Source organism: Sphingobacterium sp. IITKGP-BTPF85 (genome assembly GCF_001006065.1).
GTDB lineage: Bacteria > Bacteroidota > Bacteroidia > Sphingobacteriales > Sphingobacteriaceae > Sphingobacterium > Sphingobacterium anhuiense.
The window spans coordinates 1-47,996 of sequence record NZ_ASZT02000028.1 but is presented as its reverse complement, the minus strand read 5'-3'; the positions used below and the strand labels follow the sequence as shown (position 1 = coordinate 47,996).

General features: G+C 37.0%; 42 protein-coding genes and 5 pseudogenes. 25 read left to right on the top strand and 22 right to left on the bottom strand.

The window, feature by feature from the left end:
* Positions 1 to 329: hypothetical protein (locus tag L950_RS29690; RefSeq protein ID WP_031287136.1), on the top strand; the 329-nt coding region annotated here is incomplete at its 5' end.
* Between the two features lie 174 nt (positions 330 to 503).
* Here L950_RS29690 and lgt read toward each other — a convergent pair.
* Entirely contained in the window at positions 504 to 1,328 is an 825-nt protein-coding gene (gene lgt, locus L950_RS07995; RefSeq protein ID WP_031287135.1) for a prolipoprotein diacylglyceryl transferase, read from the bottom strand.
* A gap of 189 nt (positions 1,329 to 1,517) precedes the next feature.
* Here lgt and L950_RS07990 point away from each other — a divergent pair, with 189 nt between their 5' ends.
* The 3 genes and pseudogenes from L950_RS07990 to L950_RS07980 all read left to right on the top strand — a co-directional run bounded on the left by L950_RS07990 (position 1,518) and on the right by L950_RS07980 (position 4,650).
* On the top strand, positions 1,518 to 2,633 hold the full coding sequence (locus L950_RS07990; RefSeq protein WP_021188226.1) for a M42 family metallopeptidase: 1,116 nt from the start codon (positions 1,518 to 1,520) through the stop codon (positions 2,631 to 2,633).
* Between the two features lie 37 nt (positions 2,634 to 2,670).
* Positions 2,671 to 3,000, top strand: a complete 330-nt coding sequence (locus L950_RS07985) for a DUF3467 domain-containing protein (protein WP_021188225.1) — start codon at positions 2,671 to 2,673, stop codon at positions 2,998 to 3,000.
* Between the two features lie 142 nt (positions 3,001 to 3,142).
* Positions 3,143 to 4,650, top strand: a pseudogene (locus tag L950_RS07980) (GNAT family N-acetyltransferase).
* Positions 4,651 to 4,711: 61 nt separating this feature from the next.
* Here L950_RS07980 and L950_RS07975 read toward each other — a convergent pair.
* Together L950_RS07975 and L950_RS07970 are read right to left on the bottom strand one after the other, a co-directional pair.
* The gene (locus L950_RS07975) at positions 4,712 to 5,161 is read right to left on the bottom strand and encodes a cold-shock protein (protein WP_021188224.1); all 450 of its coding nucleotides are present in this window, start codon (positions 5,159 to 5,161) and stop codon (positions 4,712 to 4,714) included.
* 214 nt (positions 5,162 to 5,375) lie between these two features.
* A complete protein-coding gene (locus L950_RS07970; protein WP_021188223.1) occupies positions 5,376 to 5,942 on the bottom strand; it encodes a YqgE/AlgH family protein in 567 nt (188 codons plus the stop codon).
* A gap of 129 nt (positions 5,943 to 6,071) precedes the next feature.
* Here L950_RS07970 and pdxH point away from each other — a divergent pair, with 129 nt between their 5' ends.
* The 5 genes from pdxH (at position 6,072) to ruvB (ending at position 10,449) form a co-directional block, all read left to right on the top strand.
* A complete protein-coding gene (gene pdxH, locus L950_RS07965) occupies positions 6,072 to 6,725 on the top strand; it encodes a pyridoxamine 5'-phosphate oxidase (protein ID WP_021188222.1) in 654 nt (217 codons plus the stop codon).
* A gap of 3 nt (positions 6,726 to 6,728) precedes the next feature.
* On the top strand, positions 6,729 to 7,220 hold the full coding sequence (locus L950_RS07960; RefSeq protein WP_021188221.1) for an NADH-quinone oxidoreductase subunit C: 492 nt from the start codon (positions 6,729 to 6,731) through the stop codon (positions 7,218 to 7,220).
* Between the two features lie 24 nt (positions 7,221 to 7,244).
* Positions 7,245 to 8,441 (top strand): NADH-quinone oxidoreductase subunit D, encoded by a 1,197-nt coding sequence (locus L950_RS07955; protein ID WP_021188220.1) that lies wholly within the window; start codon positions 7,245 to 7,247, stop codon positions 8,439 to 8,441.
* Between the two features lie 238 nt (positions 8,442 to 8,679).
* Positions 8,680 to 9,405, top strand: a complete 726-nt coding sequence (locus tag L950_RS07950) for a polyprenol monophosphomannose synthase (protein ID WP_021188219.1) — start codon at positions 8,680 to 8,682, stop codon at positions 9,403 to 9,405.
* Between the two features lie 21 nt (positions 9,406 to 9,426).
* A complete protein-coding gene (ruvB, locus tag L950_RS07945; protein WP_021188218.1) occupies positions 9,427 to 10,449 on the top strand; it encodes a Holliday junction branch migration DNA helicase RuvB in 1,023 nt (340 codons plus the stop codon).
* 107 nt (positions 10,450 to 10,556) lie between these two features.
* Here ruvB and L950_RS07940 read toward each other — a convergent pair whose 3' ends face one another.
* The 4 genes from L950_RS07940 to L950_RS07925 all read right to left on the bottom strand — a co-directional run bounded on the left by L950_RS07940 (position 10,557) and on the right by L950_RS07925 (position 15,106).
* On the bottom strand, positions 10,557 to 10,790 hold the full coding sequence (locus tag L950_RS07940) for a hypothetical protein (protein WP_021188217.1): 234 nt from the start codon (positions 10,788 to 10,790) through the stop codon (positions 10,557 to 10,559).
* 11 nt (positions 10,791 to 10,801) lie between these two features.
* Positions 10,802 to 11,107: a hypothetical protein gene (locus L950_RS07935; protein WP_021188216.1), complete on the bottom strand. Its 306-nt coding sequence runs from the start codon at positions 11,105 to 11,107 to the stop codon at positions 10,802 to 10,804.
* Between the two features lie 3 nt (positions 11,108 to 11,110).
* A complete protein-coding gene (locus L950_RS07930; protein WP_021188215.1) occupies positions 11,111 to 13,597 on the bottom strand; it encodes a S9 family peptidase in 2,487 nt (828 codons plus the stop codon).
* 90 nt (positions 13,598 to 13,687) lie between these two features.
* Positions 13,688 to 15,106, bottom strand: a complete 1,419-nt coding sequence (locus tag L950_RS07925; RefSeq protein WP_037524810.1) for an ATP-dependent RecD-like DNA helicase — start codon at positions 15,104 to 15,106, stop codon at positions 13,688 to 13,690.
* A gap of 93 nt (positions 15,107 to 15,199) precedes the next feature.
* Between L950_RS07925 and L950_RS07920 the strand changes: the two genes are divergently transcribed.
* Genes L950_RS07920 through coaD form a run of 3 tightly spaced genes read left to right on the top strand, consistent with a single transcriptional unit; the run spans position 15,200 to position 16,971 of the window.
* A complete protein-coding gene (locus L950_RS07920; RefSeq protein ID WP_021188213.1) occupies positions 15,200 to 15,997 on the top strand; it encodes a DUF3822 family protein in 798 nt (265 codons plus the stop codon).
* Positions 15,988 to 16,521: a 16S rRNA (guanine(966)-N(2))-methyltransferase RsmD gene (gene rsmD / locus L950_RS07915; protein WP_021188212.1), complete on the top strand. Its 534-nt coding sequence runs from the start codon at positions 15,988 to 15,990 to the stop codon at positions 16,519 to 16,521. Before L950_RS07920 ends, rsmD begins: the two co-directional genes overlap by 10 nt.
* A gap of 3 nt (positions 16,522 to 16,524) precedes the next feature.
* Complete coding sequence (coaD, locus tag L950_RS07910; RefSeq protein ID WP_021188211.1) at positions 16,525 to 16,971, top strand: pantetheine-phosphate adenylyltransferase; 447 nt, start codon at positions 16,525 to 16,527, stop codon at positions 16,969 to 16,971.
* Positions 16,972 to 17,260: 289 nt separating this feature from the next.
* On the opposite strand, the gene L950_RS07905 is transcribed toward coaD, so the two are convergent.
* Together L950_RS07905 and gdhA are read right to left on the bottom strand one after the other, a co-directional pair.
* On the bottom strand, positions 17,261 to 17,509 hold the full coding sequence (locus L950_RS07905; protein ID WP_021188210.1) for a hypothetical protein: 249 nt from the start codon (positions 17,507 to 17,509) through the stop codon (positions 17,261 to 17,263).
* A gap of 82 nt (positions 17,510 to 17,591) precedes the next feature.
* The gene (gene gdhA / locus L950_RS07900; protein WP_021188209.1) at positions 17,592 to 18,923 is read right to left on the bottom strand and encodes an NADP-specific glutamate dehydrogenase; all 1,332 of its coding nucleotides are present in this window, start codon (positions 18,921 to 18,923) and stop codon (positions 17,592 to 17,594) included.
* A 167-nt stretch (positions 18,924 to 19,090) separates the two neighbouring features.
* On the opposite strand from gdhA, the gene L950_RS37175 reads away from it, so the two are divergent.
* From L950_RS37175 to L950_RS07890, 4 genes are all read left to right on the top strand, one after another.
* On the top strand, positions 19,091 to 19,402 hold the full coding sequence (locus L950_RS37175; protein ID WP_409049524.1) for a DUF6660 family protein: 312 nt from the start codon (positions 19,091 to 19,093) through the stop codon (positions 19,400 to 19,402).
* Positions 19,403 to 19,487: 85 nt separating this feature from the next.
* The gene (locus tag L950_RS07895; protein ID WP_021188208.1) at positions 19,488 to 23,810 is read left to right on the top strand and encodes a CusA/CzcA family heavy metal efflux RND transporter; all 4,323 of its coding nucleotides are present in this window, start codon (positions 19,488 to 19,490) and stop codon (positions 23,808 to 23,810) included.
* Positions 23,811 to 23,815: 5 nt separating this feature from the next.
* A complete protein-coding gene (locus tag L950_RS32415; protein WP_231576980.1) occupies positions 23,816 to 24,154 on the top strand; it encodes a hypothetical protein in 339 nt (112 codons plus the stop codon).
* On the top strand, positions 24,100 to 25,053 hold the full coding sequence (locus L950_RS07890) for an efflux RND transporter periplasmic adaptor subunit (RefSeq protein ID WP_231576979.1): 954 nt from the start codon (positions 24,100 to 24,102) through the stop codon (positions 25,051 to 25,053). The genes L950_RS32415 and L950_RS07890 overlap by 55 nt, the downstream gene beginning before the upstream one ends.
* 128 nt (positions 25,054 to 25,181) lie before the next feature.
* On the opposite strand, the gene L950_RS07885 is transcribed toward L950_RS07890, so the two are convergent.
* On the bottom strand, positions 25,182 to 25,460 hold the full coding sequence (locus L950_RS07885; protein WP_231576978.1) for a HopJ type III effector protein: 279 nt from the start codon (positions 25,458 to 25,460) through the stop codon (positions 25,182 to 25,184).
* 40 nt (positions 25,461 to 25,500) lie between these two features.
* Entirely contained in the window at positions 25,501 to 26,031 is a 531-nt protein-coding gene (locus L950_RS07880) for a YceI family protein (RefSeq protein WP_031287132.1), read from the bottom strand.
* 731 nt (positions 26,032 to 26,762) lie between these two features.
* On the opposite strand from L950_RS07880, the gene L950_RS07875 reads away from it, so the two are divergent.
* The 3 genes from L950_RS07875 (at position 26,763) to L950_RS07865 (ending at position 32,943) form a co-directional block, all read left to right on the top strand.
* Entirely contained in the window at positions 26,763 to 27,140 is a 378-nt protein-coding gene (locus tag L950_RS07875) for a hypothetical protein (protein WP_021188206.1), read from the top strand.
* A 110-nt stretch (positions 27,141 to 27,250) separates the two neighbouring features.
* The gene (locus L950_RS07870; protein ID WP_021188205.1) at positions 27,251 to 28,360 is read left to right on the top strand and encodes an efflux RND transporter periplasmic adaptor subunit; all 1,110 of its coding nucleotides are present in this window, start codon (positions 27,251 to 27,253) and stop codon (positions 28,358 to 28,360) included.
* Between the two features lie 23 nt (positions 28,361 to 28,383).
* Entirely contained in the window at positions 28,384 to 32,943 is a 4,560-nt protein-coding gene (locus L950_RS07865; RefSeq protein WP_021188204.1) for an efflux RND transporter permease subunit, read from the top strand.
* Between the two features lie 99 nt (positions 32,944 to 33,042).
* Here L950_RS07865 and L950_RS07860 read toward each other — a convergent pair whose 3' ends face one another.
* The 6 genes and pseudogenes from L950_RS07860 to L950_RS07835 form a co-directional block, all read right to left on the bottom strand.
* Positions 33,043 to 34,287, bottom strand: coding sequence for a sulfate adenylyltransferase subunit 1 (locus L950_RS07860; RefSeq protein ID WP_021188203.1), 1,245 nt, complete (start codon positions 34,285 to 34,287; stop codon positions 33,043 to 33,045).
* 45 nt (positions 34,288 to 34,332) lie between these two features.
* Positions 34,333 to 35,221 (bottom strand): annotated as a pseudogene (gene cysD / locus L950_RS07855) (sulfate adenylyltransferase subunit CysD).
* Between the two features lie 11 nt (positions 35,222 to 35,232).
* Positions 35,233 to 35,934, bottom strand: coding sequence for a phosphoadenylyl-sulfate reductase (locus L950_RS07850; RefSeq protein ID WP_021188202.1), 702 nt, complete (start codon positions 35,932 to 35,934; stop codon positions 35,233 to 35,235).
* An 87-nt stretch (positions 35,935 to 36,021) separates the two neighbouring features.
* Positions 36,022 to 36,504 (bottom strand): bifunctional precorrin-2 dehydrogenase/sirohydrochlorin ferrochelatase, encoded by a 483-nt coding sequence (locus L950_RS07845; protein WP_231576976.1) that lies wholly within the window; start codon positions 36,502 to 36,504, stop codon positions 36,022 to 36,024.
* Entirely contained in the window at positions 36,501 to 37,262 is a 762-nt protein-coding gene (gene cobA / locus L950_RS07840) for a uroporphyrinogen-III C-methyltransferase (protein WP_231576975.1), read from the bottom strand. Before cobA ends, L950_RS07845 begins: the two co-directional genes overlap by 4 nt.
* Before the next feature lie 15 nt (positions 37,263 to 37,277).
* Positions 37,278 to 39,378: pseudogene (locus L950_RS07835) on the bottom strand (HEPN domain-containing protein).
* Between the two features lie 135 nt (positions 39,379 to 39,513).
* Between L950_RS07835 and L950_RS07830 the strand changes: the two are divergent.
* The 5 genes and pseudogenes from L950_RS07830 (at position 39,514) to L950_RS07810 (ending at position 44,299) form a co-directional block, all read left to right on the top strand.
* Positions 39,514 to 40,275 carry a PstS family phosphate ABC transporter substrate-binding protein gene (locus tag L950_RS07830; RefSeq protein ID WP_231576974.1) on the top strand — a complete coding sequence of 254 codons (762 nt, stop codon included), beginning with the start codon at positions 39,514 to 39,516 and terminating at the stop codon, positions 40,273 to 40,275.
* Positions 40,276 to 40,485: 210 nt separating this feature from the next.
* Entirely contained in the window at positions 40,486 to 41,382 is an 897-nt protein-coding gene (pstC, locus tag L950_RS07825) for a phosphate ABC transporter permease subunit PstC (RefSeq protein ID WP_021188200.1), read from the top strand.
* A 131-nt stretch (positions 41,383 to 41,513) separates the two neighbouring features.
* Positions 41,514 to 42,227, top strand: a complete 714-nt coding sequence (locus L950_RS07820) for a PstA family ABC transporter permease (protein ID WP_021188199.1) — start codon at positions 41,514 to 41,516, stop codon at positions 42,225 to 42,227.
* Positions 42,182 to 42,990, top strand: a pseudogene (locus tag L950_RS07815) (phosphate ABC transporter ATP-binding protein). The gene L950_RS07820 and the pseudogene L950_RS07815 overlap by 46 nt, the downstream one beginning before the upstream one ends.
* Before the next feature lie 73 nt (positions 42,991 to 43,063).
* Entirely contained in the window at positions 43,064 to 44,299 is a 1,236-nt protein-coding gene (locus tag L950_RS07810) for a PQQ-dependent sugar dehydrogenase (RefSeq protein ID WP_021188197.1), read from the top strand.
* 368 nt (positions 44,300 to 44,667) lie between these two features.
* On the opposite strand, the gene L950_RS07800 is transcribed toward L950_RS07810, so the two are convergent.
* The 5 genes and pseudogenes from L950_RS07800 to L950_RS07780 all read right to left on the bottom strand — a co-directional run bounded on the left by L950_RS07800 (position 44,668) and on the right by L950_RS07780 (position 47,494).
* Complete coding sequence (locus tag L950_RS07800; protein ID WP_021188195.1) at positions 44,668 to 45,111, bottom strand: GNAT family N-acetyltransferase; 444 nt, start codon at positions 45,109 to 45,111, stop codon at positions 44,668 to 44,670.
* Positions 45,102 to 45,482 (bottom strand): diacylglycerol kinase family protein, encoded by a 381-nt coding sequence (locus L950_RS07795; RefSeq protein ID WP_021188194.1) that lies wholly within the window; start codon positions 45,480 to 45,482, stop codon positions 45,102 to 45,104. The genes L950_RS07800 and L950_RS07795 overlap by 10 nt, the downstream gene beginning before the upstream one ends.
* A gap of 73 nt (positions 45,483 to 45,555) precedes the next feature.
* A pseudogene (bshB1, locus tag L950_RS07790) lies at positions 45,556 to 46,280 on the bottom strand (bacillithiol biosynthesis deacetylase BshB1).
* 67 nt (positions 46,281 to 46,347) lie between these two features.
* Positions 46,348 to 46,842 carry a glutathione peroxidase gene (locus L950_RS07785; RefSeq protein ID WP_021188193.1) on the bottom strand — a complete coding sequence of 165 codons (495 nt, stop codon included), beginning with the start codon at positions 46,840 to 46,842 and terminating at the stop codon, positions 46,348 to 46,350.
* A gap of 13 nt (positions 46,843 to 46,855) precedes the next feature.
* Complete coding sequence (locus L950_RS07780) at positions 46,856 to 47,494, bottom strand: DUF4294 domain-containing protein (RefSeq protein ID WP_231576973.1); 639 nt, start codon at positions 47,492 to 47,494, stop codon at positions 46,856 to 46,858.
* A gap of 149 nt (positions 47,495 to 47,643) precedes the next feature.
* Between L950_RS07780 and L950_RS07775 the strand changes: the two genes are divergently transcribed.
* On the top strand, positions 47,644 to 47,996 hold a 353-nt coding region (locus L950_RS07775; RefSeq protein WP_156169598.1), incomplete at its 3' end, for an HD domain-containing protein.

Here is a 47,996-nt window from a genome sequence, read left to right as displayed (position 1 = left end):
GTAATTATAAACATTTTGTAGATACTGTATTTTATAGTATCGAGATCAACGAAGTGATCGAAAGGCGTAAGTGCCGAGCAACAGGGAAAGTAAGGTTCAACGGTGCCGCTGAAGCGACTTTCTTTATTCATTGGCTAAAATGGAGGATTCGGAAATGGCTGAAAAATCCTGTGCGACGAAAGCACCGAAATAAAGGTTTCGGTGCGAAAACTGCAACTCCACGATACGTATATCACTGTGAATTTTGTGAAGGCTACCACATTACAAAGGAGCATCCATATGATTATCAACAGAAAAAAGAAAAATATCATGGAAAATATTTCGAATAAATGAATGTAAAATCGTCATAAAAAAATGATGAGGGTATATTGGAATCCATTTTGTAGTTTTCCTTTTGGGAATTATACAAAAAAACCAAATAATAATTTTAAATTATTTCACATAAAAAAAGCTTAGCACATCATATGCTAAGCTTTTTTATATCAATCTTAAAGATCCTCTAATTAACGTTTTATTTCTTTAGGCTTTCTAAAGATAAAATATAAGCCACCTATTATGAAAGGAATACTTAAAAGCTGTCCCATATTCAAAGCCATTCCTTGTTCAAATGCTTCCTGGTCAATTTTGAAACTTTCGAGGTAAAGTCGAGCAGAAAAAAGTAAGACAAAAAAGAGTCCCATTAATGCACCAGGTTTTTGCAACTTTTTATTTTTGAATAAGTAAACAATAATAAAGAAGATAATGATATAGGCAATAGCTTCATAAAGTTGTCCTGGGTGACGAGGCACTTGATCTACATGATCAAAAACAATCGCCCATGGCTTATCGGTAGGTGTACCAATAATCTCCGAATTGAAAAAGTTACCCAAACGGATGAAGGCTCCTGCAATTGGTACAACCACTACAAGGCGGTCTGCCAGCCAAAGAAAGTTTGTTTTCGTTTTTCTGCAGAATAAGTATAATGCAACCAATATACCAATTGCGCCACCATGACTCGCTAAACCTGCAAATCCGGTCATTTGAAATTGACCATTTACAAATTTAAATGGTAACACCATTTCCCATAAATGATCTTTATAATAATCAAATTCATAAAATAGACAATGTCCTAATCTAGCGCCAATTAAAGTTCCTAGAAAGATATAAATACTCAATTGATCCAATAATTCTTGACTCTTATTTTCATTTCTGAATATTTTAAGCATGATCATATACGATACCGCAAATGCCGCTAACCAGCATAAAGCATAGTAACGAAGACCAAAAGTGCCAATTTTAAATATTTCAGGATCTAAATTCCAATGTATGACGCTGAATAAATTCTCCATATTGTCTATTAATTTTTTTACAAGCGTAAATATAATGTTTAAAATCATTTTCAGCTCATGATTGCATCGGAATAAAGCTAAAAAAGTAAGAAAAGTGCCCAATATGGGCACAGATGAAATAAATTCAATTTTTACTTTTGTGGTTACTATAATTTTTCATAATTTGACATCGGAAATAAAATTAGGAGCATGGCAGACAAGAAGAAGAAAGAAAATAAACATATTTCAATAGTAACAAAGGACTCGATTTCTTTTTTTGAAAAATATATTAATAATCCGTCACCAACTGGATTTGAATGGGAGGGACAGCGCTTATGGTTAGATTATTTAAAGCCATATGTGGACGAAACATTCACGGATAACTATGGTACTGCTGTAGGAGTTATCAACCCAGAAGCTGACTATAAAGTTGTTATAGAAGCACATGCTGATGAGATCTCCTGGTTCGTTAACTATATCACGAAGGACGGTTTAATTTATGTGATTCGCAATGGTGGTTCCGACCACCAGATCGCACCATCTAAAAAAGTGAATATCCATACTGATAAAGGTATTGTAAAGGCGGTATTCGGTTGGCCAGCAATTCATACACGTTCAGGAGAGAAAGAAGAAGCACCTACATTAAAAAATATCTTTTTAGATTGTGGTTGTATTTCCAAAGACGAAGTAGAAGCTTTGGGTATTCATGTAGGTTGTGTTATTACTTATGAAGATGAGTTCAGCATCCTTAATGACCGCTATTATGTAGGTCGTGCTATGGACAACCGTGCTGGTGGTTTTATGATAGCTGAAGTAGCACGTTTACTCAAAGAAAATAAAAAGAAATTACCATTTGGTTTATATATCGTAAACTCTGTTCAAGAGGAAATCGGTCTACGTGGAGCTGAAATGATTGCACAGCGTATCAAACCTAATGTTGCGATCGTTACAGATGTGACACATGATACTCAGACTCCAATGATTAACAAGATTACGCAGGGTGATTTATCATCTGGAGGAGGACCTGTATTATCTTATGCTCCGGCAGTTCAGATTAATTTAAACAAATTATTGGTTCAGGTAGCAGAAAAAAATGCAATTCCTTTCCAACGTCAAGCATCATCACGTTCTACAGGTACCGATACCGATGCATTTGCATACAGTAATGGAGGTGTGCCATCTGCATTGATTTCATTACCTTTACGCTACATGCATACTACTGTAGAGATGGTGCACAAAGAAGATGTCGACAATGTCATCCGCCTGATCTATGAAACATTATTGAATATTGAAGCAGGACAGGACTTTAGAACTTTTAGCAAATAATAAGAATAATATATATTAAATACTTATAATAAATTTTATGGAAAATAATCAAAATCAAAACGAATTGAGTATCGAGTTGACAGAAGAAGTAGCAGAAGGAATCTACTCAAATCTAGCGATCATTACACATTCAAACACAGAGTTTGTGATTGACTTCGTACGTGTAATGCCAGGTGTGCCGAAAGCTAAAGTGAAATCTAGAATCGTTTTGACACCAGAACATGCTAAACGTTTGTTAGGTGCATTACAAGATAATGTTATTCGCTTTGACGCTATTGCTGCTGGAAACCAAACTGCTGATGCAGAAGTAATCGGTGGTGATCCAACTGTTGCGTTCCCATTTGGTGGAACAACTGGTCAAGCGTAATTTTTCGCATTGTAAAATGCAATAAATAAGCTTCTACAAAAGAGCTAAAGCCGTAGGTTTTAGCTCTTTTTCTTTTATATCGCATGAACTGTGCTTTTAGGCTTGAATTTTGTTTAAATTTAGATAACTAAAATTATATTATATGGATATTCAAGTCAGGAACTTGACGAAGAAAGATTATGTTGATTTGAGAAGGTCAATGACCGAAGCTTACCAGGGAGTAGGAGATGTCTGGACAAGAGAAAATATTGTCGATTTAATCGATATGTTTCCTGAAGGACAATTATGTGTAGAAATCGACGGTCATGTTGTAGCTTGCGCACTTTCCATCATTTTAAACTCAAAAAAAGTAATATATACGATAGTTATTATGAAATTATTGATGACGGAAAATTTTCAAAACATACCAGCGATGGCGACACGCTCTATGGTATAGAAGTCTTTGTACATCCAGATCATCGTGCATTAAGATTAGGAAGGCGCTTATATGATGCACGTAAAGAACTGTGTGAGCAGATGAATTTAAAATCTATCGTAGCAGGAGGAAGGATCCCCAATTATCACAATTATTCAGATAAAATGAGTCCAAGGACATATATTGAAAAAGTGAAACGTAAAGAAATTTTCGATCCAACGTTAACCTTTCAATTGTCCAATGATTTTCATGTCAAAAAGATATTGAAGCATTACCTTCCCGAAGATTCAGAATCGATGGAGTTTGCAACCCTATTGGAGTGGAATAATATCTATTACGAATCAGAAACACGTTCTATTTCTACCACCAAACAAACCATTCGATTAGGTTTAGTACAGTGGCAAATGCGTTTATTTGACAATATTGATGCTTTTTTTGATCAAATTGAATTTTTTGTTGATACCGTGAGCGATTATGGAACAGATTTTATTATGTTTCCAGAATTTTTCAATTCACCGTTAATGAGTCCGTATAATGAATTGCCTGAAAGGTTGGCAATGGAAAAACTAGCAGAGAAGACATCAGAAATTATTGATAAAATCCAACAATTTGCTGTTTCCTATAATGTCAATATCATTGCTGGCTCCATGCCCATTATGGAAAACAAGAAACTATATAATATATCTTACCTCTGTCACCGTAACGGTAAACTGGATTCATTTAAAAAGATTCACATTACTCCCAATGAAAGTAAATATTATGGAATGACCGGAGGTAATGAAGTGAAAGTATTTGATACAGATTGCGGGAAAGTAGGTTTGCTGATTTGTTATGATGTTGAGTTTCCAGAATTGAGCCGTATTCTAGCCGATCAAGGAATGCAGATCTTATTTGTACCCTTTATGACAGACACACAGAATGGCTACATCCGTGTTAGAACATGTGCACAGGCTCGCGCAATTGAGAATGAATGTTATGTGGCTATTGCCGGATCTGTAGGAAATTTACCTCGGGTCAATAATATGGATATCCAATATTCACAATCGGCCGTATTTACACCTTCGGATTTTGCCTTTCCAAATAATGCGATAAAAGCAGAGGCTACGCCAAACACCGAGATGGTGCTAATTGCAGATGTCGATTTATATGCACTTCGTGACCTGCATGAATATGGAACCGTCAAGGTGATGAAGGATCGACGAAAGGATCTTTATGAAGTAAAATTGTTAAAATAACGATATTAAAAAAGGGATTTAATGAATTAAATCCCTTTTTTAATATCGTTAACCTTGAATGTTATTTTTGCAATTTAACATTTACGGCATTCATACCTTTCAATCCTTTTTCAGTTTCAAAAGTTACTTTGTCGTTTTCTTTAACAGCATCAATCAGACCATTAACGTGGAAAAATATTTTATCCTGAGTCTTGAGATCACGAATGAAACCAAAACCTTTGTCTGTATTGTAAAAGTTCACAATACCAGATTTGATTAAATCCTCAGGGTTTGCTTCATATTTAGCAGTTGATATCGCGATATCTTCTACGTTAATTTTTGTTTTTTTTGTTGGATCAGGAGGAGTAGAAGTTATATTTCCATATTCATCGACATAAACAAACATTTCTTCTAAACTTTTACCTTTATCGGTATTGTTTTTTCGTTCTTCTTTCTTTTGTTCCTTATCTTGTTTCTTTTTTAACTTTTTCTTCTCTTTTTCTTTTTTGCTAAAACTTTCTGAACTACTCATTTATTTATTTAAAATTAATATTAAACCATATTAAACTACTCAATTTATAGCAGTTTAAGTAAACAAAAGTCAGCGCATTAAATAAATTCAAAGGTGAAAGCCATATCTCGAATTAAGATAAAATTGATATGTTTTAAAACGTAAGGACTCTGCTTAATGACACAAATATACTAAAAAATAGTGAATATTATATATTATTCATAAAAATTACAATTTAATTTAGACTAGGAGACTGCGGAAAATTAACCACATGAGCATACTTGGGTCCCAGACTCATAACAGATTGTTTCCAAAGTAGTTCTGTGTCTTTTTCAAACACCAATCCCGTTGAAAACTTGTTCTGTACAGCCCAGCTATTTTCCTTAATTTCTTTATCTAACTGCTCTGGTTGCCAGCCCGAATACCCTAAGAAAAACTTGACTTCATCTTCTTTTATCTTATGATCATTAATAAGTGAAAATAACAATTCTGGATCTCCGCCGAAATAGATATTTTCACGAATTTCGTCACCACTTAACAATAAGTCAAATCTTGAGTGGATAAAGAATACCTCATTTTGTGCTACAGGTCCACCAATATGTAGTGGAAATGTGCAATTCGCTATTTTTTCAACCAAATCACCAATACAGCCAACAACCTTATGATTTAGAATAAATCCTAAAGTACCTTCTTTTTCATTATGATTACACAATAAAATCACAGATCTTTCGAAGTGCGGGTCGAGCATAAAAGGTTCAGATATTAATAAACAGCCAGCCTTTGGGTCAAGTTCGTTAAACATTGCGATACATATTAGACTTATTATACAATAAAATTAATGCCAAAGTCATTTTGCAGATTAATTTATACTAGATTAGTCGATAAAAATAAGTGAATTTAGTATGTTTGTGACATACAAAAAATCAAAGTCATGGCAATCGAACATAAAGATATTGCCGCTATTCGACAAGATTATGCATTAGGTAATCTGTGTGAAAGCGAAGTAAGCAATGATCCTTTAGTGCAATTTGAAAGATGGTTTAACGAAGCTGTTCATAGTGAGGTTCTTGAACCCAATGCAATGGTCTTATCAACCGTAGGAGAGTTTTCCCTACCTTCTTCCAGAATTGTTTTGCTTAAAGATCTTAAAGAGAACGGTTTTAGTTTTTTTACAAATTTTAATAGCCGTAAAGGAACAGAAATGGATGCTAATCCTCATGTTGCCGTACTATTTTTCTGGCCAGAATTGCAACGTCAGGTACGTATTGAGGGATTGATAGAAAAATTACCAGTAGAAGACTCTGATGAATATTTTCAGTCAAGACCAAAAGGAAGCCGTATTGGCGCTATTGCTTCACCTCAAAGTGATACCATTCCAAACCGTACTTTTTTAGAAGAAAGAGTGGCAGGTCTAACAGAAGAATTTAAAGACCAGGAGCAAGTACCTCGTCCCGAATTTTGGGGAGGATACTTAATTAAACCACTATATATGGAGTTCTGGCAAGGGCGTTCAAGCCGCCTGCATGATCGGATTGCTTTTCAGAAAGTTTCAGATTCATGGAAAATAACCCGTTTAGCACCATAGTATATGAATATACAGGAAATTTCAAAATCAATAACTGCGCAGTTCGGGGAAGAGGCTATCGAAAAAATTGAGGAATCGGGTTTGCAGTCTGCTTTATTTGTTAATAAAGCATTTTTAGAACAAATCTGTTATTACCTGAGGGATCAAGAAGGCTTCTATTTTGATTTTTTAAATAATATTGCGGCAGTTGATTTAGGTGATGCTGGATTTTTGGTAACTTATCATATGACCTCTATACCATACCAACACACTTTGGTGTTAAAAGTTGCCGTTGCAAATGATCGTGATTTACAGCAATTACCCGAAGTACCATCATTAGCCGCAGTGTGGAAAACTGCAGATTGGCATGAAAGGGAAGCTTTTGATCTCATGGGTATATTTTTCACGAATCATCCTGATCTTAGACGTATTCTACTCCCTGATGACTGGGAAGGATACCCCTTAAGAAAGGATTATCAAGACCCTGAAAGTTATCATGGCATAGCAATTAAATAAAATAAGAACTGGATAACCAAAAATATGTCGCATACGAAGTATACTGCAGCTTTAGAAAAATACCAACAACATTTAGATAGCATTGGCTCTCAAGAAATGATTATTAATATGGGCCCGCAACATCCATCTACCCATGGCGTGCTTCGGCTTCAATTGATTACAGATGGAGAGCTTGTAAAAGAAGTCATTCCACATTTAGGCTATTTGCATCGCTGTTTTGATAAACATGCGGAATCAATGAATTATGGTAAAAGTATTCCATTTACAGATCGTCTGGATTATTTATCATCGATGAATAATAGCCATGCATTTGTAATGGGGGTAGAGCGCATGCTTGGTATCGACGATAAAATACCAAAAAGAGTTGAATATATACGTGTTCTGGTCTGCGAATTAAATAGAATAGCATCGCACTTAATTGGTATCGGTACCTATGGAATTGATATAGGTGCATTTACGCCGTTTATGTGGTGTTTTAGAGATCGGGAGCATATCATGAATATGCTTGAATGGGTATCCGGTTCACGCATGCTCTATAATTACATTTGGGTTGGAGGCTTATTTTACGATTTACCGGTAGGTTTTGAAGAAAGGTGTGCTGAATTTGTAACTTATTTTAAACCAAAATTGGTCGAACTCGATGAACTGTTGACCGAGAACCAGATTTTCATATCCCGAACAGCAAATATTGGTGTGTTGCCTGCAGATGTCGCGATCAATTATGGTGTTTCTGGTCCGATGTTAAGAGCTTCAGGAATCAAATGGGATCTGAGAAAAATTGACGGTTATTCTGTTTATCCAGAAATTGATTTCGAAATCCCTGTTGGAAAAGGAGAGATGGGAGCGCTCGGAGATTGCTGGGACCGATACAAAATCCGGGTCGATGAAGTAAAAGAATCTGTTAAGATTATCGAACAATGCTTGGAAAGACTATTAAAAGAATTTCCGCGTACAGATACATTTGACCCACGAGCACTTGTACCTAAAAAGGTGAATTTAAAAGCACAGGACTATTATGTAAGAGCAGAAAATCCGAAAGGTGAATTAGGATTTTACTTTGTAACACAAGAAAAGACAGACATTCCTAAGCGTGTGAAAGCAAGAGGTCCGAGTTTTAACAATCTTTCCGTTTTACCTGAATTAGGAAAAGGAACCTTAATTGCGGATCTGATCGCTATATTGGGTTCTATGGACATCGTATTAGGCGAAGTCGATCGCTAATCGCTGTATTTGTAATTTTTGTGTTATCAAGACGCATCAACCCGCAAATTAGTTTGGTTTACCATTCCTTTATCCTATATTTGTAGTCTCATAATTTAAGTTTATAATTGGTTAATAAAAGTCTGCTATTGCAAAATAGTGGACTTTTTATTTTGCAAAACACCTCATTATACCAATTAAACGCACGTCAAAATCCCAATAAAATTAGTAACTTTACCACACACAAAATGTTTTTAAAGTGGCCGATAGTTTAGTTATCATACCTACATATAACGAGAAAGAGAATATTGAAAAAATAATTCGCAAAGTATGCTCACTCTCAGTACCTTTTCATATTTTAATCGTTGATGATGGTTCTCCAGATGGGACTGCACAAATCGTAAAATCGCTTGAAGCGGAATTCAGAGGACGTTTGTTCATGGAGGAACGCAAAGGGAAATTAGGACTTGGCACTGCTTATATCCATGGTTTTAAATGGGCATTAGCACGAGAATATGAGTTTATTTTTGAAATGGACGCAGATTTTAGCCATAATCCAGAAGATCTAATTCGTTTAAGACAAAGTTGCTTAGATGGTGCAGATATGAGTATCGGATCTCGTTATATCAAAGGGGTCAATGTCGTTAATTGGCCGATGAATAGGGTTTTGATGTCCTATTTCGCATCTGTTTATGTACGGTTTATCACCGGAATCAATATCCAAGATGCTACAGCCGGTTTTGTGTGTTTTAGACGGAAAGTTCTTGAGCGTATACCGCTTGATAAAATTCGATTTGTGGGCTATGCCTTTCAGATAGAAATGAAATTTACGGCGATACAATATAAGTTTAATGTGGTCGAAGTACCGATTATTTTTACAGACCGGACAGAAGGTACTTCAAAAATGAGTACCAGTATTTTTAAAGAAGCTTTTTTTGGTGTTATTCAACTAAAGATTTCAAGTTGGACGCGAAAGTATAATTAAATTGAAGAAAGGAAAGCGTAAATGAATGAACACTTAGATCCAAATGCGGAAAACTTAAGTCATACAGACAGAGACATTGAACGTGTATTGCGACCTCAGGCTTTTGAGGACTTTACGGGACAGGAGAAAATTTTAGAGAATCTTAATATTTTTGTTAAGGCTGCAAAATTAAGAGGTGAGTCTTTGGATCATGTATTACTTCATGGCCCCCCAGGATTGGGTAAAACGACACTTTCCAATATTATCGCCAATGAGATGGGCGTAGGTATTAAAATTACTTCAGGACCCGTTCTGGATAAACCCGGTGACCTGGCGGGATTACTGACCAATCTGGAAGAGGGTGACGTCTTATTTATAGATGAAATCCACCGGTTAAGCCCGATTGTTGAAGAATACCTCTATTCAGCAATGGAAGACTTCAAGATCGATATCATGTTGGAGACCGGACCAAATGCACGATCTGTGCAAATATCGCTTAACCCATTCACCTTAATTGGAGCAACAACACGTTCAGGACTATTAACATCTCCATTACGTGCGCGATTTGGGATTAATGCGCGATTACAATATTACGACGTTAAGTTATTGACCACCATAGTACTGAGATCTGCAGATATCCTGAAAACACCCATTACAGATGAAGGTGCCTATGAAATTGCAAGAAGAAGCAGAGGAACACCGCGTATAGCCAATGCCCTGTTGAGAAGAACACGGGATTTTGCACAAATAAAAGGAACAGGTTCTATTGAGCGAGAGATAGCAAAATATGCACTTAATGCCCTAAACGTGGATGAAAATGGTTTAGATGAAATGGATAATCGTATTCTGACCACCATCATAGATAAATTTAAAGGAGGTCCTGTTGGTTTAAAAACCATTGCTACTGCCGTAGGAGAAGATGAAGGTACAATTGAAGAAGTTTATGAACCTTTTCTTATTCAAGAAGGTTATTTAATGCGAACTTCGAGAGGGAGAGAATGTACTGAAGCTGCTTTTAGACACCTAGGGCGAGCATATTCACATAAAGGTAATACACTATTTTAGTGCTAGAGTTATCTGAAAAATACTAATTAAATGCTATGATGATGGTGGACATCTCTTAAATCTTGAAGATAAGAGAGCGAAAGCAAGTCATAGCATTTTAGTTTAACCTATTTGATGTACTTTTTCAAAATTTTCAAACTCCTGCTTTTAATCGCTGGAGTAGGGTTTATTCTCAATAAATATTCGACCTGTGCATAAAGTTCTTCTTTAACCCACGCATATTTTTCACTCATTTGATCTAAAATATCCATGCAATTTGCAGCTACAGCAACCGGACAACTTGGATCAGTTAACCATTTGAAAGAGACGTCAATTATGCAATCATATTCTTCATCAGACAAGCGGATATGATTTACTTTGGAGAGGTGATGTACATTAATACCTTGCTATAACTTCTAGCGCAGCTCCAATTATTTAAATCTGTCAGATTTTTAATCAGCATTTGGTAGTTACGCTTGTCAAGCAAGGCTTTATCTTTTAAAACAATGGTCTCGAACATCCAGGCGCTTCTAAAGGCAAGTTGCTTATCCGCTTCATATGTGGACAGCGCCAAAAGATCAAGTAAAGATAATCCTTGTAAAATATCCAAAGAAAAATCCGCTACCTGATACTGAGTATAGATAGCGGAAAAAATTTCTAATTTTTGTTTTGTAATCATTGATTATCTACTCAACGGTATTTCTCTATTCATTTCAGTCATATTGACTTCTTCAATTTTTGAATCACCGATTAGGTATTCTGCAAAATAGTCACCCATTTTCCAGAAAAAATATTCTGTCATATCACCAAATCCGTGACGTTGACCAGGTAAAAGCAAGAAGTCAAAACGCTTATTTGCTTTGATTAAAGCGTTCACCATTCTAATAGAATTAGCCGGGTGTACATTATTATCAATATCACCAGTTGCAATCAGAAGCTTACCTTTAAGATTTTTTGCTAAGTCTGTATTTTTATCGATCTGATAAGCAAATGTAGTATCGCCTTTGGCACTAATTTTCTCCGTTACACCATGATGTCTTTCACTCCACCATCTGTTGTAGATGTTATTTTCATGATTTCCAGCACCAGAAACAGCTACTTTGAAGAAATCAGGATATACCAACATTGCTGCAGTTGACATAAATCCACCACCCGAATGTCCTGTAATACCAACACGGTTGATATCAATAAACTTGTAGCGGTCTGCCAATTGTTCAGCAGCGGCCTTTTTATCTTCCAATCCATAATCCCTTAAGTTACCATAGCCAAATGTATGGTACCATTGTGATCGAGCAGGATGACCACCACGGTTACCCACTGTAATGACAATCATGCCAAATTGTGCTAATCGGTCAATTCTATCCATGCTTCTACCAAAAGACTGATTTACAGCCTCCGTTTGTGGTCCAGGATAGATATATTCCACAATGGGATAAGTTCTGGTGCTATCAAAATCAAATGGTTTATACATAACACCATATAGATCAGTAATACCGTCACCAGCTTTTACTTTAAATGGTTGCGGAAACTTATAACCAGCAGCAAAAAGTAAAGATAGATCCGCCTTTTCTAAGGTCATTAATTTCTTACCATTTGTATGGTATAAAGCGATTTCTGGAATCGTATTTACCCTAGAAAAATTATTAACAAAGTAACGAGAACTTTCACTGACATCAACCTGATGATCAAAGTTTCCTGGGTTTAATAATTTTAGATTTCCACCATTAAAGCCCACACTGTAGTGATGTAAATAATACGGATCTTCATTTTTTTCTCGACCATTAGCCGTGAAATACAACGTTCTTGTTGCCATATCAGATCCTGTAATTTCTTCACAATTGAAAGATCCACTTGTCAACTGCTGTTTCAAATTACCTTGATTATCATACAGGTAAAAATGTCCCCAGCCATCACGTTGTGACCAATGGATAAACTCAGCACCATTATTAATTAATAAAGGCTTTTTGATATCCTGATAAACGTTAGATCTCTCTTCAACTAACACTTTAATTGAGCCGTCTATATTAACCTTAACCAAATCGATACGTTTCAAATCACGGCTAGAACGTGCGATGTAAAATGCCTCATTTGACCCTAACCAGTAATTGATAAAATAATCACCCTTGTAGCTATTTTTATCTGTGGTTTTAGACCAATTACTTATCGTTTGATTTTTAAAAGCATCAACTTTTATCTGTTTGTAAGTTTTATCAGAAGCCTTGAAGATGAACATTTGAGTTTCCGTAGAATCTACTTCACCTGGCATCTGGTATTTATAGGTCTCTAAAGTAGGACGTTTACTTCCTACGTTATTAATCACCCATAATGGGTTTAAACTTCTGTTATCTTTACGTGTAATAACAAAATGCTTACCATCAGGAGACCAGTTCATCCATACACGCTTGCGCTTCACAAGATCTTCATCTTTCTTATCGTCGCCTGTAGTGGTGCTATATTCATCACCCGCCCAAGCATAATATTGTACGCCATCTTTAGTGATCTGATGTTCTACAATTGTTGAATCTTTTTCATTCTTAACCGCTTTTTCATAATTGGCGCGATCCATCCAGTACAAATTAAAGTCCTTAGCAAAGTAGACGGTATTGGTATCAGGAGAGAAAGTTGCCCATGATAAAGGCTGTTTCTCTTTTGATTTATCGCTTAGCTCAATGACTTTCTGTGTTGCCAGATCATATTCCAGATAGAAAAGCTTCTTTTTTATCGTGTCAGTTTTCACTTTCAGCTTCTCAATCTCTTCTTTGGACTTTACTGTATCTTTCGTACTGGCAACCTCAAATCTGATTTTCTTCTCATCTTTTGTAAATCTTAAATTCTGAAGAGACAGATGTTGAGCATCAAATGGATTTTTTACAATCTTCGTAATTTGTGCCGCTAATTTTTCATTATCGAAAAGTGTTTCTTTTTTATTGGCAGCAGGATCCACTAGGTACCAGTTTTTTCCTTGAGGTGTAGTGAAATCGTACCAGAAGCGATCAGAAAAGTTTATCCAATTTGGTTTAACCGTAGTAGAAAAAATCATTTTCTTAAGCCTATCTGGCGAAAATTTTGACGCTAACAGGTAGTTTGCTTTAGGTGGTGAGGTTGATTCTTGGGCTGTAGCATAAAAACATGATAGCAACAGTCCTAAGAATAAGTAAATCTTATTCATTCTTTAGTTTTATGTGAAATTTATAAATCAAAAGTATTAAGTAATCACATGAGAAAGAAGCAAGTCTTGTAAAATTTTAGTTAAAGAGCCCTAAGAGTAGAACTTTTCATTAAAATTGACTAAAAAGAGCTCTTCTGTAGCCCGGGTAATTCCAGTATATAGCCACCTTAAAAACTCGGTAGTCAACATTTCATCTGTCAAATAGCCTTGGTCGACAAAAACAGCTGGCCATTGTCCACCCTGAGCCTTGTGACAGGTAATCGCAAAAGCAAATTTTATCTGTAACGCATTATAATAGGGATCTTTCTTAATCGCTTCCAGTCGATCCTGTTTTAAGAAAATATCTTCGTAATCCAGCGCCACTGCCTCGTACAGTTTTTTCTGTTCCTCATAAGGAAGATTAGGGCTGTCTGTATAGAGACTATCCAGAATAACACGGCAGGTTATTGGTTCTTGATTTTGAGTATCCATAAATTCAAGAGTAATATCCGCAAAACGAAATCCATGTTGCTCATGCACGTTGCTTACTTTTCTTATTTTCGCCATATCACCATTAGCAATAAAGCCATTTTCAATCCCATTATCTTGAAGCCAAAAATAATTATTGCGTACGACCATGATATGATCCCCACCTGTAATCTCCTCGTCTCGAAATAGAATCTGGTTACGGATATGCTGATTGTATAAGTTAGCAGACTTATTGGAACGACAGATTATCATTGTATTTTCGATTCCGAACTTATCATATGCATAATTAATTCCCTCAATTAAACGTTCACCTGTCATTCGGTAAATATCTTTAAATCCATTTGTTATGAATTTAGGGAAAGGGTAGGTGCCTTCCAGCTCTTCAAGATTTATTTCCTGACGGATCTTTGTGGCATTAAAAAGAATTCCAGAACTTTTCTGTTGCCGAACAACATCTGTCAATTCGAAGGTATAAGGGTGAAAATAAAATTCATGCTCTAAATAAGCCGGATTAAGAGCAGGGCTTTCCCACAGACCCACCGGCGGTAGCTGGGCGGTATCACCCACAAACATGATCGAACAGTTTTTACCGCTTCGTACATATTTCACAAGATCGTCCAATAAGCTTTTCGAAAACATGTTGACGCTTTCATTCGATATCATGGAAGATTCATCGATAATAAATAATGTATCTTCATGCAGGTTTTCAGCTAAAGTGAAATCCAGCTGAAAAGAAACCGCATTTTTCTTACGGTATATTTTCTTGTGGATGGTCAGTGCAGGTCTACCCGAATAGAAACTCATTACTTTTGCCGCTCGACCCGTAGGAGCAAGCAAGACCGCTTTCTTCTTGATATAAGGAAGGGTTTTCACTAGAGCGGAAATGATCGTTGTTTTACCTGTTCCGGCATAGCCCTTTAATACAAAACAATCTTGCGTATGAAAAGAACTCAGAAATTGAGCTAACAGTTCAAAAACAGAATTTTGTTGCGGAGTCGCTGTCCAAGGAAAGCGTTGGATCAATAAATCTTTAATAAGCACCATCAAAGTTATCTAAAAGGTTTGTCTTATCGTTTAGAAAAGTTAATTTTGTTAGGTTGTACAATTTAATAATTGAATTTGGAAAGCATAAATATGAATTATATATCGGAGAAGTTTAATATCCATTTTTTGCCAGAATACACCTTATCTGCGAAAGCGGGTTTTAGCAAAGATGTAATTGCAGTTACGGACAAGCAGTTAAATCTGAATCTGTTGCTAGAATATGACGCCGAAAACCCAAAATTGGATGCTACTCAAATCCTAAGTTTACCTTTTCGATATGTTAAGGTGGTCATTCCTCATCAAAGTTTAACATTCATTCCTAAGGAGGTTTTTCAAGAAGATCGATTAAGCGAATATGCACCATACTTGGTAGAACATGTTCCCAATCATATTCACACCTATGAAATGAAAAATTTGGGAATTGTTGCCGTGTTTGAATACGATCTCATCTTATATAATAGATGGAAAGCGCTTTTCCCTGATGCAGAAATTTTCCCTGAGTTCTGCATTATATTAGATCAGGCCCAAGATCTTGTTCCAATTAGAGGTTCCGTTTTAGGTGTACATTTTGTATCCGATCATTTGGTAGATTTATACTTGTTTCAAAATGGGCAATTCATGTTGTATAATTCTTTTGATGTGCATTTTGCAGATGATTTAAATTACTACATTTTAAATATTATACAACAATTTTCACTAACAGATCAAGTTTCTAAAGTGCTGGTATCAGGTGAAATACCTAACGATACCTATCGTAAATGTTTAGAAAGATATTCGACAACCATAGCGCACTTAGAATCTAAAAGTAAGGCTCATATCAATAAGGATATCGAAGGAATCAATTTTAAAAAATATAATACATTATTTGACGCGATACTATGCGAATAATAGGAGGGCAATATGGTGGTATACGTCTTAATCCACCCACAAACTTACCAGTAAGACCAACTACAGACATCGCAAAAGAGGCTTTGTTTAATATTCTACAAAACCGACTGGATTTTGATGAACTGAATTGTTTAGATTTATTTGCAGGTACTGGTAATATCAGTTTTGAATTAGCTTCTCGATACGCAGCTTCAGTTGAATCAGTAGACCTGCATTTTAAATGCGTTCAATATATTACGGATACAGCAAAGAAAATGAACATATCCACTATAAAAGCTAAAAAAGCAGATGTATTCAAGTATATTCAAACAGCCAAAGGTAAGTTTGATTTTATCTTTGCTGATCCACCATATGATATTCCAAAACTGCCGCAGCTGGCACACCTTATTTTAGATAGCGGACTTTTGGATAAAGAAGGCTTATTGATTATTGAACATCCTTCCACCCGGGAAATGGATCCACATCCAAATTTTATTGAAAAGCGGAAGTATGGATATTCATCATTTTCATTTTATACTATTTAAATTATGAAGATTGCTGTTTTTGCAGGATCCTTTGATCCTTTTACATTAGCACATCAAGACTTAGTGGAGCGTGCTTTACCTCTTTTTGATAAGATTTATATCGCAGTTGGAGTAAATAGTGCCAAACAGGGCTTATTAACTGTAGAAGACAAGTTATATACGATTCAGGCTGTTTTCAAAGATCATCCGGCAATTGAAATCGTTTCATTTGAAGGGTTAACGATTAATTTCTGTAAAAAGGTCGGCGCTAATTTCTTGCTAAGAGGACTTCGCAATTCTGCTGACTTTGAATTTGAAAATAGCATTGCACAAAACAATTTATTGTTAGCTCCGCAGATCGAAACCTATTTCTTGATGAGCAGGAGTGGACTTGCCCATATCTCTTCGACTATCGTTCGAGATGTCTGGAAAAATAAGGGCTCCATTGCTCAAATGTTCCGCCCGAAATAGATGATTTTTTGAAAAATAAATAGCTAACGTACAAAAAAAGGATATCCAGTCGGATATCCTTTTTTGTTAAAAGCACTTATTTATTAAACCAAATTATATTTTGTGTACTTATGTAGCTCTTTGTTTTACAATGCTTTACACAGCTTACATATACTCGAGGTGCAACTAAATTAGCTATGTTGTAGAAAATACAGAAATACGCATACCTTATGACCAAATTTAATTTTGTTTTAGATGTTATCAATTTCTAATGAATTGATAATAAGTATTTTGTGTCAAATTTATTAACCTATGAATCATATCGATCAAAGGCAACAATAAAGGATTTTCGCATGATACTGAAGTGGTTTAACACTTCCGCGATAAAGGTTTCATCCAGTAATTCGAAGACACCATTCACACCGCCTACGATATCGGTTTCTGCAATCTTATATGACTGTTCCAATGTCCCTTGTTCAAACTTAATGATGAACTTTTGATTCATACCAAAGATGGATATCTTACAATCAGGATGTGGTAATTCTGCTAATATTCTCATGTTGCTATTTTTTACAAAGTAAATAAAAAACGTTAATCCACTTAGGGATTAACCGTTTATATGGAAAAAATACAACGTTAAATTAAACGATGCCTTGTTCAGTCATTGCTCGGGCAACTTTCAGGAATCCCCCAATATTTGCACCTTTTAAATAATTGATGTAATTTTTGTCATGACCATATTTAACACAAGTTTTGTGAATATTAACCATGATATCTTTTAATTTACAATCGACTTCTTCTTTAGTCCATTGTTGGCGAATAGAATTTTGCGACATTTCTAAGCCAGATACAGCTACACCGCCTGCATTAGCAGCTTTCCCTGGTGCAAAACTAATTTTCGCATCGTGGAAGACTTTGATAGCTTCTGCTGTTGAAGGCATATTAGCACCTTCAGCTACACATTGACAGCCATTAGCAATTAATGTTAACGCATCCTCTTTTGTTAGCTCATTTTGAGTAGCACAAGGTAGCGCAATATCACATTTAAACGCCCAAGGCTTTTTGTCTGTAAAATACTTTGCATTCGGATATTTAACCACATATTGATCTAAATCACGTCCGATAGTTCCGATGTACGCTAATTTTTCAGAAGTAATTCCTTCTTCATCATAGATTGTTCCTTGACTATTTGATAGCGTAATTACCGTAGCACCTAATTGGATTGATTTCTCAGCAGCGTAATACGCTACATTTCCAGCACCTGAAATAGCAACGATTTTGTCTTTTAAATCCTGATTATTGAAATCATAGATGCATTCAACAAAATAAAGTAAACCATAACCAGTAGCCTCCGGTCTCGTGTAAGATCCACCCCAAGAACTTCCTTTGCCTGTTAATACGCCTGTAAATGCATTTTGCAATCTTTTATACTGGCCAAATAAATAACCAATTTCTCGTGTTCCAACGCCGATATCTCCAGCTGGTACATCTGTATCCGGACCGATATGTCTAAACAGCTCGGTCATAAAGCTTTGACAGAAACGCATGATTTCAGCATCTGACTTTCCTTTCGGATTAAAATCTGCACCGCCTTTACCGCCACCTATAGGTAAACCTGTTAAACTATTTTTGAACACCTGTTCAAAAGCTAAAAATTTTAAGATACTTAAGTTGACAGAAGGAGCAAAACGTAATCCACCTTTATATGGACCTATAGAACTACTCATCTGCACGCGGTAACCTCTATTGATTTCAACCTCGTTCTTGTCATTTAACCAAGCAACGCGAAAAGAAATAACGCGCTCAGGTTCAACTAATCTTTCTAAAATTTTCAGCTTAAGTAATTCTGGATGACTTTTAGAAATAAATGGAATTAAATCCTCTGTAACTTCTTGTACAGCTTGTAGAAATTCTGGTTCATTCGGATTGCGTTTCTCAACGTAATTTATGAATTCGTTAAAAGTGTTTGACATGTATTATAGTAAATTTTCCCTTTTGAATTGCTAATATATAAAAATTAATCTTATTTCATTACATTTTTTTATAAAAACTTACAGTTATGTGTGAAAATTAAAAATAGCCGTTTAATTTCATATTCTTGATTAATTTATTATTTTTGTAGTAGATTCAATCGATAAATTTGAAGATATTCGTCTATATATTATGCTTATACTTCATCGGGTTAACGATGGTTCCTTGTGCAGACCAAGTGCAGGAGGCCACGGCTATACACATAACCGGAACGCAAGATAAGGGTCATTCTGATGAACATCAGGACTATTGCTCACCTTTTTGCATCTGCTCTTGTTGTTCTACTGTATTGAATATCGAACAAACAAATACCATTTCCTTTATTATAGTATTACTAGAATCAAAACGAAAAATTGCGTACGAAACCAATTTATATTCGTTTGATTACTCTAGTATTTGGCAACCGCCCCAGCTCGCATAATTTTACGATAAAGTCTTAGTTGACTACTTTTCATTCGCTTATCTTCATGATGAGCATTTTGTATAGCTATTTTAAGTAAAATATTATGTTGAACGCAATCATCAGGTTCAGTATCCGTAATAAAATTATTATCGGACTCTTTACACTGATATGGATCATCTGGGGACTATGGAGTGCATTGCACATTCCCATAGATGCTAACCCAGATATTACCAATAATCAAGTACAAATAATCACAAGCTCTCCGGCCTTATCAACGCAAGAGGTGGAGCAATTCGTCACATATCCGATCGAACAAAAATTAACAAATCTACCGGATCTGGTAGAATTACGTTCGATATCCAGATTTGGACTTTCAGTTGTTACCGCAGTTTTTGACGATGATGTCAATATTTATTTTGCAAGGCAATTGATCAGCGAAAAACTGCAGGAAGCAAAGGAAAATATACCGGAAGGTCTCGGAAGTCCAGAATTAGCGCCGATTAGTACGGGGCTTGGTGAAATTTATCAGTATGTTATTCATCCTGCAAAAGGGGCTGAATCAAAGTATACTGCCACAGATCTCAGAACAATGCAAGACTGGATTATCGCCAGACAACTATATGGAACGCCCGGTGTTGCTGAAGTCAATAGTTTTGGTGGAAAACTAAAACAGTATGAAGTTGCTGTTAATCCGTATAAATTAAAAGCTACCGGTGTCGGAATCAATGAAATATTTGCAGCCCTGGAAGAAAATAATCAAAACATAGGTGGCGCATATATAGATAAAAAACCCAGTGCTTATTTTATACGGGGTATTGGTCTTTTGACATCCATGGAAGATATCGGCAATGTTGCTGTAAAAAATAAAAATGGCTTCCCTATTTATATTAGGGATGTCGCAGAAGTACGTGAAGGTGCTGCAGTACGCTATGGTGCACTGACTTATAATGGAGAAAAAGAAGCCGTAGGCGGCATTGTTATGATGCTAAAAGGCCAGAACTCCGCAGAAGTAGTCGCAGCAGTAAAGAAAAAACTCGAAAGAATTAAACAATCTCTACCTCAAGATGTTGTAGTTGAAGCTTTTTCAGACCGAACAGATCTGGTTAATCGTGCTATTGGAACGGTTGAGAAAAATTTGATTGAAGGTGCCCTGATCGTCATTTTTGTTTTAGTCATTTTTCTAGGAAACCTGAGAGCAGGCTTAATTGTAGCTTCGGCAATTCCATTATCAATGTTGTTTGCATTAGGAATGATGCGTTTATTTGGGGTAAGTGCCAACCTTATGAGTCTGGGCGCTATCGATTTCGGTTTAATTGTCGATGGCTCCTTAATTGTCGTGGAGGCAACTATGCATCATCTGGGGCTTAGAAAAAGTAAGCATGTCCTGAATCAGGCTGAGATGGATGAGGAAGTATACCAATCATCTTCAAAAATCAGAAATAGCGCCGCATTTGGTGAAATTATTATCCTCATTGTCTATATACCCATATTAACACTGGTAGGGGTCGAAGGGAAAATGTTTGGCCCTATGGCGCAAACCGTTAGCTTTGCCATTATAGGAGCGCTATTATTATCACTCACCTATATACCGATGATGAGTGCACTGTTTTTATCCAAAAAGCCTCACCACAAAATTACTTTCGCCGATAAGATGATGGCCAAATTGCAACAATGGTATGCACCATTAGTTCAAAAGGCTGTCCGCATAAGAAGAACACTATTATTATTAACAGTAGCACTCTTAGGTTTTTCCGGCTTCCTATTTAGTAAAATGGGCAGTGAATTTATACCGCAATTACAAGAAGGAGATTATGCATTTCATTGTATTTTACCACAAGGATCTTCACTCTCACAGAGTATAGAAACATCCATGCAGGCTGCGAAAATTATTAAAAAATTTCCCGAAGTAAAAATTGTTGTAGGCAAAACAGGTAGTGCCGAAATCCCGACAGATCCAATGCCGCCCGAGGCAACAGATATGATTATCACCTTGAAACCAATGTCAGAATGGAAATCCGGGGATACATATACGGGACTAGCAGAGCGCATGCTTGATTCACTTTCCGTCATTCCAGGTGTATTCTTTGAAGCATCGCAGCCTATTCAGATGCGATTTAATGAATTGATGACAGGTGTGAGACAGGACGTTGCCATAAAAATATTTGGTGAAAATATAGACTCACTTGCAACGATTGCAAGTCGTGTAGGTCAAGTTGTACAAAGTGTTGAAGGAGCTTCAGCACCACAGATTGAACGTACAACAGGGCTACCACAGATCTCGATTGTTTACAACAGAACACAGTTAGCCCTGCACAACGTAACAGTCAAGGACTTAAATAAAGTTATTGCTATGTCTTTCGCTGGCACAAGCACAGGATCGATATATGAGAATGAAAGGAAATTCGACCTTGTTGTTCGTTTAGATAGCGCATATAAAACGTCAATGGCCGATGTTGAAAACCTACCAGTCTTAACTGGGGATGGAGATCAGATTCCATTGAGCCAACTGGCAACCATTAGTATAAAAGATGGCCCTGCACAGATCAGCAGAGAATCAGGGAAGAGACTTGTCGTGATCGGATTTAATATAAAAGAGCGCGATGTTACTTCAGTAGTAAATGAGATTCAGGAAAAACTGACAAAGATGGATGTGATGCCAACAGGTTACTACTATACTTTCGGTGGGACATTTGAAAATCTAAATGCAGCTTCTAAAAGATTAGCACTAGCAGTCCCGGGCGCATTGTTCCTTATCTTTATATTACTTTACCTGACTTTTAGGTCAATTAAAGAATCCTTACTAATTTTCACAGCCATACCTATGAGTGCAATAGGTGGAGTATTTGCACTATTAATCCGCGATATGCCTTTTAGTATTTCCGCAGGTGTAGGGTTTATAGCATTATTTGGAGTAGCTGTACTGAATGGTATTGTTTTAATTTCCACATTTAATCAATTGGAGAAGGAAGGAATTTCCAATGTATTTGAGCGGGTATGGGAAGGGACAAAAATTCGACTCAGACCAGTGTTGATGACGGCGACAGTGGCTTCATTAGGGTTTTTACCAATGGCTCTAAGTACGGGAGCTGGAGCAGAAGTACAAAAACCGTTGGCAACAGTTGTCATAGGAGGTTTGTTGTCTGCAACATTTTTGACACTTTTTGTATTACCTTGTTTATATGTCTTATTTTTTAATACTAAGAAAATGAAAATAGGGAAATCGACAATCATAACATCATTAGTGCTGGCTTTCTTATCACTTTCTACAATAAGTTTAGCGCAAGAAAATCCAAAAAGGATTCAATTGGAAGAAGCGATAGCACAAGCTTTGGACGCCAATCTCAATTTTAAAAACACAGCATTAGAACTTGAAAAATCACAGATTGACCAACAGAAGTCTTTTGATGGTAAAACAGGAATTTTTGTAGAGAATGAAGATTTCTCCCCTTTAGAGCCAAATGGATTATGGAAAGTTGGGTTAAGTCAAGATTTCGCCTGGCCTGGGTTTTATAAGGCTAGAAAAGAATTTTTAAAAAAGAATGCCCAAATGGTTTTGGAGCAAAGAGAAGATGCGAAAAAACAACTGATAAGGGATGTATCTTTAAATTACTATCAGCTTATTTATCTAGAAGCTAGACAAGCTTTCTTTCTACAGCTGGACAGTACCCATCAAAAATTATTTGAATCCGCAAAACTTCGGGTAAAAACAGGGGAAGCCGCCGGTTTGGAGCAGATGGCGGCAGAAACAAAATGGCAAGAAAATAAAACCATTATGCTACAAAATGAGCAGGATTTAGCCATTGCCGCACAAAACTTCAGCGTTTTATTAAATAACAACAACTTGATTTTACCGATCAAGAGTGCGCTGCAAAAAATAAGTGCTTTTCAATTGCCAGATTCAATAGGTGATCATCCTTTGCTTAAAATACAGCAGAAATCAATAGAGATGGCTGAAGCAAATACCAAAATGGAGCAAAAAACCAAGTTGCCAGATTTTTCTGGTAGAGCTTTCTCCCAAAAACTTTGGGGACAACGGAATCCTGTTACCGGTATATCACTAACGATGAATATGCCTTTATTCTCTAATAAATATTACCATAATAAAGTTAAAATAGCTGAATTGGAGACGGCAATAGAAAGACAAGAATTGGAGCAGCTGAAAATAAGCCTTACAGCGCAACAAGGTAATGCAAAGAAGGAAATCACCAAAAATGAGAAGCAATTGCAGTTTTATGAACAATCCGGATTAAAGCAATCCGAGGGCATTATGAAAGCTGCCAATTTAGCCTATCAAAGTGGTGAAATCAGTTACGCAGATCTTATCCAATTTCTATCACAGTCCATTGATATAAAAATAAATTACCTAACAGCTTTGAATGCGTACAATCAAAGTGTGATTCAATATCAATATTACCATTCAAATTAAGTATCATGAAACTAAAGTTTTTAATTCGATATAGTTTATTTTTTGCTAGTAGCGTAATCGCTCTAGGATGTCAAACCAATACTTCAACTGAAAAACAGCAAACAGAAGAGAAAGGGGAGCAAGAGCATGAGGAAGAGGCGCTTACATTGACAGCAGCCCAAGAAAAGCAGGTAGGATTAACCTATACAAATTTATCCTATCAGATGCTAAGTAATGGCTTAGTACTCAATGGTGTGCTTGATGTGCCGAATGATAAAAAAGCCTACGTGACATCTGTATATGTGGAGTCTTGGAAGAACTTTACGCTAGACCGGGAGATTTTGTTAAGAAAGCACAGATTTTAGGAAAAGTGCTCAATCCAGATCTGATTAAAATGCAAGAGCAATTACAACTGATTAACAATCAGATTTCATTAACTCAGATTGAAGTCAACCGTCAGAAGGAATTGGTAGAAGGAAACGCTGCACCTTTAAAAAAGCTACAGCAAGTTGAGGTCGAACTAGCCAATTTGAAAGCTCAAAAGAACAGTTTGTCACGACAGCTGTCATCCGGAGGAGGGTCTTTGCACATTTCTTCACAAATTACGATTAAGGCGCCAATCTCGGGAGTGGTGGCTTCGATTCAAGGATTGATTGGGACGCGTATCGAGGCGTCTTCGCCAATTTTAGAAATTGTCAATAATGATGCATTGCATGTGGATATGTATGTATATGAAAAAGATTTCTCAAAAGTGAAAAAAGGGCAAAAAATTCTATTTTCTCCTGTTAACAACGCTAATGCTTCATATGAAGCAAAAATAGATCAGCTCGGACAGGCTTTTGAAAAAGAGACCAATGCAATCGCAGTTCATGCCCAGGTTTTAGGCAACAAAGAAGGACTTATTAATGGCATGCAGGTTCAAGGTACAGTTGTTATTGGAGATGAAAAATCACTTGCTGTTCCCACAGATTGTATTGTAAGTGCAGAAGGTAAAGATTACATTTTCATATTAAAGGAAGACCATAAAGCACATGGATCAGAACCAAAAGAAGCTGATACCCATAGTCACGAAGATCATGCGGACCACAACCATGGAGAAGTAGGTAACGAATATGAAAGAGTTCCGGTTGTTAAAGGAGTTTCCTCAAGAGGATATACCGCAATTACTCCTATAAAAGAATTAGATGAACATACGAAGATTGTTCAAAAAGGGGCATTCTTTTTATTAGCCAAAATGACTAATTCCGGAGAACATTCGCATTAATCAATGACAAGGTCCAAGTTTTATTGCATAAAAAAAGCCGTTATGAAAATAACGGCTTTTTTATTATCAGGCCTCTAATTTCAGCGTTAAAACAACACCGCTAAACGATACGCCATCCCAGCCACTAATCATAAATTGACGTATGTTTGATGATTATCACCATCAGGATCATTTAAAACAGCCTCATAATGTTCCGCAAATAGGGCAAGAGTCTGATCTTTATCTAAATTGTTTAAACTAGCAAAAGCAAGAATCTTTGCACTGCCTTGATTTTCCGTCTCTTGATTTACTTGATTTCCATTCGTAAATGCAGTAGGGGTGTGCTCATAACGAGCTGCTATGTAGTTCAAAACATCTGAAAAAATAATTTCTTTATTCGCCAGTTTTGCCAAAAGTTCGTGTGCCATTTTGATACAGTATTTAATTTACACACGCAAAATAATAAATTTATTGCTCTTTATTGAGTAACAATTGAATTGAAATATCAATATCTTCATCAATCAAGAGACTATTGGCCTCTAAAACTGAATTATATTTCATATCAAATTCCCATCGGCTCACTTTTCCGGTCACCTCAAATGAAATTTTTTCCTGACCTTGTGGATCAATTATTTTACCATTATATTCCACTTGTAGCTCCACCAATTTTGTATGACCATGCATGGTTAAATGGCCTTCCAATCTAAATTTCTCACCCTTAATCTTTTTAAAACTAGTGGATTTAAATGAGATTGTCGGGTATTGTGCTGTATCAAAGAAATCAGCACTTTTCAAATGTTTATCTCTTTCTTCCACATTTGTATTGATACTGTTTGCATCAATATTAAATTGTATAGAGGCTTCTTTAAAATGCTCACCCCATTCAGCGAAACCGTTAAAAGTGTTAAAACTTCCTCTAATAGAGGCTATTACCAAATAAGTAATACGAAATTGTACCGAGGAGTGGGCAGAGTCTATAATCCATTTTGATTTTTTCATACGATTTACACATTTACAGATACATTGATGATCTAATTTACAAAATAAAAGCATGATATTCAATAGCATATAACGGTATTTTCAAAAGATTCTGAAGATTATAAATTGTACTGTAGTAGCTTGATATAGCGCAGTAATAATTTGTTAAAAAACACCTAGATGAACTTAAATACGATGTTGCGAAATAGTCATTTTTGGTAAACAAATTTTAGATATAAATGTATGCAGGGGATGATCATATAATTTCTATTTAACATAATATAAATTATATGACTTATTAATATGCTCATTTACAAGGGTTCCATATAATGGCGGTAGTTTCATTTATACATGGAAATATTTTATTTATAAGATTTTGTTCATGTGATATAACCACCAAAGGCTTATTGTGCTAAAGAATCAATCAATATTGATCTGTATGACTTAATCAAAATACCACCTGCATATTACTGTTGATCTTATGTGGCTAACTTCAATACAATTCAAACCAGATGAACTCTAAATAAAACTGTTCACAAATTTCCTGAAAAACAACGAAATTATATTCTAAAAAACCATCTCTGAGATTTTGATTATCTGGACAATTGTCCGTTCATTTTTTTTATTGAAATCTCAGCGATTAGGAATTTTGATAAAATACAGCTGCATCAAATATTAAGACAATGTTTTTCTTTTGTAATATTTATGTGGTTGTTCCAGCATAACTATTTGATTTTATATATTTGTTTTTTATGTGGATTAAAATATTTCACTTCTTGGCATTATTTGGTTACTTGAACATCCTTTTTTATCAGGCTGGCGTCAATACCAATACGCGTGAATCAAATATTTCCACACAATATTTTACAGGAGATTCATTACTTGAATTTGTTCTTGACGATGTGTTGGATATTCCCATTGAAGTTCCTGAAAAAGATTCTGAAGTTCAGTTTGACGATTATCGTATTTTCAATTTTAATCCTCAGATTTTATCCGTTTTTATTTTCGTTCTGGGACTTGTTTATTCTGCATTATCAATTTTAAAACAGAAAAAGCACCCGCTTTACAGTAAGAAAAATGCCTGCTTATCAGGTTACTATCAGTATCTCTACCGATACAGTTTATTCTAGTTTACCCCCTGCCCTATTTTTTAATTTTAAATTAGATTTTAAGAGTCTAATTTTCTAATAATCAATATTTTATATTGATTTATTCTATTCGTTAACATTTTATTTTTTATATGAAAACACGTTCCATGTCTTGGTATGCATTGTCATGCCTAGCGATTTTATCTGCCTGCACAGCCAAAAGCAATGATAAACAGGTAAGTACAGCTCCTAAAAAAGTACCTGTATCCAATTTAGTTGTTATGGATACCACAATTTACAAAGACTATATTGCTGATATACAATCAGTCAAAAATATTGAACTTCGATCACGTTTAAGTGGCTTTTTAGAACACATCTATGTGGATGAAGGTGCCGCAGTAAAGAAAGGTCAAGTATTGTTCAGACTCAGTGATGAAGAATATAAAGCCGATTATGCGCGCGCAAAAGCTAACTTTAATGCAGCACTTACAGATGTCAAAAAAGTGGTTCTTGAGTTAGAACGTACAAAAGATCTAGCCGCGAAAAACATCGTAAGTAAAACAGAAGTCGAATTACTTAAATTACAATATACAGCTGCGGAGTCAAAGGTCGAAGAAGCAAGATCGATCATGCAACAAGCTAAAACGCAGTTGAATTTCACATTAGTACGTGCTCCTTTTGATGGTAAGATTGATCGTATTCCCCTAAAAGAAGGATCACTCTTAGAGCAAGGTTCTTTACTAACGACTGTTTCCTCACTTAACGAAGTAAATGTATACTTTGACATTTCCGAAAATGAGTACTTAAGTATTGTATCTGACTCATCGTTTAACAAAGACTCTTTTAACAAAGATGTAAAACTGATCCTCGCTGACGGTAATCCGTACCCATATCCTGGAAAGGCATCCATTGTTGAGAGTGAATTTGAGAAGAACACAGGATCAATATCTTTACGGGCTAGGTTTTCAAATCCGCAGGGCATGTTAAAGCATGGTGCTTCAGGTAAAATCTCTGTTCCAATACAGACCGGCGACACCAAATTTGTACATCAAAAATCTGTTTTTGAAATTCAGGATAAAACTTACGTCTATATCTTAAATAAAGATAAAACTGTTTCGATGAAATCTTTTGAAGCTGGCCAACGTGTCGGGCATTACTATATCGTGAATGGAGGTTTGTCTGATACAGATCAGATCGTATACGAAGGTGTACAATCCTTGAAGGATGGTATGAAGGTGGAAGTAATCCCTGTTAAGTTATAAAAACTTTGTTTTAAAAATATTTTATGTTTGATGTTTATATAAAAAGGCCTATCCTATCGTTGGTAATTTCATTATTTATAACGTTACTAGGATTATTGGCCTTATTTACACTACCTGTTACCCAGTTTCCAGATATTGTCCCTCCATCGGTCGTTGTTACCGCAAATTACACAGGAGCAAATGCGGAAGTCAGTACCAATGCTGTTGCCATTCCGCTGGAACGTGCGATCAATGGTGTTGCAGGTATGACCTCGATGAATACCGTTTCCACTAACAATGGAACAACACTCATTCAAGTCGTTTTTAAAGTTGGAATTGATCCCGATATTGCCGCAGTAAATGTGCAGAATCGGGTAACAACAGTATTAGATGAGCTTCCCGAGGAAGTGACACGCGCAGGTGTTACCACAGAAAAAGAGGTAAACAGTATGTTGATGTATCTCAATCTGTATACTGAAGATGAAACTGCTGATGAACGCTTTATTTACAATTTTACAGATATCAATGTTTTAAAGGAACTGAAGCGTATTGAAGGCGTTGGTTTTGCTCAGATTATGGGTATGCGTGATTACGCGATGCGTGTTTGGGTTAAACCTGATCGGTTAGCGGCTTACAACATCTCAACCGACGAACTAATTGCTTCCCTTCGTAAACAAAATATCGAAGCTGCCCCTGGTCAAACGGGTATAAGCTCGGATAAAATGGTCAATATGCAACAGTATGTACTTCGTTATCCGGGAAAATTCTCGGAACCGGAAGAATATGCCAATGTACCTATTCGGGCAAATGCAGATGGTTCTATTATCCGTATAAAAGACGTTGCTGAGATCGAATTCGGCTCATTAGATTACGAAATGGTTTCTAAAACTGACGGTAGACCTTCGGCTTCCATCATGTTAAAGCAATTGCCAGGATCCAATGCACAAGATGTTATCAAACGTGTTAAAGATAGAATGGCGGAATTACAAAAAGCCACATTCCCGGCAGGTATGAAATATACAATGGGTTATGATGTTTCCCGCTTTTTAGATGCATCGATATCCAGTGTTATCAAAACCCTGCTTGAGGCATTCTTATTGGTGTTTATTGTCGTATTTATATTCTTACAGAATTTTAGAGCTACATTGATCCCGATCTTAGCTGTTCCGGTGAGTTTGATCGGTTCACTGTTCTGTATGCAGATGCTCGGATTCTCAATCAACTTATTGACACTATTTGCACTCGTATTAGCGATCGGAATTGTAATTGACAATGGTATTGTCGTCGTCGAGGCCGTATTTGCCAAAATGGAAGAGGAAAATCTTCCACCTATGGAAGCTACTTTAGCGGCAATGAAAGAAGTGGGTACTGCTGTAATTGCGATCACTTTGGTCATGTCAGCCGTATTTATACCCGTGGCCTTCCTTGATGGACCCGTCGGTATTTTTTATCGACAGTTTTCGCTCACATTGGCCTCAGCTATTATTATCTCCGGTATTAATGCCCTGACACTAACACCCGCACTTTGTGCGATCATGTTAAAAAATCCGCACGATCAGAAAGAGAAAAATAACTGGATGACACGTTTCTTTAAAAAATTCAATCAAGCTTACGACAAATTAGCTGGAAAATACCGTGGATTTTTATCGAAAACCGTAAGCCGTCGCGGACTTACAGTACTTGTTCTGGTATTATCTTTTGTAGCAACTTGGGGAACAAGTGCGATCCTACCATCCGGTTTTATTCCTACGGAAGATCAAGGTATGGTCTATGTCAGTGTCACAACACCTCCAGGAGCCACAGTTGATAGAACAGAGAAAGCGTTAGATGAAGTAGATCGTATATCAAGAAGTTTAGAGTCCGTAGAAACGGTATCAACTCTTGCCGGATATAGTATTTTGACAGAAGTATCAGGTTCATCCTACGGTATGGGAATGATCAATTTAAAAGCTTGGGAAGACCGTGCGCAGACAGTTGATGATGTGATGAATGAACTCAAAGAAAAAACAGCACATATCGCAGATGCACAGATCGAGTTCTTCCCTCCGCCTACCGTTCCCGGTTTTGGTAATGCCGCAGGTTTTGAGGTTCGTTTACTGGATAAAACAGGAACTGAAGATCTCAATAAAACGGCTGTTGTATTGGAAGAATTCATGAATAAACTAAACGCCAGCGAAGCTATAGAAAGCGTTTCTTCAGGATTTGACGTTAACTTTCCGCAGTATATGTTGGAAATTGACTACGATTTAGCGGCCAAGAAAGGAATATCTGTTGATAATGCGATGAATACATTGCAAACACTTATGGGTAGCTTCTACGCCACCAATTTCATTCGTTATGGACAGATGTATAAAGTAATGGTGCAAGCAGACGCACATTATCGGAAACAGCCCGAAGATGTTTTAAATCTTTTTGTGAAAACCGATAATGGCGAAATGGTTCCTTACTCAGCCTTTATTACGATGAAGCGCGTGTTTGGACCGGAACAGATTACACGCTATAACATGTTTACAAGCGCCATGATCAATGGGCAGCCGGCATCTGGATTCAGTACCGGACAAGCAATTGAAACCATTCAGGAGATTGCGAAGAGCTTACCGCAAGGCTATAGTATTGAATGGTCAGGTATGACTAAAGAGCAGATTGTTTCTGGCGATCAGACTATTTACATTTTCGCCTTAGTACTATTGTTTGTTTACTTACTATTGGCGGCGCAGTATGAAAGTTTCTTCTTGCCCTTACCTGTTATCTTATGTATTCCCGCCGGTATGTTCGGAGCGTTTCTATTCTTAAAGTTATTGGGATTAGAAAACAACATTTATGCACAGGTGGCACTCGTCATGCTGATTGGGCTTTTAGGGAAAAATGCGATTTTGATTGTCGAATATGCAGTACTCAAAAACAAACAGGGCATGTCCATTGTGGAGGCTGCGATCGACGGTGCTATAGCACGTCTAAGACCAATTTTAATGACATCATTTGCCTTTGTGGCGGGACTTATTCCATTGATGTTCTCCTCTGGAGCAAGTGCTATCGGTAACAGAACAATTGGTACCGCCTCCGTTGGAGGTATGTTGATCGGAACCATAATCGGTGTTTTGATTATACCTGCATTTTATGTTCTCTGTTCAAAAAGAACAACAAAAGTTAAGAAGAAGAAATTAGCAACAGTAGTTTCTGTTGTGCTTGCTGTTATTTTAATATCGAGCTGTTCTGTTCCTAAAAAGCTGACACCAATGCAAGCGACAGCATTGCCCGAAAAATTTTCGCCGGCAAATGTGCAAACCGATAGTTCGATAGGTCAGATTTCTTGGAGAAAAGTATTTGAAGATAAAAAACTGATTGCCCTTGTGGATTCAGCATTACTGTATAACTATGATTTACAAATGGCGATAAAGCGTATTGAGATTGCTCAAGCAAGCTTCAAACAGAAAAAAGCTGCGCTATTTCCAAAAGTAAATGCTGAAGTTGGCGCAGGTTTGACAAAGTATGGCTTTTATACCGAAGAAGGAATTGGTAACTACGATAGTAACTTTTCAGAAAACTTAAAATCAGACGAAAAGATTCCATCACCTGCTATTCCAGATTATTTTGTAGGACTGCGCAGTTCTTGGGAAATCGATGTATGGGGCAAATTAAAAAATCTGAGACAGTCATCGTACGAGAATTATCTAGCACAGCTTGAAGCAAAGCAATTGATTGCGACCGAATTGGTGACCAATATTGGTTCTGCCTACTATCAGCTCATCAGTCTGGATAATCAGTTAGCAGTCTTTGAAAGAAATCTAAAACTGCAGGAAAAAGCCTTAGCTATTATTGAAGTACAAAAAGAAGCGGGTCGAGCGACCGAATTAGCTGTTCAGCAGTTTAAAGCTATTCTAGCAAACTCCAAGTCAGATCGTGCTAAGACGAAGCAAGAAATCAGTATTCTCGAAAATCACATCAATTTCCTTATTGGACGTGTGAATCAGCCTATTGAACGTACTGCAATTCAGCTGGAAGAAGTACATCTGTTTGATAAATTGGCTTCTGGAGATCCCGCATTAATGCTTGCACTGAGACCAGATATCCGCGAAGCCTCTCATCAGATGGTTTCGGCCATGCATGAAGTTCATGCTGCGAAAGCTGCTTTTTTACCCGCAGTAGTCTTATCTCCTTTTATCGGCTTAAATTCATTTAGCTTCGATAAACTGATTGACATCAATAAATCGGCAACTTACGGTTTATTCGGTGGCATTACAGCTCCGATTTTTAATCAAAGAGAATTAAAGACGCAGTATGAACAGTACAAAGGAAATTATGGTATTTCATTCTTGAATTACGAGAAGATTGTTTTACAGGCTTATAACGAAGTATCCAATGCCTTGCTGACAGAAGATCATATTATTGAACGCTTTCAGCACAAAAATGAACAAGTCGTTGCCTTAGAATCATCCGTAAATTCCGCTCATGATTTATTTTTGGCAGGCCGTATCAATTACTTAGAGATCATCACCAGTCAAAGAGAATCCCTTGCTGCTCAAATTGAGCAGGTCAATATTCTAGAAGAAAAGATCTTAAATCAATTAGTGTTATACAAAGCCTTAGGTGGAGGTTGGAAATAAGAATAAAAAAATGTTAATGATAAAAGGGTGGCCAATAAGACCACCCTTTTTCATGTTAATTAAAAAGTAATTTACTTGACTTTCTATCCCCCTCGCCTGCTAAGCAACGCTTTCAATCATAACAGCCGCAACTGTTAAGTTAGTGCGCGGGTCAATGATAATGCCCCTGCCGGTTGCCTGGTGATCCTGGTAAAGATCAAACGAGATATCTTCAGCGGCCTTAATCTGTACACGGCCTATATCATTAAGAGCTATCCCTTCACCATACTTATATTCCTGGTTGTTGATATCCACTTTATGAATGATTTCATTTATTTTCACTTTTGTCGTTCTACCGAAATTCTGAAACAAATAAATCTGATTCGTATCCAGAGCCTTGTTGTCAAACCAGCAGATATTCGCTTCAAAATTACGTTCCACTAGACCCGAATTTTGAGCCGTTACAATGGTATCACCACGGCTGATATCAACATGATCTGCAAGATGGACAATAACCGATTGGCCATCTTCCGCTTCCTGCAAATCTACTCCAGCCAGTTCAATACTTTTGATGCTACTTTTAATAGAAGAAGGTAAAATTAGCACATCATCTCCTACTTTTAGACCATGACCAACAACACGTCCAGCATATCCCCTGTAGTCATGTAACTCCTCGGTCTGTGGCCTTACCACCCATTGCACCGGTAAACGCCAAGCTTGCTGATCTGCCTCTTTAAATTCTATCGTCTCGAGATAAGACAATAAAGAAGGTCCCTCATACCAAGTCAAATGTTCCGAAGGATGCACAATATTGTCACCTTTTAGTGCAGAAACCGGCATAAAATCAACATCAGTCAATTTTAAACGTTCCGCTAAGGTCTGATAATCAGCTTTAATGTTTTCAAACACTTCCTGGCTATAATCCACCATATCCATTTTATTGATACACACTAAAACTTTTTTAAGTTCAAGTAGTTTTGCTAAAAAAGAATGACGTTTCGTTTGCTCAATAACCCCTTTACGCGCATCGACCAATATAATGATGAGATCAGAGTTAGAAGCCCCTGTTATCATATTGCGTGTGTACTGTATGTGTCCCGGTGCATCAGCAATGATAAATTTGCGTTGCTCTGTTTGAAAGTATTTATAAGCAACATCGATCGTAATTCCCTGTTCACGTTCAGCTTTCAATCCGTCGGTCAAAATTGCTAGATCCACAGTCCCATCATTATTTTTGCGGTTAGCCTTTTTTATCGCTTCCAGTTGATCGTCCAGTATCGAATCTGTATCATATAATAAACGGCCGATCAATGTGCTTTTACCATCATCAACAGAACCAGCCGTTATAAATTTTAAAATTTTCATTTTCTAGATTTTTGTATTAGTCACCAAACCTTATTGCATTGCTCCTTAGAAGTATCCCTGTTTTTTCGGTCTTCCATTGCCGCTTCAGAAACTTTATCATCCATTCGGGCACCACGCTCACTTACTGTAGAGGCTTTTATTTCGGCAATGATATCATCTAAGGCAGTAGCCTGCGAGTCCACAGCTGCAGTACAGGTCATATCACCGACTGTTCTAAATCGGACCGATTTGTTTCCACAACATCCTCTTCATCGATGTTTAAGAAAGACGCAGCTGCCATTAATTGGCCATTCCGGGTGATCACTTCACGCTCGTGACTAAAGTAAATACTTGGAAGTTTAATATTCTCCCGTTTGATGTAATTCCAAACATCCAGTTCCGTCCAGTTTGATATTGGAAATACGCGGACATTTTCGCCCTTATTGATTTTTCCGTTAAAGATATTCCATAATTCAGGACGTTGGCGCTTCGGATCCCACTGTCCAAATTCATCACGAACAGAGAATACACGTTCTTTAGCCCTTGCTTTCTCCTCATCACGACGTGCCCCGCCAATACAGGCGTCAAAACCATTTTCAGCAATTGTATCCAGTAAAGTCACCGTCTGTAAAGCATTTCTGCTGGCATTTTTTCCCTTTTGCTCAACAACTTTACCAGCATCGATACTATCTTGCACATGTCCTACGATCAGTTTTTCACCGATCTGTTCTACTAACCAATCGCGGTATGCAATGGTTTCCGGAAAATTGTGACCTGTATCAATATGCACCAGTGGAAAAGGAAATTTACCCGGTCTAAATGCTTTTAATGCCAAATGAACCAAAGTAATAGAATCTTTTCCACCAGAAAATAAGAGCGCAGGATTTTCAAATTGCCCGGCCACTTCACGTAATATATAGATTGATTCTGCTTCTAGTTGATCTAAATAATCCATTTAATCTTGCTTTATTTTGTTGTCACATGTAATCCACACTCTTTTTTACTCTGATCTTCCCACCACCATCGGCCGGCGCGAAAATCTTCACCCTCCTGAACAGCCCGGGTACAGGGCTCACATCCGATGCTCGGAAAGCCCTTATCGTGCAGTATATTGTAAGGTATACGCTCGCTTTTAATATAATTGGTAACCATCTCAAAAGTCCAGTCAAATAGCGGATGAATTTTGATAATATTATTCCCCTCATCATACTCGATATACTCCATATCGTGACGATTCGCCGATTGCTCCGCTCTAATTCCTGTTATCCAAATTTTGGCACCTCGCAAAGCCCGCTGTAAAGGCTCTATTTTGCGTATGTAGCAACAAGATTTTCTATTTTCAACAGACTCATAAAATGAGTTCGGCCCCTTTTCAGAAACAAATTCCTGAACCTTTTCGGTATTCGGGTAGTACGTATCAATTTTTAGCGCATAGCGCTCAGCAGTTCTGCTCCATAACGAATAAGTCTCCTTAAAAAGTCTTCCCGTATCCAAAGTAAAAACCCTGATATTCACTTTGCTCTTTCCTATCCAATCTGTAATAATCTGATCTTCGATACCGAAAGATGTCGAAAATACAACCTGATCAGGATATTGTTCAGTAATAACCTGAAGCAGATCCGCTCCCTGTTTTCCTGATAAAAGTTCTTTAATTCCACTAATTTCCATCTCTCTCAATTAATGATTTTGTATGTTTATTCAGCGCCGTGACTTTTGACTGAAAATCACCTTTTAATTGATTCCGCAACTGGCTCATCAATTCCAATGTTTCATCAATCTCCTCAGGAAGCATTTCCTGTAAAACTCCTTTACTCTTTTTGCAATTGACGGGGATTTACCGTTCGTTGAAATCGCAATTTTCAAATTACCTTTTTTAACGATCGATCCGAGATAGAAGTCACATAGTTCCGGTTTATCTGCCGCATTTAGCAAAATATGTTTTGAACTCGCTAACGCTCTTATTTGATCATTAAGTTCATGATTGTTTGTTGCCAGCATCACGAGATGTTTTTCATCAAGATCCGATTCCACAAAATCACGCTCTTCAAAAACGATATGCTTATATTGCGTCATGATGATTTTAAATTCATGACATATTTTAGTCGCAATTACTGTTATATGCGCTTTATCATTATTCTGAATGATTGCTTGAAATTTCTCTAACCCGATCGGTCCACCTCCGACTAATAGCATGTGAATCTGATCTGGCTTGACAAAAATTGGAAATAGCGTATTCATTTAAACAGTTGCGTATTTTTCAATAATATGTTTAAAATTCGGATGCTTAGAAACAACTTCGCCCAAAACAATAATAGCCGGTACACCAATGCGTTTTTCCTGAGTTTCGTCCAGTATGTCGTCAATCGTACCGATAATAATTTTTTCATTTGGCATAGAGCATTTTGAATCAATGCAATAGGCAGATTTTCTTTACCATGCTGTTTGTATAATGCGACTATTTCTGTTAGCTTACCAAATCCCATCAGCACGACTACTGTTGCATTTGTTTTAACAGCTGCATACAAGTCCTCTGAAAGTTTCCCTTCAGTTGTAGAGCCAGTTATCACCCAAAAACTTTCACTGATGCCGCGATAAGTTAAAGGAATCTTTTGGAGGCCCGTTAATCCGATACTAGAGGAAATACCCGGTATAACCGCTGTTTCGATATCATATTGATTAATAAAATCAAGTTCTTCACCACCACGTCCAAATACAAATGGATCTCCGCCTTTTAATCGCACCACATGACCATGAGTCAGCGCATAATCGACCAGTAACTGGTTGATCTGATCCTGTGAAGTAGAAAGCTGTTCCGCTCTTTTCCCAACATATACCTTCGTGCAGTTTGCACTGGCAAAATCCAATAAACTCTCATCCACTAAAGCATCGTATAAAATTACATCCGCTGCCTTTATCGCTTTTATACCTTTTAAGCTGATCAATTCAGGATCACCAGGACCCGCTCCGACCAAAGTTACTTTTGGTTTAATATTCATCTTCTATCCTCCTCATTAATTAACTTTCACCGCATTTCTATACTCATACACAGCGTTAAAGAATGTATTCAAGCTCTCAAGGTAGTTTTCAGCAAACTCTGGAGTAGGCTCATTCTTATTTATTTGCAAAACCAGTTCTGGGAACGTAGTTCCAATTCAAAAATATGTTGTTCCACAAATTGCGCTTGGAACTCCTGGATCACAGCATGCTGTGAACTCACATTAACACCTTTATCCAATAATAATGCTTTAGCACAACCTATAAAAGTACTGTAGGCATGATAAATAGCATCCGCATACTTTTCTCCTCAAGAGCAGAAACCGCCCAAGCTCTTTTTTCTTCAGCTTCAAAGATCAAAGTAGCAACAAGGTCAATCATGACTCCCGCACACTCACCCACACCGATCGCTGTTTCAAAAGTCTCCTGATGACCCCAATCAATATATTCATCATCAGATAGTGTTGTTAGATCAGCCAGAGGTTTCAATAAGGTGTAGAAATAGTTTTTAGTCTGACGGTCATAATAAGCATGAAAATTTTCACCTTCCTGAACATTCTTTTTATAATCCGTTAAAACCAGGTCAACCACGTGCAGCACTCTTTTGGTAGGTACTTTGATAATTCTTTCGGCCACACGACCTACACCATCACCAACAGTACCACCACCGATCATGACCTGTGCAGCAGGAACGACTTTACCGTTTGCTTTTACAGAACTTCCATGAAAACCCAGATGCGCCAATCCATGCTGTCCACAAGAGTTCATACAGCCTGAAATTTTGATCTTCAGTTCACGGTTGTAAACAAAATCTGCGTAAAAATCACGAATGTATGACTCAATAACCCGTGCCATCTCTGTACTGTTTGAAATACCCAGATTACATGTATCCGTACCTGGGCAGGTCGTCACATCAGACGTACTTTCAAATCCAGGAGAAGCCAACTCAAGCTTCGTCAATAATTTAAAAATATGAGAAAGCGTTTTCTCGGTAGCATATTTAAGCAACAATCCCTGATTCTGAGTGAAACGAATTTCATCGGCAACCAGACCTTCCAGTCCAGCAACCAAAACTCGTGCTTTTTCAGTTGGAAGATCGCCCGTAGATATTTTAGCAAATACACCATAAAAACCTTGCTGCTTTTGCTCAAAAGTATTTGTTGACTTCCAGATCAGGTAATCCGGATCTAAATCCAAAGATAAACTTTCCACGGCATCCGTATCCGGTGGAGTCGGTTGCGTGATCGTATCGCGGTTGATCTGAAAAGATTTTACATGATTAGCAACGCGTTCTTCAGCAATTAATCTTAACACTTCATCAATACCCAATTTTTGGATCAAATATTTAAAGCGTGCTTTATTTCTATTATTACGCTCGCCATAGCGGTCAAATACACGTAAAGAAGACTCAACAAACGGAATCAACTGATCTTCATGTAAAAATTCATGTACCAAGTGCGCTAGAAAAGGTTGAGAACCCAATCCACCACCTAACAGAACTTTAAAACCACGTTCTTCTTTACCATCAATAAGCTGTATTTTAGGAATAAAGCCAAGATCATGGATATATGAAAAAGCAGTATCATCATCTGATGAAGAAAATGACATCTTAAATTTACGACCCATTTCCGCACAGATCGGGTTTCTTAAACAAAATTCGAAAACGGCCTGCGCATACGGAGAAACATCAAAAGGTTCTTGTGGATCTATTCCGGCTGTAGGTGATGCCGTTACGTTACGCACAGTATTACCACAGGCTTCACGTAAAGTAATATCATCCTCTGCCAATTTGGCCCATAACTCTGGTGTGCGATCTAGACTAACAAAGTGTATCTGAATATCCTGACGGGTCGTGATATGCAGATTGCGAATCGCATATTCATCCGATACATCAGATATTTTAATCACTTGTTTGAAAGTTGCTTTTCCAAAAGGTAATTTAATACGCACCATTTGCACTCCAGGTTGACGTTGACCGTAAACCCCTCTTGCAAGGCGCAATGAACGAAATTTTTCATCCGTAATTTTCCCTTCCTGAAAAAGTCTAATTTTCTTTTCTAAATCAATAATCTCTTGCTCAACCACAGGGTTTTCAAGCTCTGTACGGAAACTTTGCATATGCTGAAATTCTATTTATTGGTCTGTATTCTCTTCTATTTGGATCAAAAGTAGAAAAAAAACTATATAATCTATTAAATTAATATATATTTGTCAAAAATATTATTGTAGACCAATCCTATAGAGATAGATAAAATGAAAAAAAACAACCGTAATATACTTATATTAAGCTTATTGTTGTTACTTACGAATAACGCGTGTGCTCCTAAAATAGAGAATGGCTATACAAAAGAAAGAGGATTTGAAGGTAATATTTCCTTATCTGGAGCGTTTGCACTCTATCCTTTAGTAGTCTTATGGAGTGAAGAGTTTAAAAAGGAACATCCACATGTGCGTTTTAATATTTCAGCTGGCGGAGCAGGCAAAGGAATTGCAGATGCATTGACCGGTATGGTCGACATCGGACTTATTTCCCGCGATCTTCATCCACAGGAAATAGCAAAAGGCGCCTTTCCTATCCATGTTGCTAAAGATGCTGTGATCTGTACCATTAATGCTGAAAATCCAAATTATACCTTACTTAAAGAACGTGGTTTGACCCATGCGGAACTCAAAAATATCTTTATCAATAAAAAATATAAAACCTGGAACGAGATCGACGCGCGATTTTCAAAAGATCCGGTGATCGTGTACACACGTGCTGATGCCGCCGGTGCCGCCGAAACTTGGGCCAATTTCTTTAAAAGTAAGCAGGAGGATTTAAAAGGCGTGGGAATCTTTGGTGATCCAGGAATTGCACAGGCAATTAAAGACGATAAAAATGCCATAGGATTTAACAACATCAATTACGTCTATGACTTAAAAACAAAAAAAGTAATGGATAAAATTGATGTCTTGCCAATCGATCTAAATGCAGATGGCAGATCAGTGAAAACGAAGATTTTTATAGTACCATAGATGATTTAACGGATGCTGTCAGTAACAACCATTACCCTAGCCCACCAGCCAGAGATCTTTCGTTTATCACAAAAGGGAAGCCTGATAATTTGCTCGTTAAAGAATTCATTTCATTTGTGCTAAAGAAAAAATCGCAGAGTTATTTATTGGAAAATGGATATGTGCCATTAACAGAGTCGTTAATTAATAAAGAACTGATTAAACTGTAATATGCTAAAAACAAGGTTATTAAAAAATGCAATCGCAAAACAGGTCAGTTTTGTTTTGTTGCTCATTTCACTTTCAGTGGTCATTATAATCGGTATCGGACTGACTTTTAAATCAGTACCCTTATTTGAATCGTTTAACATTCTTGAACTATTGACAAATCATGTGTGGGCACCTATGAAAGGAAGTTTTGGTTTCCTACCCTTTATTATGGGCACACTCAGTGTCACATTGGTTGCGCTATTGATTTCATGCCCACTTTGTATCTTAACCTCTATTTACTTAACAGAGTATGCGTCAGACACCTTGAAAAATGTCATATTACCGCTTATCAATGTTCTGGCAGCCATTCCTCCTGTGTTATACGGGGTTTGGGGTGTATTATTTATCGTACCTGCAATACAATCTTATATTGCGCCCATTTTTGCGGTTTCTACTTCGGGTTACACTGTTTTAGCTGGAGGAATCGTACTCGCAGTGATGATTTTCCCGATCATGATCAGTATTATGGTCGAGGTTTTAAAAACGGTACCGGCAGAACTTAAAGCAGCATCATTGTCTTTGGGCGCTACCAAATGGGAAACTGCCCAAAAAGTCATACTTAGAAGAGCAAAACCTGGTATAATAGCCGCAATTGTATTGGCGATCTCCAGAGCATTCGGCGAAACAATTGCAGTTTTGATGGTCTGCGGTAATGTTCCTAAAATACCGACATCCATATTTGATGCTGGTTATCCTATTCCCGCACTCATTGCAAACAATTTTGGGGAAATGATGTCAATACCATTATACGATTCGGCACTGATGTTTTCAGCCTTACTCCTTTTTGTTATTATTTTCGGATTCAATCTCATTTCACGCATCATATTAAACAGATTGGAGGGCAAGCATAATGGATAATCTTAAAACAAGACTTTTTAAAGAGAAGTTGCAAAAGGTTTTATGCATCTTTCCGGAATGTTGGTCACCGGTTCACTTTTTTTATAATCGGCACCATCCTATATAAAGGGTTACCTTATCTATCTTGGGAAATGGTGAGTCAATTACCAAAGGGCGGCTTTTACATGGGTAAAGAAGGTGGTATTTTAAATGCGATATTAGGATCTCTTTACCTTGCAGGTGTAGCAACTATATTGGCAACCTTAATCGGTGTGCCGATCGCCTTATATTTAAATATATACATCAAAACATCATCGAGACTAGCGCAGTACTCGAAATTAATGTTTGATATCCTGTACGGAATTCCTTCTATCGTATACGGAGCTGTAGGATTTACCATTATGGTTTATTTTGGCATCCGCGCATCCCTTTTAGGTGGAATTATTACCATTACACTGCTAACAATACCAATTGTGGTGCGAACAATCGATGAAATCATCAAAACAGTTCCCACAGACTTAAAACATGTTACTTTATCTTTAGGTGCGACCAAATGGGAAGTCGCAAAAGTTTTTATTTTACACATTAAACAAGGAATATTTACAGCAATCTTACTTGCATTTGGAAGATCTATCGGAGATGTTGCCGGAGTTTTGTTAACAACAGGATTTAGCGACAATTTACCCCGTTATATTGACGAACCCGCCGCAACATTGCCATTAGCGATCTTCTTCCAGTTGAGCAGTCCTATTCCAGAAGTTCAAGGCCGTGCTTACGCATCAGCACTTATCTTAACTTTTATTATTCTAATTATTGTCATATGCACGCACATCCTATCATCGAAACAGAACAAACACAAATTGTAAGACCGGCTATTCAACCGCATATTCAGATACAGGATTTGAATATTCAAATTGACGGTCATCATATTTTGAAAAACATCAATTTGTCATTGCCGAATAACAGCATTACCTCGATCATCGGTCCTTCTGGTTGTGGGAAAACGACGTTACTGAAAACCTTAAACCGACTTATTGATGATACGAAAGGAGTTCAGGTTTCAGGCTCTGTATTTGTCAATGGCGAAGATATATATGCCCCAAATGCCGAAGTAACACATATTCGAAAAAAAATGGGCCTACTTTCTCAAAAACCATTTCCGTTGCCGATGTCGATATATGACAATGTCGCTTATGGCCCTCGTATCCATGGGACAAGAGGAAAAAAGGAATTAAATGAGATCGTAGAAACACAGTTGAAGAATGTCGGACTTTGGGAAGAGGTGAAAGATCGGCTGGATCAATCCGCGACACGACTTTCCATTGGGCAGCAGCAGCGTCTATGCCTGGCACGTGGGCTTGCCGTCAAGCCTGAGATTATATTAGGCGATGAATCAACCTCTGCATTAGATCCAATATCGACGCAGACGATCGAAAATCTACTTATTGAACTCAAGAAAGATTATACCATTGTGTTGGTCACGCATATTCTGAGACAAGCACGCCGTGTTTCTGATTATATCATTTTTGTTTATGGCGGCGAAATTCTTGAATTTGGAAAACAGAAGAAGTACTGTTAAATCCCAAACATGAAATTACACGTCAGTATGTAAAAGGCTTTATTTCATGATAAAACGCTTTGCATGTAATTTTTAAATAAATTATTTATATTTTTATATGATATGAAACAATTCAATTTGTCTATGAAAAGTAAATTAGCCACAATCCTGATTAGTTCTTTCGCATTATATTCTTGTTCTAACGGTACTACAGGTGCTGAAACTAACAATAATACAGTAGATAGTATATATCCTGCTGTAGAAACGAATGCGGCAAATACAAAATATAAACCTGCCTTTGAAGGCCAGACCCGTATCGCCGGTGTAAAAACCACTACACCATTTGAAGGAGTTGTACTCAATACAACATTGAAGTCTCCTTGGGGAATTGCGTCTTTGCCGGACGGACGTTTACTCATTACCGAAAAAGAAGGAACCTTTAGAATAGCAACTGCTGACGGTAAAGTTTCTGAACCCATAACAGGTCTACCTAAAGTGGATACAGATGGTCAAGGTGGTTTATTGGGACTAACGATAGATCCTAATTTTGAAACAAGCCGAATGATCTATTTTGTTTTTTCTGAGCCAAGTGCTGAAGGAAACCTAACAGCTGTCGGTAAAGGAAAATTAGCCGCAGATGAGAAGACAGTTGAAAATGTCGCAGTTATTTACCGCGCTACACCAAAGTACAAAGGTAAACTACATTATGGTGGGCGTATCCTATTTGATAAATCAGGCAATTTAATTGTAAGTACGGGTGAACGTTCAGATTTAGCCACCAGACCTCAGGCACAAGATCTAAAATCAGGATTAGGCAAGATTGTTAGAATAACAACAGATGGCGCTCCAGCAGCGGGTAATCCGTTTGCAGGGAAAGCAGATGTAAGACCAGAAATTTACAGTTATGGACATAGAAATGTTCAAGGATTGGCACTTCATCCTGAAACGGGTGATTTATGGGAGACAGAATTTGGTCCTCGCGGTGGAGATGAACTAAACCGTATCGAGCCTGGCAAAAACTACGGCTGGCCAATCATTACTTACGGTTTAGAATACAGTGGTGAAAAAATTGGAGAACCTATCCAACAAAAAGAAGGATTAGAGCAACCGGTTTATTACTGGGATCCCGTATTATCACCTAGCGGTATTACATTCTATACAGGAGATGCCATTCCTGAATGGAAAAACAATCTATTCATCAGTGGACTAAGCAGTACGCATATTGCCCGTCTAGTTATTAAAGATAATAAAGTCGTAGGCGAAGAAAGGTTATTAGCAAAAGAAGGACAACGCTTCAGAGATATCACACAAGGTAAAGATGGAGCGCTTTATGCCATTACAGATTTAGGACGTCTTTACAAAATTGACAAAAAGAAATAACAATTTCGATTGTAAAAAACAGCTAAAGGTAACCAGAAAGGTTACCTTTTTTATGTATGTGTATTAATAAAAAAAGATTGTATGACAAAACACGTTCTAATCAGAATAGTCGCATTGATCATTCTTTTATTTATGGCCATTCCCATCGGTTTGTCCCAGTTAGATCCAAATAGACGTTGCGGTACAGCCGATAGCTTAGCTATAATTTTTTATATGGGAATCTTTTTGCTGCTATGGATTATCTATTTAATAGTAGAATCTGTTTTCTTATACCGTAAAAACGAAATTTCAAAATTCAGATTCAATATCATTGCCGCTCTAATTATCCCTCTTTTTATATTGATCTCTTTTTTATTTAATTTACTTGATTAAGAGAGCAATTCCATACTGTATAAGTCAAAATCTTTCGCCCAATAATCTTTTACAATCTGGTTTAAAACAAAGCCATTTTTCTGATAAAATAGATAAGTACGTTGCGAAGTACGGACAATGATGCGGTCGATCGTTTTCAGCTCTTTTAAAATTGCTATACGGTGTTCCAGCAACTTTTTGCCATATCCCTTACCCTGTTCTGCAGGAAGGACCATATCCCAACAGATTACAGCCCTATGCTCTTCCAGCTCTACGGTAATGCCACTGCATGCCACCACTCTATTGTCTACCTCAAGAACAAAAAACTGCTGCATCTCAAAATCCAGATAATACTTCAAATCCTCTTTTTCATCCTGAGCAAAGTAAGCTGGAATATTTTCTTGCATAATATTGAGTACGACATCCCGATCCCGTAGCTCATAAGCCCTAATTAAAACCATATCGCCATTATTTTTGGAACAAAAATGAACATTGCTATAACCACAGAAACGATCGCTGCTGTTAATACTGCGGCAGCTGCTAGATCTTTCGCTTTTTTTACAAAATCATTCTTTTCCTGACAAACCAGATCCGCAAGATTTTCAATAGCGGAATTAATTATTTCAAGCGCAAAAACAGCACCAATACAGAGTAAGATGATCATCCATTCAATCGCAGCGATATCAAAGTAAATTCCAGCAACAATGGTCACAATAGTTGCCGCTACATGAATGCGCGCATTATGTTCTTCTATCAACAGTATTTTGAAACCATTGAATGCATATGCAAAACTTTTTATTCGATCCTGTAGCGAGAATTGTTGATTTTTCATGTAATATATGCTGTAAAAGCAAAAGCCGTTTCTTAATATAATAAAGAAACGGCTTTTATTTGATTATTTTAAATTAAATCAGATGAAATATATCATCAACACCTAATATTTTCTTTGCCGTAAACCCTTCAGCATATTTTACCTGTATCGATCTACCAAATTCTCGCGCCCTTGCAGCTGTAGATTCCATAAAATCGGGATTCGAAATATAGGTTTGCGGTTCGTCGAGATTCGTTTCTTCGCCTGTATAAAACTGTGTTTTATACGCTAATATTGATTTTTCCTTAATCGAATAATAATCCGTAATATCCAGTACAATATCAGGTTTAATATAATAATCCTGAATCATCTGCAGCACCAATCTAGGACGGTGAGCTTCTTGTAAAATTCCGTCTGCTATCGTTTCTATTTTCCTTAGACCTGCCAAAAGCATGCTTCATTCACCATGTGACCTGCTCTACCATGATCAGGATGGCGGTCAGTAATGGCATTTGTGATTATAATTTCTGGTTGATATTTACGGATCGCCTGAATGACAGCAAGCTTATCTTCTTCACTATTATTGAAAAAACCATCACGTAGCGCTAAGTTATCTCTTACCGTTAAGCCCAGTATTGCTGCTGCATCGTTTGCTTCATGATCTCTGGTTTCAGCAGTACCGCGAGTACCAAGTTCCCCTCTCGTAAGATCTACAATACCTACTTTTTTACCCGCAGCAACATATTTTGCTATTGTACCTCCGGCCCCTAATTCTGCATCATCCGGATGCACAGTAATTACTAATAAATCAAGTTTTATCATGCGAGTCTATTTTCAATGTTTAACCAACTAAATATAGACAAAAGTAGTAAACATTTCGTTCTTTCTACCCTTCAGATAATAATTGCTCAACACGTTTTTTGATTCTAGACGCCGTTGGTGAGGTTGTTGAGTAAAAATAGTCGACTACCTCTCCATTTTTATTGATCAGATATTTGTGAAAATTCCATAGTGGTTTACTCGAAACATGTCCATTTTCCTCCTTTTGAGCAAGATAACGATACAAGGGCGAGGCATATTCGCCAATGACATGTGTACGTTTAAAAACAGAAAAATGAACTTGTTGGTTAATTTTACAAAAAGTCTCTAACGTATAACCAGTTAGTGGTTCCTGTTTTCCAAAATTATTAGATGGGAAAGCAAGAATTTCAAAACCATCATTTTTATAGGTCTGGTAAAGTTTTTCTAAGGATTTAAATTGGCTCGTAAACAGGCATTGGCTGGCCGTATTTACAATGAGCAATACTTTTCCCTTATAGTCAGCTAATGATTTTTCTTGACCATTGAACTGTAGGGCTTTAAAATCATAAACTGTCTTCATAAATTAATAATTTTTAAAAATACTGTGGATCTCTTCTCGTTTTTTGAAATTCTCTAATGATATTTTCTATTTCAAAATCTTCTCTCGGATCGTAAGTACTTTTTAGGTTATGTCCAAATATTTTAGCTACCCCTTGGTATAAAAAAGCAGATAACCCACCTTTCATCTGTTTCACCATTTCATAGCTCGAATGTCCTGTTTGTCGGTCTATAAGTTTAATGAGAATTTTCCCCTGTGTAATACTCATATTTTTAATTTCCCGATTAAACATCGACTTCACTTCATTCTCACATGTTTCAATCAACTTTTTCTGTTCTTTTTTATCAGAAACCAATGCAAGTTCTCGGTCCAACTGATCATATCTTTTTTGAGCAAAAATAGCATAAGGCAATACCCTTAACACATTTCGTCTTAGCCTTAGGTACTGTTTTTTAGCATCTTCCGAAGTCCATATTCTTGGTTTTGATATTTTGACCTCTGGAATTAAGAACCAAGGAAGCCGCTCGCCACTCTCTAATGTGGTCATATTATACTCTTCAATTACTTGTTGCTGCCCCTCCCCGTAGAGCGGTACTGTCAGTGCTTGAGACATCCCCAAAAAAGGGATAAAAGCAAGTAAAGATAGTATCCAGCGTAAGTTTATTCTGATCATTACAATTTAAAAATTGTCTTTTTTTGTCAATAGTATTAAAAAATTATTACATTTAATAAAAATAAATCGGGTTTACTATTTATTCCTTTAAATTAACAATAACTAATTTAAGAAATGTATTTTTAAAATCATAATGCAACTGCAAGTTTATGAAAGATTATGTGATTGATATAGAAGCAGAAAATAAAGAAATACGTAAAAGATACCGAGCATTACTACGCGCATGTAAACCAACGATGCAACGAGGTGACAAGCAGATGATCAGAAAAGCATTTGATCTCGCATTAGAAAGTCACAAAGAAATGCGTCGAAAATCTGGCGAACCTTATATTTTCCACCCGATTGCCGTAGCTCAGATTGCTGCAGAAGAAATTGGTTTAGGTACAACTTCAATAGTTTGTGCCCTCTTACACGATGTGGTTGAAGATACCAACATTACACTCGATGAGATCGAGCAGATGTTTGGTAAAAAAGTGCGTCGTATTATTGATGGACTGACAAA

Excerpts from the sequence above, each read along its gene's own strand:
- lgt (WP_031287135.1), bottom strand. The coding sequence starts at position 1,328 with ATGGAGAATTTATTCAGCGTCATACATTGGAATTTAGATCCTGAAATA.
- L950_RS07990 (WP_021188226.1), top strand. The coding sequence starts at position 1,518 with ATGGCAGACAAGAAGAAGAAAGAAAATAAACATATTTCAATAGTAACA.
- L950_RS07985 (WP_021188225.1), top strand. The coding sequence starts at position 2,671 with ATGGAAAATAATCAAAATCAAAACGAATTGAGTATCGAGTTGACAGAA.
- L950_RS07975 (WP_021188224.1), bottom strand. The coding sequence starts at position 5,161 with ATGAGTAGTTCAGAAAGTTTTAGCAAAAAAGAAAAAGAGAAGAAAAAG.
- L950_RS07970 (WP_021188223.1), bottom strand. The coding sequence starts at position 5,942 with ATGTTTAACGAACTTGACCCAAAGGCTGGCTGTTTATTAATATCTGAA.
- pdxH (WP_021188222.1), top strand. The coding sequence starts at position 6,072 with ATGGCAATCGAACATAAAGATATTGCCGCTATTCGACAAGATTATGCA.
- L950_RS07960 (WP_021188221.1), top strand. The coding sequence starts at position 6,729 with ATGAATATACAGGAAATTTCAAAATCAATAACTGCGCAGTTCGGGGAA.
- L950_RS07955 (WP_021188220.1), top strand. The coding sequence starts at position 7,245 with ATGTCGCATACGAAGTATACTGCAGCTTTAGAAAAATACCAACAACAT.
- ruvB (WP_021188218.1), top strand. The coding sequence starts at position 9,427 with ATGAATGAACACTTAGATCCAAATGCGGAAAACTTAAGTCATACAGAC.
- L950_RS07935 (WP_021188216.1), bottom strand. The coding sequence starts at position 11,107 with ATGATTACAAAACAAAAATTAGAAATTTTTTCCGCTATCTATACTCAG.
- L950_RS07930 (WP_021188215.1), bottom strand. The coding sequence starts at position 13,597 with ATGAATAAGATTTACTTATTCTTAGGACTGTTGCTATCATGTTTTTAT.
- L950_RS07920 (WP_021188213.1), top strand. The coding sequence starts at position 15,200 with ATGAATTATATATCGGAGAAGTTTAATATCCATTTTTTGCCAGAATAC.
- rsmD (WP_021188212.1), top strand. The coding sequence starts at position 15,988 with ATGCGAATAATAGGAGGGCAATATGGTGGTATACGTCTTAATCCACCC.
- coaD (WP_021188211.1), top strand. The coding sequence starts at position 16,525 with ATGAAGATTGCTGTTTTTGCAGGATCCTTTGATCCTTTTACATTAGCA.
- L950_RS07905 (WP_021188210.1), bottom strand. The coding sequence starts at position 17,509 with ATGAGAATATTAGCAGAATTACCACATCCTGATTGTAAGATATCCATC.
- gdhA (WP_021188209.1), bottom strand. The coding sequence starts at position 18,923 with ATGTCAAACACTTTTAACGAATTCATAAATTACGTTGAGAAACGCAAT.
- L950_RS07895 (WP_021188208.1), top strand. The coding sequence starts at position 19,488 with ATGTTGAACGCAATCATCAGGTTCAGTATCCGTAATAAAATTATTATC.
- L950_RS32415 (WP_231576980.1), top strand. The coding sequence starts at position 23,816 with ATGAAACTAAAGTTTTTAATTCGATATAGTTTATTTTTTGCTAGTAGC.
- L950_RS07885 (WP_231576978.1), bottom strand. The coding sequence starts at position 25,460 with ATGGCACACGAACTTTTGGCAAAACTGGCGAATAAAGAAATTATTTTT.
- L950_RS07880 (WP_031287132.1), bottom strand. The coding sequence starts at position 26,031 with ATGAAAAAATCAAAATGGATTATAGACTCTGCCCACTCCTCGGTACAA.
- L950_RS07875 (WP_021188206.1), top strand. The coding sequence starts at position 26,763 with ATGTGGATTAAAATATTTCACTTCTTGGCATTATTTGGTTACTTGAAC.
- L950_RS07870 (WP_021188205.1), top strand. The coding sequence starts at position 27,251 with ATGAAAACACGTTCCATGTCTTGGTATGCATTGTCATGCCTAGCGATT.
- L950_RS07865 (WP_021188204.1), top strand. The coding sequence starts at position 28,384 with ATGTTTGATGTTTATATAAAAAGGCCTATCCTATCGTTGGTAATTTCA.
- L950_RS07860 (WP_021188203.1), bottom strand. The coding sequence starts at position 34,287 with ATGAAAATTTTAAAATTTATAACGGCTGGTTCTGTTGATGATGGTAAA.
- L950_RS07850 (WP_021188202.1), bottom strand. The coding sequence starts at position 35,934 with ATGGAAATTAGTGGAATTAAAGAACTTTTATCAGGAAAACAGGGAGCG.
- L950_RS07845 (WP_231576976.1), bottom strand. The coding sequence starts at position 36,504 with ATGAATACGCTATTTCCAATTTTTGTCAAGCCAGATCAGATTCACATG.
- cobA (WP_231576975.1), bottom strand. The coding sequence starts at position 37,262 with ATGAATATTAAACCAAAAGTAACTTTGGTCGGAGCGGGTCCTGGTGAT.
- L950_RS07830 (WP_231576974.1), top strand. The coding sequence starts at position 39,514 with ATGAAAAAAAACAACCGTAATATACTTATATTAAGCTTATTGTTGTTA.
- pstC (WP_021188200.1), top strand. The coding sequence starts at position 40,486 with ATGCTAAAAACAAGGTTATTAAAAAATGCAATCGCAAAACAGGTCAGT.
- L950_RS07820 (WP_021188199.1), top strand. The coding sequence starts at position 41,514 with ATGGTGAGTCAATTACCAAAGGGCGGCTTTTACATGGGTAAAGAAGGT.
- L950_RS07810 (WP_021188197.1), top strand. The coding sequence starts at position 43,064 with ATGAAAAGTAAATTAGCCACAATCCTGATTAGTTCTTTCGCATTATAT.
- L950_RS07800 (WP_021188195.1), bottom strand. The coding sequence starts at position 45,111 with ATGGTTTTAATTAGGGCTTATGAGCTACGGGATCGGGATGTCGTACTC.
- L950_RS07795 (WP_021188194.1), bottom strand. The coding sequence starts at position 45,482 with ATGAAAAATCAACAATTCTCGCTACAGGATCGAATAAAAAGTTTTGCA.
- L950_RS07785 (WP_021188193.1), bottom strand. The coding sequence starts at position 46,842 with ATGAAGACAGTTTATGATTTTAAAGCCCTACAGTTCAATGGTCAAGAA.
- L950_RS07780 (WP_231576973.1), bottom strand. The coding sequence starts at position 47,494 with ATGATCAGAATAAACTTACGCTGGATACTATCTTTACTTGCTTTTATC.